This is a genomic window from Collinsella sp. CLA-ER-H7 (genome assembly GCF_040092345.1).
Taxonomy (GTDB): Bacteria; Actinomycetota; Coriobacteriia; order Coriobacteriales; family Coriobacteriaceae; genus Collinsella.
In genome coordinates, this window is record NZ_JBBNLT010000016.1 from 1 (window position 1) to 48,251 (window position 48,251).

Below are 48,251 nucleotides of genomic sequence, written 5' to 3' on the forward strand. Positions count from 1 at the left end.
GCCGCGAGTGGAAGACGTTCGAGGATTTCAAACGCGGCCTGGAGGAATACATAGTCCACTGGAACACGAGCCGGAGGCAGGTAAGATTGAAGGGCCTGACCCCGGAGGAGTACCGGAATCAGGCCCTCGCGGCCTAGTCGCTATTTAGGGCGTCCAAGATTTGGGACGCAGTTCACTTTCATGTGGCGAACGGTCGGGCTTCTTATTCCACTTGCCAATGCTCGGCTCATATTGGAAGAAAGCTACGCTAATGTTTGCGTGACACTCCTATTTTCTCCGAAGAAAGAGTCGGATAATGAAGAATAGAATTAAAAAAGGTGCCAGATATAACGCAAGTATAAAGGCTAATCCGACGAGACCTTGCAATAATGGCATAACTCCTCCCAGACACGAGATTTTGGTATTTGTTCCCATCTTATTCTGATTTGGACCAAATAGTTCCTAGCCACAAAACTACTCGTCAACTGGATCGCACCAATCTGCTGGCAAAACACAGCTTGATTCTTTATCGACATAGCACCAATCCGCAACAGGGCACTCGGCGATGTCGTAAAAATTGCATATATCAACTCCAAGACAACAAGGCTCAACGGGAGGATGTTCATTTGAACCAACAGGATGGATATGCTTCATAACAGCTCCTCACCTTAATCCAATTAGAGACTACGTTTGATCAATGCCACAGTGATCTACAACGCAGATGCTGCCGCCATCCATGTCATAGTCGCAGTAATCGTATGCACCACAGCCATCTGCTTTATCATAAACAGTACAGATGTCAGTAATGCCCAAGAGGCAGTCAAAAGACATCGGCTTCACGCCTGCCTCGTCGCCACTTCCTGGATTAATCGGATGAATATGCTTCACGACTACCTCCCTTTGAGTGCAGAAAACCTCAATATTGTGTATAACAAACCAAGATGTCTAGTTCACCATATTTCTAGAATGGTTTCGGCGAACGTAGCAATAAGCTTCGCAGACGGTAATCAGAAGAACGAACACCTCCACAATGGTGAAAGCAATGCGCTGAACCGCTTATTCCGATACAGTAGCTTCTCGTTGATTTTTCTCCTGCGAAGATGAGTGGCGGGAAATAAGGTCAAAAGCCATCTCGTAGCACATTTTTCTATATTCACATGATGCAGGGTGTAGACTCTTGGGCAAGTAGCCGTGCTCGTCTGCAGCCTCCCAGCTACAGCCCCCACCACAGAAAGACCGAGCCCAACAGTCCGTACAGTCAATTCTTTTTTCGACACCCTGACTCCAGTTTTCAATATACCTAGTTTCGTCAATTCCGGTGACGATGTTGCCCATTTTGAATCGCATCATCCCGACAAACCTGTGACAGGGGTATACGTCCCCTTCGGGAGTCACGGAAATAAAACGCCTGCCAGCCCCGCATCCGACAAAGGCGATCCTGTTGCTCATAATCAAATCAACTGCAGTTTTCAATGTTCTAAACAAGGGCTTTTCCCCTTGATCAATCTGTTTGAGATATTGATCCGCCAAATCTATTAGGCCCGCCCTGATTTTGTTTAATGAGTGTTCGTCGAGTTTGATATTCTCATCGAATGAGCTCACGGGCGAGAAGTAAATCCTTCTGAAGCCCATCTCTTTAAACTGAAGATAGTCTTCAACAAGGTTACAGTTATTATTTGTTAAGGTCGCTCTTGCGCCGAAGGGGAACGACTCGGAAAAACGACGAACGTTTTTGTCGATATCGGAGAAAGAGCCGCCTCCCGTCTTGTACGGGCGCGATGCATCGTGCTTGCATCCTGTACCATCGAGACTAATCAGAACAGAAAACCCGTGCTCCTTGAAAGAATTCACAGCAGTGTCATTCAAAAGCGTTCCGTTGGTCGTAATAGAATAGGTAAAGTTTCTATTGGGGTATATTCTTTTTGAATAGTCGACCGTTTTCCATATCAGCGGCTCGTTAATCATGGGTTCCCCACCAAAAAAGACGATCGCAAGCGTTTCGTTTTCCGATGAACTTGCGACGAGGTAGTCGACCGCCTTGAAGGCTATCTCGTCTGTCATCAGCAGAGGAGACGTTCCATAATCTCCTTTACCGGCAAAACAGTAACTACAACCAAGGTTGCATGCATGTGAAACGTGGAGTTCGATGGATCTAAGTTTTCGAGGCGTGTCTTTTGTTAAGAAAGTCCGCTCAGACAATCGTTGATACTCATCAATGTCGTCTTCAAGTTCTGCTATGGTCGTTTGGTCGTAGCCTTTCGCAGCAAGTGACTTTGTTAGCAACTTCGAGTTGACCGTTCTTCCTGATGCTTCAAATATGCGAAGCGCATCTTCTGATGCTTGGTCAACCTGAAAGCAATTGCGAGTGACCTCATCGAAGCAGTAACGACGATCACTTACTGAGAAAAAATGCATACGTTCCTCAATTTCATGCTGGACTGGCACTAACCTTGTTTATTGTTGCGCAGCTATAAAAAACTACCAGCGGGGATTCGGTGTGCGGCCCAATCGGACTCCCAAAAGGTTCTATTTGAGACTGGCAAGCTTTGTGTTGTTGGCACTTCGACAGCGCTCTTTATTCCAACATGGAGCCTCGCAGTTTGAGTCGACTTGCCTCTGGAAGGTCCGATCTTAACTTGATTTAGGATGAAAACAGATTACAGGCGCGCTCCTCTAGAAAGAAAGGAAACCAATCGCCGCCTTTCACCAGGAAAGTTTTTATAGCCCACCTCGAGCAAAATGAAAGATGCGAGAGCGATTGGGGAACAACGCGAATCTCCCCTTTTGGGTGGGAGCGAGCCTTCAGCCACCGGCGAACGACTCGCCCTGGTCAGAATCTGGAAGTGGTGCCGGGCCGCTTGGGCCTCCCCGGTGACTTCGTGGGGCTTACCTGCCTGACGTCGAGGAGTACATCCGCAAGATTCGTTCCCTATGCCGTTTGCTCTCACGCCCGCCTTAGTTCCAAGTCGGGCGAGCCGCCGCGCTCATGCGACCCGTGGCGGCGACACGTCGACGCCGCGCTCGCTGAGCACATCTTCGGTCGCGGGCGAGCACGAGGTCGCGCCGGCGCATCCGCTGGGACTGCTGTGCGTGCAAAACGGCTACGTGGTGAGCGTCCCGCGCTGGATTCAGCCGAGTGAGGAAGGCGTTGAGATCGGCGCGCTGGCAACGGGGGAGGGCGGCATCACCGACGACGTCTCGGCCCGCCATGCCCATATCTGGTGCGATGCTCAAAATATCTGGCACGTCGAGGACTTGTCGTCCACCAACGGAACCGTGGTGGTAAACGGGGCCACGCGCGTCTGCATTCAGGTCGAGCCCGGCCGTTCCGCCCAACTCAATCCCGGCGACGAGCTCAAGCTCGGCGAATCCACTACCTACGCCATCCTCTTCGGTGCCCTCTAGCCGGCAGATAGGGACGTTCCTTTTCTGCCGGCTGGGGACATTCCTTGGCGCTCCAGAACCGGTCGTCCGGGGATGGAGGGGCCATTTTGGCCCTTGGCGGTCACCCGAGGTAAACCTTTACCGCCCGCCTATATTTGCCGAAATTACACTTGACGGCGGGGTACAATAAACCCGCATGCGGATTTCCGTTGCGGGCGCTTCCCATCGCCGGGGCGTGCCCGGGAGCATCCGGCATGCGGCCTTTGCGGCGCTCGGTCATGTGCAAGACGGGCGGTCGGGTCTGTGGGGCGCATCAGCTGTCCCTCGCCTCGGCATGTCTTCTCTCCACGCCACGTACCTGCTGCTGAGCCTGCCTGCCAGATGATTGGAAGCAACAGCGTAAATCCCATCACGCCAACATCCCGGCGATCGCCGGGGCCTGTATACCTATATGAGAGGAGAGGGGTATATGGCGCGTAAGTTTAAGTCTATGGACGGCAACGAGGCGGCCGCATATGTTTCGTATGCGTACACCGAGGTAGCGGGAATCTATCCCATTACGCCGTCCAGCCCGATGGCCGACCATGTCGACCAGTGGGCGGCCCAGGGTCGCAAGAACATCTTCGGCACCCCGGTCAAGGTCGTCGAGATGGAGTCCGAGGCAGGTGCAGCCGGTACCGTTCACGGTTCGCTGGGCGCCGGTGCTCTGACCACCACCTACACGGCTTCTCAGGGTCTGCTCCTGATGATCCCGAACATGTACAAGATCGCGGGCGAGCAGCTCCCGGGCGTCTTCCACGTCTCCGCGCGTTGCGTCGCTTCGCACGCCCTGAACATCTTTGGTGATCACTCCGACGTCATGGCCTGCCGCCAGACCGGTTTCGCCATGCTCGCCGAGGGCAACGTCCAGGAGGTCATGGACCTCTCGCCGGTGGCTCACCTTGCCGCCATCGAGGGCAAGACCCCGTTCCTTAACTTCTTCGACGGCTTCCGCACCAGCCACGAGATCCAGAAGGTCGCCATGTGGGACTACAAGGATCTGGCCGAGATGTGCGACATGGACGCCGTCCAGGCTTTCCGCGATCACGCGCTCAACCCTGAGCACCCGCATACCCGCGGTAGCCACGAGAACGGCGACATCTTCTTCCAGAACCGCGAGGCCTGCAACAAGGTCTACGACGAGCTTCCCGCCGTCGTCGAGGGCTACATGAAGAAGATCAACGAGAAGCTCGGCACCGATTACGGCCTGTTCAACTACTACGGCGCTCCCGATGCCGACCGCGTCGTCGTGTGCATGGGCTCCTTCTGCGACGTGCTCGAGGAAGTCATCGACTACCTCAACGCTCACGGCGAGAAGGTCGGCCTGGTCAAGGTCCGTCTGTTCCGTCCGTTCTCCATCAAGCACTTCGTCGACGTTCTCCCCGAGACCGTCCAGAAGATCGCCGTCATGGACCGCACCAAGGAGCCGGGTTCCATCGGCGAGCCGCTCTACCAGGACGTCGTCTCCGCTCTCTACGAGGCCGGCAAGACGGGCATCAAGGTCGTCGGCGGCCGTTATGGCCTGGGCAGCAAGGACACGCCTCCCGCGTCCGCGTTCGCTGTCTTCGAGGAGCTCAAGAAGGACGAGCCCAAGCGCGAGTTCACCATCGGCATTGTCGATGACGTGACCAACCTGAGCCTGCCCGAGGTCGAGGATGCGCCCAACACCGCAGCCCCCGGCACCATCGAGTGCAAGTTCTGGGGTCTGGGTGGCGACGGTACCGTCGGCGCCAACAAGAACTCGATCAAGATCATCGGCGACCACACCGACAAGTACGTCCAGGCCTACTTCCAGTACGATTCCAAGAAGACCGGCGGCGTCACCGTCTCGCACCTGCGCTTTGGTGATTCCCCGATCCGTTCGCCGTACTACGTGACCAAGGCCGATTTTGTCGCTTGCCATAACCCCAGCTACATCGTTAAGGGCTTCAAGATGGTCCGCGACGTCAAGCCGGGCGGCACCTTCCTGGTCAACTGCCAGTGGAGCGACGAGGAGTTCGCCGAGCACATGCCCGCCGTGGCCAAGCGCTACATCGCGAACAACAACGTCAACGTCTACCTGATCGACGCTATCGACCTGGCGGCCAAGGTCGGCATGGGCAAGCGCACCAACACGGTGCTCCAGTCCGCCTTCTTCGCGCTGGCCAAGGTCCTGCCCGCCGAGGACGCCCTGCAGTACATGAAGGACGCGGCTACCAAGTCCTACATGAAGAAGGGCCAGGCCATCGTCGACGCCAACCACAAGGCCATCGATGCCGGCGCTACCGCCTTCCGTAAGTTCGAGGTTCCGGCCGACTGGGCAACTGCCGAGGATGCCGCTCCCGTCGAGCTCTCCGAGGAGACCAAGTCCGCTATCGCCCAGCAGGTCAAGAACCTGCTCGAGCCCATCGATCGCATGGATGGCGACAGCCTGCCCGTTTCCGCCTTCGTCGGTTGCGCCGACGGCCAGTTTGAGCTGGGCGCCTCCGCATACGAGAAGCGCGGCGTCGCCGTGGTCGTTCCCCATTGGGACGAGACCAAGTGCATCCAGTGCAACCAGTGCGCCTACGTGTGCCCGCATGCCACCATCCGTCCGTTCGCGATGACCGAGGACGAGGCTGCCGCCGCGCCCGAGGCTACCCGCACGCTCGACGCCATGGGCCCCAAGGCCAAGGGCATGAAGTTCACCATGGCCGTGTCCCCGCTCGACTGCATGGGCTGCACCAACTGCGTCAAGGTTTGCCCCAAGGGCGCCCTCGAGATGGTTCCCACCGAGCAGGAGATGGACCAGCAGCCCGTTTGGGACTACATGGTCGAGAACGTCTCCGAGAAGAAGGAGCTCATCGCGGCCAACGTCAAGGGCAGCCAGTTTAAGCAGCCCTACCTGGAGTTCTCCGGCTCCTGCGCCGGCTGCGCCGAGACCGCCTATGCACGTCTGGTGACCCAGGTTGCCGGCGACCGCATGTTCATCTCCAACGCCACCGGCTGCTCCTCCATTTGGGGCAACCCCGCTGCCACCGCTCCTTACTGCAAGGACAAGGACGGTCACGGCCCGGCGTGGAACAACTCCCTGTTCGAGGACAATGCTGAGCATGGTCTGGGCATGGCTGTTGGCTATGAGGCCGTTCAGCACAAGCTGATCGCCGCTACCCAGGACATCATCGCTGCCGATGGTCCGTCCGATGAGCTCAAGGCTGCCGGCCAGGCTTGGATCGACTCCGTCAACGACGCCGAGGCTTCCAAGGCCGCTGCCGCTGCCTACGTTGCCGAGCTCGAGAAGTGCGGCTGCGACGCTTCCAAGGCAATCCTCGCCGACAAGGCTTATCTCACCAAGAAGTCCTTCTGGATCTTCGGCGGCGACGGCTGGGCCTACGACATCGGCTTCGGTGGCCTGGACCACGTCCTGGCTTCCGGCCACAACGTCAACGTCTTCGTCTTCGACACCGAGGTCTACTCCAACACCGGCGGTCAGGCCTCCAAGGCCTCGAACCTGGGCCAGGTCGCTCAGTTCGCCGCTGCCGGTAAGGTGACCAAGAAGAAGTCCCTGGCCGAGATTGCCATGAGCTACGGCTACGTCTACGTGGCGCAGGTCGCTATGGGCGCCAACCCGGCTCAGACCCTCAAGGCCATTCACGAGGCCGAGGCCTACGACGGCCCGTCCCTCATCATCGGCTACAGCCCCTGCGAGATGCACTCCATCAAGAAGGGCGGCATGCAGAACTGCCAGGCCGAGATGAAGAAGGCTGTCGAGTGCGGTTACTGGAACCTCTTCCGCTTCAACCCCGAGGCTGCTGCCGGCAAGAAGTTCTCGCTCGATTCCAAGGAGCCCGCGGGCGGTTATCAGGAGTTCCTGATGAACGAGGCCCGTTACGCTTCGCTGACGCGTTCCTTCCCCGAGCGCGCCGAGGAGCTCTTCAAGGAGAATGAGCAGGCCGCTATGGACCGCTATCAGCACCTGCTGAAGCTCAAGACGGTGTACAACGAGGCCTAGGTCTCCCACCACAGGATCTGAGGGCTAACCTTCGCGGACGTCCTCGGACATGAAAGAACCCCCGCTGCGCACTACGTGCGGCGGGGGTTCTTTCGTCCTGCGGAGTGTCCGCGAAGGTTAGCCCTCAGATCCTGCTACGACTACGTCCTCGGATTGTGTGGGCGGATGAAGGACGTAGTTGGTCGGGTATTCCGTCCCTTCGCTGTTTCGCGGCTTTGCCGCGAAACCTCGCGCCACTTTGGGGATGGATGGGGGGCTTGGCCGTTGCCGCTTTTTCGGAGCTCTTCTTTATTCCTTTTGTTGGATGAAAAGCCCCTTGTTTTTGCAGGGGTGCATACTCGACTTATATGTGCATAGAATCTCGTATAGTGCGAGTAAGATATTGCGCTGTCTGTTTTGTGTTTAGCAAAGATATAGTTTGCATAATCTGGTCTAATCCCTGCTCTATTAAAATAAAGTTGCACGTAAATGGCGTAGATATGCTTGAGCTGGGGTTCTGTACGCTGAGCGGATAAAAACGACCGTTCACCGTTCCGCTATTTTCAAAATGAATAAAATGAGCGATAAAGAGAATATAAACCTTAATAAACTCGCGTATCGCACGGACGCGGGTTATTAATGGGTTGTAGGCCTTTTACAGAAAGGATTCCAGCAATGTCTAAGCCTCTTGGCAAGCCCGATCGTATTGTCGTCGCCCTTGGCGGCAACGCCCTCGGCAACAACCCCGTCGAGCAGATCGAGGCCGTGAGCAACACCGCCCATGCCCTCCTCGGCCTCATCGAGCAGGGCAACGAGATCATCATCACCCACGGCAACGGCCCGCAGGTCGGCATGATCCAGAACGCCTTCGCCGCTGCCCACGATGCCATCGGTACCCCTGAGATGCCGCTGCCCGAGTGCGGCGCCATGTCCCAGGGCTACATTGGTTATCACCTGCAGCAGGGCATCGGTCGCGAGATGCACAAGCGCTATAAGCGTTGGCACGCCGCCACCGTCGTCACCCAGATCGAGTGCGACCCGGATGATCCCGCGTTCAAGAACCCGACCAAGCCGATCGGCCCCTTCTACACCGAGGAGCAGGCCAAGGAGTTCATGGCCGAGGATCCCTCCAAGGTCTTCGTCGAGGATTCCGGCCGCGGCTGGCGTCGCGTCGTCGCTTCCCCCGATCCCAAGAAGATCGTCGAGGCTGACTCCATCCTCAACCTGCTCGACAACGAGTTCATCGTCATCGCCTGCGGTGGCGGCGGCATTCCCGTCGTCCGCGACTACGAGAACAAGGGCTGCTACAAGGGCGTTCCCGCCGTCATCGACAAGGACCTGGGCGGCGAGCTGCTGGCCGAGGACTGCGACGCCGACGTTCTGTTCCTGCTGACCGCCGTTGAGCATGTTGCCATCAACTTTGGCAAGCCCAACCAGGAGGAGCTCGAGGACCTCACCGCCGACGAGGCCGAGCGCCTGGCCGACGAGGGCCAGTTCGGCAAGGGTTCCATGGAGCCCAAGGTCCGCGCTGCCATCAAGTTCGCCCGTTCCCGCAAGGGCCGCACCTGCATCATCGGCGCCCTGGACAAGGCCGCCGAGACCATGGCTGGCCTCTCCGGTACCCGCATCCACGAGTAGTCTCTACTCTGTTGCCTCTCTCGTGGGCGCTAGGCAAAGCGCCCACAAACTAGCCTCTCTTCATGAGCCCCGCAGTCCGCTCCGACTGCGGGGCTTTTGCTATTCACCTAGTCATTGGGGACGTTCTTAAATGACTAGTCAAACAAGAGCGTCCCCAATGACCACTCATTTAAGTCTGTCCCCAATGACTAGTAGTAGGCCCACATGGCTTCGACTTCGTTGAGGACCTCTACGACGCCCCAGCGGCGGGCGCTGCGGCTGGCCGAGTTGGGGTCGTAGACGCCAATCTGGTTGGCATCGTCGATGCCGTAGAGCACGATGTAGTGGCCTACGTTGGTAAACGTACCGGGGCGCACTGCGGCGATGACGGGCACACCCGAGCGAAGTGCTTGGGTAATCGATTCGCGATCGTTATAGAGCTGTGTTCCGTTGAGCCCCAGCTGCCACGCACCGCCTGTCATAAACGACCACTCGGTGGCACCGGTGGGGGCGTAGTTGCCGGCTTCGGCCAGTGCGCATATATCGACCGGCGTCTTATCGGTATGGCCGGTCTTAAAGATATAGACCATGGTGAGGCAGGTAGGACCGCAAGCGTTTTCGCGAATAGTGCCACCGGCATAGGGCAGCTCCGACCATGCGGGGTCAATTTGGTAGATGTGGGGCATGGTGCCGGCCTGCCATTGCGAGCGTGGGGTCGAGAACGCAAAGGAGTAACCGGGTGCGACGGGAGCTTTAAGCAGCTTGTCTTCGGCAGTGGGCTCAAGACCGGCTGATCCGTGGGAGATACAGGATCCCAAAAACACAAAGACGAGGCAGGCGGCGATGGAGCAAAGCGTAAGGCGTAGGCGGCGGGCCGGAAGCGCGTGGCTTGTGGCGTGTGACGCAGGGTGAGGGGCGGAATTGCCGCGATCGCGTTGAGGTCGCGAAAAGGAGCGCTTGACGTAGTAGTCGGTTTTACGGCGATCGTAGCGGCGTGGCTGCGATGTGTCGGTCTGGCGTTGGCGTGTGCTCGTACTCACGCGGTCTGACTGCTGCACGGTACGGCTTTGTTGCCGCGAAGAAGCCCCGAGCTGCTCTTGGGGGCGCTGCGGGTTGTCGTTGTCGGAGGTGATTCTGGGCGTTGGCGTGGCGCGACCGGCAAGGCGCACGCTTTGTGGCCGTTGGTCGCCGTCATTGTATCCGTATGCCATTCGAATCACCTTGCCTCATGTGTAACTTGTTTATCCTACATAAAAAGATGCACGACACATGGGTATGTGCGCCAAAAGCCTGACAAATGGTATGAACGTTGCCGCGCCGCGCGCCTAGCGTCACGGCAACAGGTATTCAAAAGCAGACAAGATGAAAGCGTCCAAGACGAATGACGTCTCCCGCCGTTCGTCCCAAAAACGGTGCCGCTCGTTTTGCAGTTCTGCCTTCGGTCGAGCTGCGAGCGGCGCTGCTGCGCCAAGGCCGTATCTTAAAGCCATGGAATAAAAGCGCGCGGCAAAACGGACCGCGCAAGGGGTGACGCCAAGGGCGTCAAATAGGAAAGGAGGGGAACAATGGCGGACAAGAACGCAGAAGTTGCAGTCGAGGATAACGGCGGCATGAAGAAAACGCTCTCGCTCTGGAACTTCTTTACCATCGGCTTCGGTGCCATCATCGGTACCGGTTGGGTTCTGCAGGTCGGCGACTGGATGGTCGTGGGCGGCGGTCCCGTTCCCGCTATGATCGCATTCCTCTTGGGTGCAATCTTCCTCGTGCCCGTCGGAGCTGTTTTCGGTGAGCTCACGGCTGCTATCCCCATCTCGGGCGGCATCGTCGAGTATGTCGATCGTAGCTTTGGCCGTACGCTGAGCTACATCACCGGATGGCTTTTGGCCCTGGGCAACGGCATCCTGTGCCCGTGGGAGGCCATCGCCATTTCGACCCTCGTGTCCGAGATGTTCGGCAGCCTGCCCGGCCTTGAGTGGCTGCGCGCCGTCAAGCTCTACACCATACTGGGGGCCGACGTCTACCTGTTCCCGACGCTGATCGCGCTCGGCTTTGCAGTCTACGTCATCTTCCTCAACTTCCGCGGTGCCAGCTCGGCTGCCAAGCTCCAGGCCTTCCTGACCAAGGCCCTGCTCTGCGGCATGCTGCTCGCCATGGGCGTCTCGCTGTTCACCGGCTCGCCGGACAATGCCATGCCCGTGTTCTCCCAGGTCACCGGCGCTGGCGGCGGCAAGGCCGCTACCGAGAGCTCCAGCCTGTTTGCCGGCATCGTGTCGGTCCTGGTTCTGACCCCGTTCTTCTACGCTGGCTTCGACACCATTCCTCAGCAGGCTGAGGAAGCAGCCGAGGGCCTCAACTGGAACAAGTTCGGCAAGATCATCTCCCTGGCCCTGCTGGCCGCCGGCGGCTTCTACATGGTCTGCATCTACTCGTTCGGCACCATCCTCGACTGGCATGAGTTTGTTAAGAGCCCGGTTCCCGCGCTTGCCTGCCTCAAGGGCATCAACATGCTTCTGTACCTGGCTATGCTCGTCATCGCCACGCTTGGACCCATGGGCCCGATGAACTCCTTCTACGGCGCCACGAGCCGCATCATGCTCGCCATGGGCCGCAAGGGCCAGCTGCCCGAGCAGTTCGCCGAGGTCGACCCCAAGTCCGGCGCTCCCAAGCTTGCCTGCGTCGTTCTGGGCGTCATCACCGTCGTCGGTCCGTTCCTGGGCAAGAACATGCTCATCCCTCTGACCAACGTGTCGGCTCTCGCCTTCATCTTCTCCTGCGGCATGGTCGCCCTCGCTTGCCTGCGCATGCGCTTCACCGAGCCCGACCTGCCTCGTCCCTACGAGGTGCCCGGCGGCAAGTTTGGCATCGGCCTCGCTATCGCTGCCTGCGCCATCATCATCGGCCTGCTCGTGATTCCGTTCTCTCCCGCCTCCCTCAACATGGTGGAGTGGAGCATCGTGATCGGCTGGTTGGCTATTGGCCTGGCCCTCATGGCTTTCACCAATTCCCGCAAAAAGTAACGCCGAGCCGGGGCGGATCGGGTGCGCGGGACCCTCTCTTCCGTGCACCGAACCCGGCGCCACTTGGGTAGCTTTGTGAGGCCTTAACCCAACACGGCCTCGCCCACTATATGGATCCATAAGGAGGAACCATGTCCACTAAGTATGCAATCGTTGGCGGTAAGCTCATCGACGGTACCGGTGCCGAGCCGGTCGAGAACTCCCTCGTTCTCGTCGACGACAACGGCAAGATCGAGTACGCCGGTGCTATGCAGGACCTTCCCGAGGGCGTTGAGGTTATCGACGCCGCCGGCAAGACCGTCCTTCCCGGCCTGATCGACACCCATCTGCACTTCTCGGGCAACCTGACCGACGATGACACCGATTGGGTCATGCAGCCGCTCCTCGAGAAGCAGGCCGTCGCCGTCAAGCAGGCCTACGACTGCCTCACCCACGGCCTCACCACCGTCTGCGAGATCGGCCGCTTTGGTATCCAGATCCGTGACTGCATCGACAAGGGCGTCTTTAAGGGCCCGCGCGTTCTGGCCACCGGTCTGGGCTTCTGCCGTGTTGCCGGTCACGGTGACTCCCACCACTGCACCCAGGAGCTCAACAAGGAATCCCACCCCTGGGGCGATCAGGTCGACGGTCCTTGGGATCTGCGCAAGGCCGTCCGTCGTCGCCTGCGCGAGAACCCCGATGCCATCAAGATCTGGGCTACCGGTGGCGGCATCTGGCGCTGGGACTCCGGCCGCGACCAGCACTACTGCTCCGAGGAGATTCAGGCCGTGGTCGAAGAGGCCAAGATGGTCGGCATCCCCGTGTGGAGCCACTGCTACAACAACCACGCCGCTGCCTACGATTCCGTTCGCTTTGGCTGCGAGCAGTTGATTCACGGCTTCGATATCGATGAGCGCACCATGGACCTCATGGCCGAGCAGGGCACCTTCTTCACTCCGACGATCGCCTTCCTGCCCACCTGGTACGCCACCTATCCGCCCGTCTACGTTCCCGAGCTGCACGACAAGTACGAGGGCACCCTGGTCGAGAAGGAGCTGCAGCGCAACTACGACTGCCTGCGCGAGGCCAAGAAGCGTGGCGTCGTCATGACGATCGGCTCCGACTCCTTCTCCTTCGTCACCCCGTATGGCACCTGCTCCATCGAGGAGATGTACGAGTTCGTCGACAAGATCGGCTTCACCCCGGTCGAGACCATCACCTGTGCCACCCTCAACGGTGCCAAGATGTGCCACATCGAGGACGAGACCGGTTCCATCGAGGCCGGCAAGTGCGCCGACCTGCTGGTCGTCAACGGTGACGTCGCCGCCGACATCCACGTGCTCAACACCGACAACATGGACGTCATCATGAAGGACGGCTGGATTGTCGAGGCCGGCACCTTCGGCGAGGCAAACAAGTACAGCGCCTAAGCTACCGTTCATCGATGGCTTGATGTAAAACACAGTATTTGATTGCATAATGCAATGGAGAGGGTCGCTTGCGGCCCTCTTTATTGCTATGGGGTGCGTCGGTAAGAAGGAGATGACGGTGGATCTCAATAGGCTGATTCTGGGCAAGAGCTACAACTCTACCAAGGTCTTTCGTACCGCTCAGCATGTGGTTCAAGCCATCTTGCTCGGTATTGTCGTTCCGCTGCTTATCCTGCTGCTCATCTGGGATCTAACCGATAATCCCAATCCCGTTCCGGCCGTTGTCGTCATTGCCGGCTTGGTCATGCTGTGCTTCTTCTTCTCGTACGTCTTTGTCGTTCCTGACGACCTCACATCGAGCGCAACCGACCGCACGCTCGCCATCGCTTCAAAAATATTCGCCTACACGTCGCGCGGCCTTACGCCCGAAGCTGCCCTGGGCGCCTCTAAGATCATCCTGTCCGAAACTATCGCCTCTGCCATCTGCTTTACCGACGGCAAACAGGTGCTGGCGAGCTGGGGCGAGGACTCGGCAAAATGCCCCGCGGGCACCCCGGTGGTGCTGCGGACTACGCTCAACGTGATCAACAGCGGTGAGCAAAGCGTGTTCTCGCGCGATGCCTCGACCGAGACAGGTGGCTACTTTCCGCGTCTGCGCGCCGGTATTGTCGCACCGCTTACCGTGCGCGGGCATTGCGTGGGCACGCTCGAGCTGTATTATCCCCGTCTGAGCAGCATCGATATGCGCCAGACGGCGCTTGCCTCGGGCTTTGCCGACCTCATTTCCACGCAGCTTGCGAGCTTTGAGCTCGAGCGCCAGGACGAGCTTACGGCCCGCGTGGAGCTGCGCGCCTTGCAATCGCAGGTCGATCCTCATTTTCTGTTTAACACCATCAGCACCATCGTGTCGCTCGTACGTACCGAGCCGGACAAGGCAAGGTCGCTGCTGATCGACTTTTCCAATTACTACCGTCAGACGCTTTCTGATTCCGATACCCTCACAACGCTCGAGCACGAGGTGGAACAGGGCACTCGCTATATCAATCTTATGCAGGCTCGTTATGGCGACGGCCGTCTGCGCGTCTCGGTCGATATCGACTTTGAGGTGCGCGATTGCATGGTGCCGCCGTTTATCTTGCAGCCGTTGCTCGAAAACTGCATCAAGCACGCGCAGCGCGAGACCGAGCCGCTTTCTATTCATGTTAGGGCTTTCGAGACCGATGACGGTTTGGAGATCATCGTCGAGGACGATGGCATCGGTATGAGCGAAGAAGTCTGCGCGCATCTGTTTGAGCAACATCGCCTGGAGGAGCCCGAGAGCATTACCGCCGACGGTTCCATCAAACGAGGCTGCGGCCTGGCGCTCTTTAACGTACTTCAGCGCATCCATTTCTTTTACGGAGAAGATTCCGGCATGCGCGTGAAGTCCCAGGAGGGCGTGGGAACGCAGGTCATCGTCGAGCTGAACGGCGAGCCGCATGAGCCGGCGCCGTTGACGGCGTAGCACGCGGTTGGATTGAGAGAAAAAGAGGGGAAGCACATATGTCCGAAGGCTGGAACATCTTGGTGGTTGATGACGAGCCTCCCATTAGGGCTGAGCTACGCTATCTGTTGGAAAAGGATGCGCGTGTGGGCCAGATTGCCGAGGCGGGCAATGTCACCGAAGCCGTGGAGTCGATTCTGTCGAACAAGCCCGACGTGTTGTTTTTAGACATTACCATGCCCGGTCGCTCGGGAATTGAGCTTGCCGAGACGCTGCAGAACCTAAAGACGCCGCCGGTGGTTGTGTTTGTGACGGCGTTTGCCGAGTATGCGGCTGATGCCTATAACCTCGATGCGGTCGACTATGTCGTCAAGCCGGTCGAGGACGCACGCCTGTCAAAGGCACTCGACAAGATCGAGGCAGCCTTGGGTGTCCGTCGTGTTATCCACGCTCCGCGCCAGCCTTTGCGTCTGACGGTGGACCGCGGGGACAAAAAGGTGTTCATTCCCGCCGCAGACGTCTGCTACTTTGAGGCGCGCGCCGATTTTTGCAACGCCATCTGCGCCGAGGGAACGTACCTGATCAATGAGTCGATTTCCTCGCTCGAGCGGCGCCTGGCCCCCGAGGGCTTTATCCGTGTCCACCGCAGCTATCTGGTCAATTTGGAGGACGTGCACAATGTCGAGATCGGTTCCACGGGTCTTATGGAGCTCAGACTCGATCGCGTAACCTCGACGGTGCCCGTGTCCCGCCGTCGCGCTGCCGAGGTTAAAGCACACTTGGGGCTTGCGTAGACGGTCTGCGTGCCGTCGTTTACCATCGCAGGTTTGGCATGGGCGCGCGGTGGGCATAATGGGTGGCATCGAATGAAATCGAAAGGATCATTATGCCCGCGCTTATCACCCATCATCTGTTTGGCGAGGAAAGCATCGACCGTCTTCCGCAGGGCGTCATCACGTCCGATGAAGAGCGCATTGCCTTTATCTTGGGCAACCAAGGCCCCGACCCGTTTTTCTTTCACATTCTGACACCGCGTGTTTCCGACTGCACGCTGCTAGCGCAGGTCATGCATCGGTCGCGCATGTCTCGCCAGTTCGCGTGCCTGCGCGACGGCGTGTCGCATCTGCTGCCGCGCGACGCCAGCTTGGGTCGCGCTTTTGCGCTGGGCCTGCTGTCTCATTACGTGCTCGACCGCAACGCCCACCCCTTTGTCTATGAGCAGCAGTTTGGCATCGTGGAATCCGACTCAGAGCTTGAGGATTCGAGCAGTCAGGTCCATGCCGTGATCGAGAGCGACCTGGATGTACTGATGCTGCAGCTTAAACGCGCCGGCGCTACGGTCGACGATTACCCGCCGGCGGGCGAGATCGTCACCACCGATCGCATCAATCGCGTGGCCGGCGTGCTGATGAGCTATGTTGCCGGACGCGTGTACGGCATTGACATTCCGGCGGGGGAGTACGGTGCTGCCGTTGCCAATATGCAGCGACTTTACCGCGCGATTGAGCCGGCCGGCTCCGTAAAGACGCGCGCGATCTCGTTGGTTGAGGGCTTGGTGCACGACTACTCGCTGCTCGACGGCCTTGCCCATCGCGTGACGACGGAGCTGCCCGAGCGCACCGGTAACCTGGGCCATCTGACATGGAAGAATCCCTTTACCGACGAGGTCTCGAACGAGAGTTTCCCCGAGGTCTTTGATCGCGCGCTGGTCGATTACGAGTGCACGGTCGCACGTTTTATCGAGACCGGTGACATGGATGCCGTGACCAGTCACGTCAACTACAGCGGTCGCGTGCTCGAAGCCGATGAGGAGTTCGACCGCGAGGAATAGGGCCCGTGCGTGCCCCTTTGCCGAATCCTTACCGGCGGTTCTGGACAATTGGGGTACGATGAACTAACTGCATATCGGGCGAATACGAAGGGTCCCTGTCCATGAAATACACCAAGCTCGAGCGTAACTGGGTTATGTATGATGTGGGCAATTCGGCCCTCGTGCTGCTCAATACCTCGGTGGTGCCCATTTACTTTAACGCCATCAATACCGGCGCTTCTTCGGCCGACCTGGTGGTCGCCTGGGGCAATGCACAGACGATCGCCTCGCTGGTCATCGCCATGCTCATGCCCATTCTGGGCGCGCTTGCCGACTACGCCGGCAACAAGATCAAGTTCTTCTTGGGCTTCTTCCTCACGGGCCTGGTGCTTTGCTTGGCGCAGGCTATCCCAATGTCCGCCATGGCATTTTTGACCGTGTACGTGCTGTGCACCATCGGCCTTAACTCTTCTATGACGTTCTACGACGCCATGCTGCCCGACATTACCACCGACGAGCGCATGGACGCCGTGTCCAGCTCGGGCTATGCCTGGGGCTACATCGGTTCCACCGTGCCGTTCGTCATCTGCCTGGCGCTCATCATGGGTGGCCCCGCTCTTGGCGTCCCTACCATGCTGGCAACGCGTCTGTCGTTTATCATCACTGGTGCCTGGTGGCTCATCTTTACCCTGCCACTCATTCGCACCTATAAGCAAAAGTACGGTCGCGAGCGCGGTCCCGAGGACACTATCGGCCATATCGTGGGCGGTGTGTTCTCCGAGGTCGGACACACCATGCGCGAGATCGCCCACAACAAGACCGTGCTGGTCTACATGATTGCGTTCTTCTTCTATATCGACGGTGTGCACACGGTCATTTCCATGGCTACCAGCTACGGCTCGGCTTTGGGCATCGATTCGACGCAGCTGGTGCTGGCGCTGCTCGTTACGCAGTTCGTGGCCTTTCCGTCCGCCATCATCTACGGCAAGCTCGCCGGACGCGTGGGCACGCTCAACATGATCCTGGTGGCAGTCGCCGCCTACATGGGCATTGTGCTGTTCGCCGCGTTCTTCCTAAAGACCGCCTTTGAATTCTGGGTGCTTGCCATTATGGTCGGCCTGTTCCAGGGCGGCGTGCAGGCGCTTAGCCGTAGCTACTTTGGCCGCATTATCCCCAAGGAAAAGTCCAACGAGTACTATGGCTTCTTTGACATCTTCGGTCGCTATGCAAGCGTCATGGGCACTTTCCTAGTGTCGGTCGTCACCTCGCTGACCGGCAACCCGTCGCTGGGCGTCCTTTCCATTGGCGTGCTGCTGATCGTTGGCTTTATGCTGCTGGTCCGCCTGTCCCGCATGACTCGGGCGGCAGAGCATGCCGCATAGGAGCGAGCGGCTATTGTGCCTGTCCACGGTACTCTTTTGGGGTTATCCGCAATAAACATTGCGACTTGCGAGCAATGATTTGCCCAAGTGGGTATGATGGAATCAGCTAGGTCGCGGGGCGTCGCCTGTGTTTGGCGGCGTCCCGTTTTTGTGTTGCAGGGAGGGTAAGGCATGAACGCCACAGTCGTGATTCCAACGTATTGGGCGGGCGATGACGCTTGCGCAAACGCCCCTGGCACCTATGACCATTCGACGCGACTCAACGCCGACAATCCCGAACTCGACCGCTGCCTGGCCTCGCTTGAGCAGGTACGTGGCATCCCGCGCATCATCCTTTTGGTGGTCTGTCCCGTTTCTGCCACAGCCGATGTGTCGCTGCGCGTGCGCGAGATTGTCGACGCGCATCCCACGCTCAAGGTCACCGTTGTCACCAACACCCAGGCCTCGCGCATTGCAGACCGGGTTGCTCAGATCGCGCCCAAGGGTTCGGGCGAGTGCGTGAGCCTGCGAGGCTACGGTGCCATCCGCAACATGGGGCTAGCCTGTGCCGCTGTGCTGGGGCATGACGCGGTTATCTTTTTGGATGACGATGAGACTGTCATCGACGCCGACTTTATGAAGCGCGCGACCTATGCGTTGGGGCAGCAGACGCGTCAGGGCTTGCCGATCTTGGTCAAGAGCGGCTATTTCTACGATCGCGACGGCTCGCCGCTGGCTCCCACGGACAAGGCGGGCATCTGCCATCGTTGGTGGACCAAGCGCATCGAGTTCAACCGTTGGATGAAAAAGGCGCTCTCGGGCACCCGCATCTCGCGCTCCAACTACGTGTGCGGCGGCCTGATGGCCCTGCACGCCCGCGCCTTTACGCGTGTGGCCTTTGACCCGTTTATCACCCGCGGCGAGGACTTGGATTACCTCTTTAACATGCGCATGTTTGGCTACGACGTGTGGTTCGATAACGAGTGGACCGTGCGCCATCTGCCTCCGGAGTCCGAAAAGCGCTCACCGCGCTTTATGCAGGATGTATACCGTTGGTACTACGAACGGGCCAAGTTGACATTCGCCGCGCATCAAAAGGAGCTCATTCCCGTTACGGCGGCATCACTCATGCCCTACCCGGGCCCGTGGATTTCGCGCGAGCTCGACGACCGCGTGCGCAAGACCGCTATGGTCCGCAGCGTGTTTACCCGCGAGCATGAGGGCTACCTGCGCATCTGGCGCCACGGTATTGACGAGGCCAAGACCTACGCGCGCCAAAACGCCGCAAGCTACCTGCGTTTCCAGAGCTTTTGGCCCAAGATCATGGACGGGCTTTGGCGTGACGCACAACTGATCAGTATCCTGGAGGGGGCCGAATGATCGACCGCCGCGCCCAGCGCGATAGTTCAATATCAATCTTTCGCATCATTGCCGTTGCCTGCGCCATTTGCGTGCTGGTGTACTTTATTTTTGCCTTGGTGACCGGTATCGAGCCGATCGCCACGGTGATTGCCTGCGCGCTGCTGTGCATCTTTCTGTGCATCTTTATCTTTTTGACGCTCAATCCCGATTCGGTGCGCTCCCAGTACACCGAGGAGACGCTCTCGGTGGCCTCGGCCATGCTCGAGGACATTAAGGGCGGTCTGACGCAGGAGTCGGCGCGTTTGGTGTGCCGGCGCATTTTGCCCGAGACGCGCGCCATGACGGTGGCCATCACCGACGAGGGCAACGTGTTGGCCTGCGCGGGCGAGTTTGAGGAAAAACTACTGCCAGATTCTCCCATCCACACGCTTGCCACACGCTACGTTATCGAACATGGCATCGTGCAGTCGTTCAACCGTATGGTGGATGTCGTGGGCTCGGATGGCTCGCACAACCAAGTCCCCGCCGGCATTATCGCCCCCATCAAGGTGGGCGATCGTACCGTCGGCACGCTCAAGTTCTACTACAAGACCCCGCGCGCCGTCGACCGTACCCAGTACGCGCTTGCCTCGGGCTTTGCCGAGATCTTGTCCACGCAGCTCGCCATCCACGAGCTCGAGGTGCAAAAGGAACTCACAGCGCGCGCCGAGGTGCGTGCGCTGCAGGCGCAGATTAACCCACACTTCCTGTTCAACACGCTGAACACCATTGCATCGTTTACGCGCACCGACCCGCTGCGGGCCCGCGAACTGCTTCGTGAGTTCTCATCGTTCTATCGTGCCACGCTCGACAACTCGGGATCGCTTATTCCGGTCTCGCGCGAGGTTGCACAGACCAAGCGCTACCTTACCTTTGAGAAGGCCCGCTTTGGCGAGGACCGCGTGCTTGCGACGTTCGATGTGTCCGAGGACGTGGAAGATACGCTGGTGCCGGCGTTCGTGATCCAGCCGATTGTCGAGAACGCCGTACGTCATGGTATGGGCGATGACGACGCCCTGAGGATCGACGTGACCGTTCACCAAGACGGCGAGGATGCAATCTTGATTGCCGTGGCCGATAATGGCGTGGGCATGGATGAGGGTACCGCCGCCAGACTGTTTGACGAGCGCTCTGCCCGTCCCGACGCCAGCTCTCCCCAGGGTGGCGGCGCCGGTGTGGCCATGCACAATATTTCGGAGCGCATCCATCGCTTTTATGGGCCGCACTCCTATACGCGTGTCGAATCGGCGCCGGGCAAGGGCACCAAAGTGCTCCTTCATCTTGATTTGTCAGAGAGCATCTTTGACATTCAAGAGTAAAATAAAGGGCTACGGGCTCAACGTCATGCGACGGATGCCCGGCGTAGTTAGTTGACGAAAGGTTTTATCCCTATGCTGCGTGCGATGATTGTGGATGATGAGGCGCCGGCTCGCTCGGAGCTTCGCTTCCTGCTCGAGCAAACGGGCAAGATCGGCACGATCACGGAGGCGTCGAGCGTCCGCTCCGCCATCGAGATGCTTATGGAAAGTCGCGTGGATGTCGTGTTTCTCGATATCTCGATGCCCGGTGCCTCGGGCCTGCAACTTGCCGAGGCGCTGCATAAGCTCAAAAATCCGCCGGCGATCGTGTTTGTGACTGCGTATAGTGACCATGCGGTCGAGGCATTCGACGTGGATGCCGTCGATTATCTGATGAAGCCGGTCGAGGAAGCTCGCTTGGATCGCGCGATCGAGAAGGTCATGCAACGCACCAAGCCGGTTACGGACAGCAAGGTGACCATCGAGCGTATCCCGGTGGAAAAGGGCGGCCGCAAGGTGCTCATTCCCGTGGACGACATTCGCTTTATCATGGCCAAGGACGATTACTCCTGCATCTATACCGTCGATGATCGCTTTTTGTCGACGACCTCGCTGGCGCAGTTTGAGGCCAAGCTCTGCGACTTTGGCTTCTTCCGTGTTCACCGCCGCTATATCGTCAACTTGGCGTGCGTCACGGATGTGGAGACGGTGCCCTCGGGCGCCATCCAGCTGGGCATTACGGGCGTCGACGAACGTGTGCCGGTTTCGCGCCGCCGCGTCGTGCCGCTCAAGAAGGCTCTGAGTCTCTAGCACACTGGCCCCGCAGCCCTGTAGACCCATCGTCTGCGGAGCCGTGGGGCCTTTTTGTATGTATCTGCCGAATCGTTTTTTGCGGAAGGGATCCCATGAACAGTGCAAGCGCCAAGCGTATCGACATCATCTCGGACACCCACGGCTATTTATCGCCTGCGCTCTTGGATGAGCTTGAGGGCGCAGACCTGATCATCCACGCCGGCGACCTCACGTCAGAGATGGACTACGAGCACCTATGCACCATCGCCCCCGTTCGGGCCGTACTGGGCAACAACGATTACTACCGCGACTACGGCCCCGATGTAGACCGTCTTGCGCTCTTTACCTACGAAGGCCTCAAATTCGCCGTAGCCCACTACCGCGAAGACCTTCCGGTGGGATCCGTAGACGTAGCCATCAACGGCCATACCCACGTAACCAAAGAAGCCCAAGTGGGCCGTTGCTTAGTCCTCAACCCGGGCAGCGCCAGCTACCCCAGAGGCACCCGAGGCCCCACCATGGCCAGAATGCTAGTAAAAGACGGCAAGATCCTAAGCACTAAATTTATTGACCTAGAGTAACCACAACAAAAGCGGGGGATGCAGATGCGTCTCCCGTTTCCATTTGAGCCAAAGGCAGAGCTTCAACAAAAACAATCAGACCAACCCCGCCGAGGAGCACGCGGGCTAGCCGCGCAGCGGCGCACGCCCGCAAAACTGGTTGAATAATGTGACGGCAGGGAGGGCTTCCGGGGCTGAGGGCGGGGGTTAAGTTTGTCGCGAGTTCCGCACGCAAAGGAAAGCACTTAATGTGCTTTCCGTCTTGCGCAGGACTGTAGAGCAGCAAACTTAACCCCCGCCCTCAGCCCCGGAGACCCTCCCGGAGGGACCCAAAAAATTTTTTCAAAAAAGTTGTTGCGCGCCGGACAGACTTCTGTGTATACTAATCCCCGCAGCGCACGCGAGCGGAAACAAACGCGAACGACTGCCTGGGGAGTTAGCTCAGTTTGGTTAGAGCGCCGGCCTGTCACGTCGGAGGTCGCGGGTTCGAGCCCCGTACTTCCCGCCAACGCAATTAAAGCCACGTCTTCGGACGTGGCTTTTTGCGTTTAATGGGATATTGATCCACGCCCTAATATCTAAAACCACATCTCTCCAAATCTCATCTCCCATTCGCGAATAAAGCCCAACTGATATATATGTTCAAACAAGGCGTTTGTTGCACAACACCTGTTTAATGGGGTAGGGGGTTAGGTTATACTAAGTTTCACTGTAGGCCGGTATTGATGTAATCAGCTTCAGGCTCGGCATCCAGTGGACACCCGATTTGCTATTTGGCCGTCCTGACGTTCGTTTGGCGTCTCGACGTAAGCTCGGCCCCGGAGCCCGTTCGAGCTGTTCCTATTCCTTGAAAGGGGAAAAATGGACATATCGAGAAAGACTGACTATGCCCTTCGCATGCTTGCGATGCTTGCCGAGGAGCCGGAGCGGTTGCTTTCTGTTCGCACTGCCGCCGAAGAGGTCAACGTGCCCTATTCGTTCGCGCGTTCGATCCAGCATGGCTTGGTTCAGGCTGGCATCGTGGAGAGCCTGCGTGGCGTCCATGGCGGCATGCGTCTTAAAGTCAGTCCGGACGACGTCACCATTCGTCAGGTCGTCGAGGCCGTTCAGGGCCCTATGGTTATGAATGATTGCACCGCACCCGATGGTGACTGTGCACGCATGGGCACGTGCTGCTATCATCCCCTGTGGGCCGGAGCTCAGGCGTTGATGCGCGACTACCTCGATTCCGTTTCGCTCGGCGACATCGTCGCTCACCGCCAGTTCCCGGCCGTCGATCCCAAGTTCGCCGACCGCGAAGCGTTTCCCGAGTACGCCACCTGCGCGTGCGCTTACCGGGAGGAATAGCGCCGCATAAGGAGCATAGCCATGATTCAGGACCCCTTTCGTTCGATGATTCGTTCGGAAGGGGTCCTGCGTTATCGCGACCTTCCGTGGCGCCGCACACGCGATCCGTACATCATTTGGCTTTCTGAGGTCATGCTGCAGCAAACGCAGGTGCCGCGTGTGGAGGCGCGCATGCCGGTGTGGCTCGATCGTTTTCCGACCGTGCAGGCGCTTGCCCAGGCCGCGCCTTCCGATGTTTTGGACGCTTGGCAGGGGATGGGCTACAACCGACGCGCTCTGGCGCTCCACAAGGCCGCTCAGCGCGTTGTGGAAGACTGGGACGGGGAGTTTCCACACGAGACGCGTGACTTGGTCGCTCTGCCTGGTATTGGCCCGGCAACGGCGCAGGGTATCCGGTCGTTTGCGTTTGATCTTCCGGGCGTGTATCTGGAGACCAATGTGCGCACGGTCTTTCTGCATCACTTCTTTCCCGATGTACCGGCTGTTCCCGATCGCGAGCTGGTGCCGCTGATTCAGGCGGCCTGTCCGGCGGCCCCCGGTGCGTCGGCGGACGAGATCGCTCCCTTTGCCGTGCCGCTCGATGATGCCGACACGCCGCGCGCGTGGTATTACGCGTTGCTAGATTACGGCGCATATCTAAAAAAGACGTTGCCCAATCCGTCCAGGCGGTCGGCGGGCTATAGCCGTCAGTCCAAGTTTGAGGGCTCGCGTCGCCAAAAACGCGCGCATATCGTGCGCATGTTGCTGGCAGCGCGCGATGGCCAGCCGGCGGGGATTACGCTTGCTGATGCCGTGGTGGGCGTTAACGAAATGGAGACGGCGGCCGGTCGCGGGCCGGTCGAGTGCGAGCTTGTCGCGGGCATTCTAGCCGACCTGGAGCGCGAGGGCTTTTGCCGAGCCGAGGACGATCGTTGGTTGAGTGTGTAGCCCGCTCAAATCTGAAGAACGGGATTGTAAGGTTTAAATTCGCGGCTTGAGGGCATCCTAAAGACAAGGTCGCTCAAAGCCTATGGGCGGCACGTGTTGAAGGGAAGTACACCTATGGATTTTGAGAATTCCCAAACCAAGAAGAACCTCGAGACCGCTTTTGCCGGTGAGTCCCAGGCACACACCAAGTATCGCTACTACGCATCTAAGGCCAAGAAGGATGGCTACGTTCAGATTTCGAATATCTTTGCCGAGACGGCGGGCAACGAGTCCGAGCACGCCAAGCTGTGGTTTAAGTATCTGCACGACGGCGCCGTTCCGGGCACTCTGGACAACCTGCGCGACGCCGCCGCGGGCGAGAACTACGAGTGGACCACGATGTACGACGAGTTCGCCAAGACCGCCGAGGAGGAGGGCTTTGCCGAGATCGCCGAGAAGTTCCGTGGTGTCGCCGCCGTCGAGAAGGCCCACGAGGAGCGCTACAACAAACTCGTCGAGCGCATCGAGTCGGGCGAGGTGTTTGAGCGTGAGGGCGTGAAGGTATGGAAGTGCCTGAACTGCGGGCACCTGCACGTTGGTGCCGAGGCGCCTGAGGTGTGCCCGGTGTGTAACCACCCGAAGGCGTACTTTGAGGAGCAGGTGGTGAACTACTAGCGCTTGGCGCTGGCTGCTGCGGAGCGCAGGGCGGGAGGCCGGATCGCCTTCCCTCCCCGCTCACGGCTCCGCAGGGTCGCGTTGAGGGAAGGCGATCCGGCCTCCCGCCCTGCGCTCCGGCGTTGGGTCGTCGCGTGCTCGTTACAGAAAAGCTGATAAGAAGTTTGTGTGCCGCCCCTTATGGGGCGGCACGTTTTTGTGGGGGCCGGTTGGGGCGGTGACGTTGCTTAGAGGGTACACTGGGTAGCGTTGGCTATTCGTTTCCTCTTGTGAGGTGTTGGTTATGGGTAAGAAGTCTCGGGCTCGGGTTGCTGCGGCGGGAACTCGCAAGGATCCTGGTCGTCGGGTTGCCGAGGGTGAAAAGGCCGATCGTGCCGAGAAGGACAAGAAAGTCGGCGCGCATGCTCATCCTGAGTGGGCGCCCCATTTGAATTCGGCTAGTGAGGACTTGACCGCCAAGCTGTTTACGATGGTCGAGGTCATCTTGGGCGTGGTACCTGTGGTGGTCATTGGCCTGTTCCTGGCCTCTAAGGATGCCACGAGCGTGGATAAGCTCACCGAGGTCTTTTCGCAGGAGCCCTCGATGGTGGTCACGTTTATTTCTGCGTGCCTGCAGCCGTTTGTGGCGTACATGCTGTACATGATTTATCGCAAATACTGCGAGGGCGATGCGGGCTTTGCCGCCGGCAACCTGATTGGTCTTTTGTGCTCCGAGATCCTACTGCTCAATATCCCGGGCGTCATCGGTATGGGCATCTTGCTGTGGCGTGTTTGGCGCAACGTTGCCCCGCACTTTGAGAGTTGGCTGTTTGAGCGCCGCGTAATGGGCGTGCTGGCAGACATCGCCGGGTCGCTCGTGATTCTCGTCTTGGCATTTATGTGCGCCACCGCCGCCCGCGGTCTCGCGGGCATGTAGTCTGTTCTCACCGACCACGGGGCGCAGGGCGGGGAAACCTTCCCCTCTCGCTCACGGCTTCGCAGGGTCGCGCGAGGCAAAGGTTTCCCCGCCCTGCGCCCCGGCGTTGAGTCGTCGCATGCTCGTTACAGAAAAGCTGATAATAAGTTTGTGTGCCGCCCCTTTGGGGCGGCACTTTTTGTGTGGGGTCCCGGTCTCCACAATTTTCGTCAAGCTATTGGTTAGATTTTGGTCAGTTGGCGTAAGGGTGGAAGGCCAAAAGATTGTTGGCGAAAAAAGCTCAGAGAAAGTGCTGGTAGGGGAGTTGTTGAGCTTTTCGACAGCTTTTGAGCAGAAGAAACTTTGTGGCTATTGCCGGCGATTGCGTTGTCGCGGTCATGGCGGTGCGGGATGCTGGTCGTAAGCGTCGAATGCTCCGATTTTGGAGGCCAGCATGGATCTGTTTCTTGAGACTCCGCAGCAGCAAGCTGAGCGCATGCTGCGTCAGCAGCAACGACTCATGGAGATGCAAATGCAAGGGGTAGCCGCCCAGCTCCCTGCGCAAAACGTTACACCCGCGGTTTCGCCTGCGGGTGGATCGGCGCCAGAGAACTATTCCGTACAACAAGATTCATATGCGCAGGAGCTTGCGTTCGACAAACGCCGCACGCGTCGCCGCCGCGTGGGCCAGCGCCTGCGTACATTGGCGATGATCGTGCTCATTCCGTTAGGACTCGCGGCGATTTTCTTGGTCTCGTATGCGCTCACCTGCATCCTCAACGGTGCTTCGCCCGGCGAAGTGCTCCAACATCTGTCAGCCCTCGGCCAGCGCCTAGGCGACGTCATAACAACCATCCGCACCGGCTGGGAGAGTTAGCGTTTTAGCGTCCGCGGCTCTAGGAGAAATTTGTCTGCAAGGCAGTGAGTGATCCGTGCGTGTGGCGGGGTAAGATTGATCGCGGTTTTGATTGATGACCGATTGAGTCTGTTGGGCGGAGTCTATGTCTGCTATTGATATCGTGCTTGTTGTGATCGCCTTGGTGGCGGTGGGGGTTGCTGTGGCTTGCGCCCTCCAGCTCAAGAGCCTGCGTGCCGAGTTGCGGGAGCGTGGCGACAGTAGCGCGGAAACGCTGGCAGCACTCGAGCAGGCCAACAACGCGCTCGATGCCCTGAACGTCGCGCTGGCCGAAACTCGCCGCACGGCCAATGCCATCGCGCAGCAGCAGACGACAGATGCGGCCGTGGAGCAGCAACGTTACCTGACCATCGCACGTGAGTTTTCGCAAGCTGGTGACCGGATGGATGACCTGCGCCGCGAGACGGCCCAACAGCTCGGTGCCAACCGCGAGGGCATCGAGCACCGCCTGGACAAGGTGCGCGAGACGGTCGATGCCCAGCTGGGTGCTATCCGCAAAGACAACAACGTGCAACTCGATCAGATGCGCGCAACGGTGGACGAGAAGCTCTCCCGCACGCTCAACGATCGCCTGTCGGCATCGTTTAAGCAGGTGAGCGACCAGCTCGAGGCCGTGTACAAGGGCCTGGGCGACATGCAATCCATCGCCACCGGCGTGGGCGATCTTAAGCGCGTGCTGGGCAATGTGAAGGCGCGCGGTATTTTGGGCGAGGTGCAGCTGGGTGCGATCCTGACGGACATCCTTACGCCCGACCAGTATCTGGAAAACGTCGCCACCAAGCCCGGCGCCTCGGAGCGCGTTGAGTTTGCCGTCAAGCTGCCGGTGGACGAGGGCGATCCCGTGCTGCTGCCGATCGACTCCAAATTTCCGGGCGACGCGTACGAGCATCTGCTCGACGCCCAGGAGTCGGGCGATGCGGAGGCCGTTGCCGCGGCACGCAAGACGCTCGATATGATGGTGAAGCGCGAGGCCAAGGACATCTGCGAAAAGTACCTGAGCGTGCCCGCGACGACCAACTTTGGCATTCTGTTCGTGCCGTTTGAGGGACTGTACGCCGAGGTCGTCAGCCGCCCCGGGCTTATCGAGACCCTGGGCCGCGACTATCACGTCAACGTAGCCGGTCCCAGCACCATGGCTGCCATTCTCAACAGCCTGCAGATGAGCTACCAGACGTTTAGGCTGCAAAAACGTACCGACGACGTACTGCGCGTGCTCTCTGCTGTCAAGGCCGAGTTGCCACGCTATCAGGCGGCGCTGCGCCGCGCCCAGCAGCAGATCGAGACCGCGGGCAAAACGGTTGAGGGCATCATCACCACGCGTACCAATGTCATGGAGCGCAAGCTCAAGGACATCGACGCGCTGGAAGACGCCAACCAAGCCGATGAGATCTTGGGACTCACATCCGCGGAGCTGCTCGCAGGCCAAAAAGACGAGGACTAGCTGCATCTGACGGCTGTGCGCCTGTACGAGCACGGCGCGGGCGCTTTTCGCATCGCGCTTGTCTGAAGTGCGCTTTAGTGTGCAACAATGGCGTTTCGCCCTATCAGACGCGAAAGGAAGCCCATGTCTCAGAGAAACACCAGTCCGCTCAAACGCTCCACCGTGCGTCGCACGCTGCAGCGTTTTTGGGACGTCACGCGCACGCAGCCGCTGATCGTCTTTCTCTCGGTATTCTCGTCGGCAGGCTACATCTTTTTGCTGACGTTTGCCAATACCTATGTGATGGCCCTCATTGTCGACCGCGTTCAAGCCGGTCCCGTGGCGGGTGACCAGGTGTTTGAGGTCTTCGGCTCCTATATCCTGGCGCTCGTACTCGTTAACCTGGTGGGTCAGATCCTCTCCAAGCTACAGGACTACACCGTCTACAAGCTCGAGATTGCAGGCAACTATCACCTGGCGCGCCTATGCTTCGACACGCTCTCCAACCAATCCATGACATTTCACACCAGCCGCTTTGGCGGATCGCTCGTGAGCCAGACGAGCCGTTTTATGAGCGGCTATACGGGGCTGGTCGACGTGACGGTGTATTCGCTCATCCCCACCATCACCTCGGTCATCTGCACGGTGGCGGCGCTCGCCCCGGTGGTGCCGACGTTTACCGTGATTCTGGTGTGCATCATGGCCGTCTACATCGCGTTTGTCTGGCTTATGTACAAGCGCATCATGCCGCTTTCGGCCGCGACGTCCGCCGCGCAGAACAAGCTCTCGGGCGTGCTCTCCGACGCGGTCACGAATATCCTGGCCGTCAAGACCTGTGGGCGCGAGGACTTTGAGCGCGATCTGTTCGACGCCGCCGATCGTGCCGCGCGCGACGCCGAAACGGTCTCGATGCACGCCATGATGCAGCGCAACTTTACGACCTCGGGCCTCATCGTCATCACCATGACCGTGGTGAGTGTGTTCGTGGCGGGCGGCAACGCGTGGTTTGGCATCTCGGCCGGCTCGCTCGTCATGATCTTTACCTACACCTATAACCTCACCATGCGCCTGAACTACGTAAGCTCCATGATGCAGCGCATCAACCGCGCTTTGGGCGATGCGGCCGAGATGACGCGCGTGCTGGACGAGCCACGTTTGGTGGCAGACGACCCGGACGCCCCTGAGCTCAAAGTGACCGAGGGCGCGATTGATTTTGAGCACCTGAGTTTTGCGTACCGTGACGCTGCGGCGGGCGAGAGCGTGTTCGATAACCTGACACTTCATGTGGCGGCGGGCCAGCGCGTGGGCCTGGTGGGCAAATCGGGTTCGGGTAAGACGACGCTCACCAAGCTGCTGCTGCGCCTGGACGATGTTCAGGGCGGCCGCGTGCTCGTGGACGGCCAGGATGTCTCGCGCTGTACGCAGCAGAGCCTGCGCCGCCAGGTTGCCTACGTGCCGCAGGAGGCGCTGCTGTTCCACCGCTCCATTCGCGAAAACATTGCCTACGGTCGTCCCGACGCCACTGATGAGCAGATTCGCGAGGCCGCGCGCCTGGCCAACGCCCTGGAGTTTATCGACCGCTTGCCTCGTGGCTTTGACACCATGGTGGGCGAGCGCGGCGTCAAGCTCTCGGGCGGCCAGCGTCAGCGCGTGGCCATCGCCCGTGCCATCCTAACCGACGCGCCGATTCTGGTGCTCGACGAGGCGACCTCTGCCCTCGACAGCGAGTCCGAGGCGCTGGTGCAGGAGGCGCTCGAGAATCTGATGCGCGGCCGCACCTCCATTGTGGTGGCGCACCGCCTGTCCACCGTGGCGGCGCTCGACCGCATTGTGGTGCTGGCCGATGGCGAGATCGTCGAGGACGGCACGCATGCGCAGCTCGTCGAGGCGGGTGGCGAGTACGCGAGCCTGTGGAGCCGTCAGACCGGCGCATTCTTGGAGGCGTAAGCGTCTCGGACGTGGGACAATTGTGCCCATAAGTTTATTGTGCCGTTGAGCCGAGGAGTCGTTATGCCACGCGAGACCAATGCCGCCAAGCGCGAGCGCGCCGTTGAGGTGTGTGAGCGCCTCAACCGTCGCTATGGCCCGGTCGAGTGCTTTTTGGACCACGAGAATCCCTTCCGCCTGCTGATCGCGGTGCTGCTCTCGGCGCAAACGACCGATGCGCAGGTCAACAAGGTGACGCCGCGGCTGTTTGCCCAGTGGCCCACGCCCGAGGCCATGGCTGGGGCGAGCGTGGCTGACGTGGCAGACACCATCAAGTCACTCGGCTTCTACAAGAGCAAAGCCAAGCATGCCGTCGAGGCCGCGCAGATGATCGTCGCCGACTATGGCGGCGAGGTGCCGGCCGACATGAAGGAGCTCGTGAAGCTGCCGGGCGTGGGACGCAAGACGGCGAACATCGTGCTCAACGTGGGGTATGGCATCGTGGAGGGCATTGCGGTGGACACGCACGTCAACCGCATTGCGCACCGCCTGATGCTGAGCCCCAAGACGCATGCCAAGGAGCCGCTCAAGACCGAGCAGGATCTGCTCAAGATTTTGCCGCACGAGTATTGGAAGTCGGTCAACCATCAGTGGATCACCTTTGGTCGCGAGATCTGCGATGCCCGCAAACCCAAGTGTGACGAGTGTCCGCTGGCAGATTTGTGCCCCAGCGTGCGCGTAGCGGGGTAGGGCGGAACGCATTTTCGTCTGGCGTTTTTTGCGGGGCTGGGTTTACCCTTGAGCCGGAGTCCTCTCCATGCGCTACCATGACAGACAATGTATTTGACGTACGACCCGCCGAGCTTGCCCCGGCGGGCTTTTGGCGTTGCGATGCCGGAGGAACAGCATGCTCATTCACCGTATAGCCGCGCAGCTCTACACTGCCGAGGCGCTGCAGACCGTCGAGGCCGGACTCGATGCCGGCGAGGACGTGACGCTGGCCGTGTCGCAGTCGGGCCGCACGCTTATGGCGGCCGCCCAGTTTGCGCGCCGTCCGCGCCCGACGGTCTACATTGTGAGTGGCGAGGATGCGGCCGATCGCGCCGCGCGCAGCCTTGCCGCCTACGTGGGCCTGGCGCACGTGTGCCGTTTTCCCGAGCGCAAGGACTATCCGTGGCGCGAGCAGGCGCCCGACGATGCCGTGGTGGCGCAGCGCTGCGAGGCTCTGGGGCGCATCGTGCGCGGGGACAACTGCATCATGGTTGCCTCGGCCCGCGCGCTGCTGCGCTGCGTGCCGCCGGTCGAGAGCCGCTATTGGGAGTCCACGACCTTTGCGGTGGGCGAGGAGATTCCTTTTGACGAGGTGCCGCAGCGCCTGGTGGGCATGGGCTACACCAATGCCGGTGCCGCCGACGCGCCCGGCCTGTTCCGCGTGCACGGCGACACCGTAGAGGTGTTCCCCGCACAGGAAAAGGCGCCCGTGCGCATCGAGTTCTTCGGCGACGAGATTGACCGCATCCGCCGCATGGTGAGCTCCACGGGGCAGACCATCGGCAACGAGGACAGTATCGAGATCTTCCCCTGCCGCGAGCTGGCGCTTACCGACGATGCCGTCCACAACATGCACGTGGCGCTCTACCGTGCCAGCCAGGACGACAGCAAGCTGGCGGCGCTGCTCGAGATGGTGGATGCGCGCATCGTCACGCCCGAGCTCGACCGCTTTTTGCCGGTGATGTACGGCCAGACCGTAAGCCCGTTGGCGCACGTGAGCGGCAAGGCACTCGTGGTTCTGTCCGAGCCGCGCTCGCTGTTCGACGACTGCCTGCGCGCCTACGAGGATATTGAGGCCCGTGCCGGCGAGGCAGGGATTGACCGCCTGGATGGTCTGTACGTGCGCGCCCAACAGCTCGATTTTGGTGCCCAGCAGCGCCTGAACTACGTGAGCCTCATTCGTGCCGGCGGCGCGGTGACGGCAGAGCTCAAGATTGAGCAGCCGGCCATTGCGGGCTCGGACAATCGCTTTATGACGCGCATCCAGGAGGTCGTGGGCAAGCGCTATGCCTGCGTGTTTGCCATCCCCGACCGCGGTGCGCGCGAGTCGATGGAGCTCACCTTTGGCGACGAGGGCATTACCTTTGAGGAATCGCTGACCGCGGCGCCCGAAAATGTCGGCGCTATCGGCGACCGCGTTCGCGTGGCAGCGGCGGATTCCGCCGACCGTGCCGCACGCCAGGAGGCCCATGCTTCCATTCGCGAGCGTAAGGCCGACGCGCTCAACGCCCGCTCGCTCGAGGCGGGCGCCGCGCAGGCTGCCGCCGGCGCCGCCGTGCCCACTATTTCGCGCGGACGTGTGACCTTTGTCGATGCCGCCTTGCCGCAGGGCGTGGTGGTGCCCGATGCCAACCTGGCCGTGTTCTCGATCGCCGACCTCAACGCCCGCATGGACGCCAACCGCGCGCGCAGCCGCCGCAAGGTGGACATTACGCAGATCACGTTCCCGTTTAAGCCGGGCGATTACGTGGTGCACGCTACCCACGGCATCGCGCTCTTTAGCGAGATCGCGCGCCAGGAAGTGGGCGGCAAGGAACGCGACTACTTTTTGCTGGAATATGCCGATGGCGACAAGCTCTACGTGCCGCTCGAGCAGGTCGACCGCATCACGCGCTACGTTGGCCCCGACGGCGACAAGCCGCGCCTGACCAGGCTCAACACAGCCGACTGGACGCGCGCTACCAACAAGGCGCGCAAGAACGCCAAAAAGCTGGCGTTTGACCTGGTCGACCTGTATACGCGCCGCTCGTCGATTACCGGTATCGCCTGCCCGCCCGACACGCCCGAGCAGATTGAGATGGAGGAGAGCTTCCCTTACGACGAGACGCGCGACCAGCTGGAGGCCATCGCCGATATTAAGGCCGACATGGAGGCGCCCAAGCCCATGGACCGCCTGCTCTGCGGCGACGTGGGCTTTGGCAAGACCGAGGTCGCCCTGCGTGCGGCGTTTAAGTGTGTGGACTCCGGCCGTCAGGTCATGGTGCTCTGTCCCACGACCATTCTGGCCCAGCAGCACTACGAGACCTTCTTTGAGCGCTTTGCCCCGTTTGGTCTGGAGGTCGAGGTGCTCAGCCGCTTCCGCACGCCGGCGCAGCAGAAGCGCGCGCTCAAGGCGTTTGCCGAGGGCACGATCGATGTGCTCATCGGCACGCACCGCTTGCTTTCGGCCGATGTGAACCCAAAGAACTTGGGCCTGGTGATCATCGACGAGGAACAGCGCTTTGGCGTGCAGCACAAGGAGCAGCTCAAGAACCTGCGCGAGCAGATTGACGTGCTCACGCTTTCGGCCACGCCGATTCCGCGAACCATGCAGATGGCCACGAGTGGCGTGCGCGACATGAGCCTGATCACGACGCCGCCGACCGGGCGTCGTCCCGTGATCGTGCACGTGGGGGAGTACGACCCCGATGTGGTGAGCGCGGCGATTCGCCTGGAGGTGGGCCGCGGCGGTCAGGTGTATTACGTGTCCAACCGCGTCAAGACCATCGATGACGCCGTGGCGCGCGTGCACGAGGCCGCGCCCGAGGCGCGCGTGGGCGTGGCGCACGGCAAGATGAGCCCGCGCGAGGTCGAGGACGTGATGATCGAGTTCGCGACCAAGAAGATTGACGTGCTCATCGCCACGACCATCGTGGAGAGCGGCATCGACAACGCGACCGCCAACACGCTCATCATCGAGGACTCGCAGCGCCTGGGTCTGGCACAGCTCTACCAGCTCAAGGGCCGTGTGGGCCGTTCTGCCACGCAGGCCTACGCGTACTTTATGTTCCCGGGCGAGCTGCCGCTCACCGAGGAGGCGACGGCGCGCCTGACCGCACTTTCCGAGTTCCAGGACCTGGGCAGCGGCATGCGCATCGCCATGCGCGACCTGGAGATTCGCGGCGCCGGCTCGCTTATGGGAGCCGAGCAGCACGGCAACCTGTCGAGCGTGGGCTTTGACCTGTTTACGCAGATGCTGGGCCAGGCCGTGGCCGAGGCGCGCGGCGATGACGACGCCGGCGTGGAGGCGGCGAGCGTGGGTATTAACCTGCCGGCCGACTACTTCTTGTCCGAGGAGTACCTGCCGGCGGTGGATCAGCGCGTGCTCGTGTACCGCAAGCTCGCAGCGGCCGAGGACTTGGAGAGCATCGATGAGGTGCAGGAGGAGACCGAAGCCGCGCATGGCGAGCTGCCGTTGGCGGGACTCAACCTGTTCAATCGCGCGCGCATCCGCATTCGCGGCGAGCGTCTGGGGCTCGAGAGCGTCACGCTCAGTGGCGGCCGCATCACGTTTTTGGGCGTCGACGTGCCCAAGAAGGTGGCCTTTGAGCTTAAGAACCGGTACGGCGCGGTGAACTTCCCTAAGAGCCGCAAGCTGTCGGTGCCCTACAAGGCGGGCGCCGGCGCGGGCAGCGGCCTGGGTCGCGGCCTCGACGCCAACGACGGCACCGGCCCCGTGGCCGCGGCACTCATGCTGCTGCAACAGCTGGGTGCTAGCGACGACGACTAGCGGGTCGACGCTGCAAACGCTCCATTTGGGCAATCTGACCCTCACTCGTCGGTCGCGTACGCAAGTACGCTTCCCTCCTCCTTCGGGCCACCTTGCCACAAATGGAACGTTTTCGCTCACTTATGCTCAACCTGTAAGGGTATTTATGGGACAAAGCTATCTTTGCCCCACCATGTTGCGGGTCGACCCTTCGCCCGACCGAAAGGAAAGCATGTTCGGATACATCTATAAGAAAGACGCCGCTGCTATCGCGGTCATCCTTGCCCTTTGCCTGGGCGTGGGCAGTTTCTTTGATTATCAGATCTCGAGCGCGCTGTTCAATATCGGCAGTATGTACGGTCGCCTTATCGAGGCCGCCGGCGAGCTGCCGTTCGAGCTGACGGCGAGCATCGCGGGCGTTATGCTCGTGCGCGCGGTGCGTCCCGACTCTAGGGGGAGCAAATGGCTCGCCGTGCTCGGCATCCTTGTCAACGTTGGCCTGGCCGGCTACGAGATCGTTTCGTCCCTGCGGGTTGGCGGCAAACTCATCGCGGTTCAGTTGGTGCTGACGTTTGTGCTGGTCATCGCCGCTAATCTTGTCGTCTATCGCCTCACGCGCACGACCGAGCCCGACGATCTCACGCGCTGGGCGTTGATGGTGCTTGTCGTGTGGGTCGCTCAGGCCATCATCCTCAACGTGATTGTCAAGCCGCTGTGGTCGCGCCCACGCATGCGCGTGATCGAGGTGACGCAGGGACTCGAGTTTCAGCCGTGGTGGGTGATCGGCAACCCCGACAAGTGGGCCTATATTGCCGCCGGTGTAGTCAAGGACGGCTTTAAGTCGTTTGCGAGCGGACACACGGCGCACGCGGCAATCGGCCTCATGCTCGCTGGGCTTCCCGCGACGGCCTTTAAGGAAAAGCCGTCGCGCCGTCGTGTGGCCTTTTGGACGGCGGCTGTGGTCGCGGCGCTCGTCGCGCTTGGCCGCATCGTGATCGGAGCGCACTTTTTGAGTGACGTGAGCTGCGGTTTTGCTCTGGTACTGGCACTTGAGTGCCTTGCCGCGCGCATTGCCTATCCCAGCGGCGTACAATAGCTCCGTTTGAATCATCTGGCCGATACCCGGTAAGAGAGGATTGCCATGCTCGCGTTCAACAACGACTATTCCCACGGTGCACATCCGGCAGTGCTGCAGGCGCTCGTCGATACCAACATGGAACCGCAGCCTGGCTACGGTACCGATGCGCATACCGAGCGCGCCAAGCAACTTATTCGCGAGGCCTGCCAGGCCCCCGATGCCGACGTGTTTTTTCTGGTGGGCGGCACGCAGGCCAACGCGACGGTGATCGACATGCTGCTCGCGCCGTACGAGGGCGTCGTTGCTGCCGAGACTGGTCACGTCGCCTGTCACGAGGCGGGCGCCATCGAGTTTGGCGGCCACAAGGTGCTCACCATCCCCGGCTACGAGGGCAAGATGCACGCCGAGGACCTCGAGAACTATATCCAGGTGTTCTACGAAAACGAGAGCTACGAGCACACAGTGTTCCCGGGTGCCGTGTACGTGAGTCTATCGACCGAGTACGGCACGCTGTACTCCAAGGCCGAGCTCGCGGCGATTCACGCGGTGTGCCAGAAGCGCGAGATTCCGCTGTTTGTGGACGGTGCTCGTCTGGCCTATGCGCTGGCGGCCGATGAGTGCGACATTACCCTGCCCGAGCTGGCGCAGCTGTGCGACGTATTCTACATTGGCGGCACCAAGTGCGGCGCGCTTTGCGGCGAGGCTGTGGTGTTCTGCGGCGTGCACGCCCCGGCGCATCCCATTCCGCGTATTAAGCAGCACGGCGCGCTGTTGGCCAAGGGTCGCCTGACGGGCGTGCAGTTTGAGGCGCTCTTTACCGACGGCCTGTATTTTGAGATTGGCCGTCAGGCGATCGAAACCGCGCGGGCGCTTCGTCGCGTGCTGCACGAGCACGGCTACCGGTTCTTCTTGGAGACGCCGACTAACCAGCAGTTCGTGATTCTGCCCAACGAGGACATGGCCCGCATTCGCGAGCATGCGGCGATCGAGTACTGGGAAAAGTACGACGAGACCCACACGGTGGTGCGTTTTTGCACCAGCTGGGCCACGACGCGGGGGGATATCGACGCGTTGGCGGCTGTCCTGTAGCCTGATGTAATGACGAGGGGCCGCCCTGCGCCTGAGCTTGGCGCAGGGCGGCCTTTGCTTTTGGGGAGAAGGGTTGTATGACCGAGATGTCCGAGCCGACGATTCGCCTGGCGACACCCGATGATGCGCCGGCGTTGCTTGCCATCTATGAGCCGTATGTGCGCCAGACGGCGATTACCTGCGAATATGAGGTGCCGAGCGTTGAGGAGTTCACCGGGCGCATCGAGCGTACGCTCAAGCGCTATCCGTATTTGGTGATGGAGTTGGACGGGCGTCCGGTAGGCTATGCCTACGTGAGTCCGCTTAACAGCCGCGAGGCATACGACTGGTCGGTCGAGACGTCGATCTACCTGGCACGCGATGTGCGCCATGGCGGGCTGGGTCGCAAGCTGCACGATGCGCTCAAGCAGTGCCTGATCGCGATGGGCATCACCAACATGTGCGCGCTCATTGCCGTGCCGCACGATAAGGACGATGAGTACCTGACGCACAACAGTCAGGATTTCCATGCTCATATGGGATATCGCCTGGTGGGCACCTTCGATCGCTGCGCCCAAAAGTTCGGCCGCTGGTACGACATGTGCTGGATGGAGTTGGTCCTGGCCGAGCGCACGCCCAACCAGCCCAAACCAACCTGGTTCCCCGACCTCCTCGCCTAAAACCACCACAAAGGTGCCTGTCCCCTTTGCGGTGGTTTTGGCAGGTTAGCCGATTGGCTCGGTGTATTTGGCGCGGTCGGTGCGTTGGATGCGCTTGGAGACATGGAGCGGTCGGCCGTCGGTGTCGTAGACGTAGTCGGTGATCAGGATCAGCGCCTGCCCGCGCTCGACGTTGAGCAAAAACGCCTCGTTTTGCGAGGCATAGCATACCTCAAAGGTCTTATGTCCCTGTGCTGGCGCGCGATGGAATTCTTGGCGCAGCGTCGCGTAGAGCGAACCGTTGATATCGCGATCGATGAGCGTCTCGAAGCTTGGCGGCAGGTAGGTGGTCTCCAGGCACAGCGGCACGTCGTCCAGGTAGCGCAGGCGGACAAGTTTGACGAGCTTGCTGCCCACGGCGGCGTCAAAGAACTTGGCTATGCTGCCGGCCGCCTTGGCAAAGCCCGAGTCCACGGTGCGCGTGGTGGGCTTCATGCCCTGGCCTTCGACCTGCTTGGTATAGCTCGAAAACACTAGGTTGTTCTCGTGGAGCGCGGGCGTGTCGGCCACAAAGGCGCCGCGCCCGCGCTCGGTGCGCACCAGGCCCTCGTCAACTAACACCTTAAGGGCGTGGCGCACGGTGCTGCGCGACAACCCCGATTCGTCCATGAGTTCCATCTCGGACGGCAGCTTGTCTTCGCGCGCGTAGACGCCGGCGGCGATGCGGTCACGCAGCATGCCTGCCAAGCGCTCGTATTGGGCCAGTTTCTTTTTAGACGAAGCGTTCATGCAATCAACCTGTATCTAACCTGTATGCGAATCTAATTGAGCATGTATCCAATACAATAACAAAACCGCTGGTAGCTAGTTATCGAAAACCGCATCAGCAAAATTTCTAAGACAAATATAGCATACAACTAGTCGACATAGCCAAAACATGTATGTAACTTGTATGCCTGTGATGAGCATCAAACGAGAAGAAAGGCTGATGCACGATGACTACTCAGGAACAGGTTAAGGATGTCGTCTCCCAGGTTTTGGCTGACAAGGCAGACAAGGGCGGCATCAAGCGCGTCGTGTGGATTGGCGCCGGCGGATCCAACGGCGGCAACTATCCTGCCCAGTATTTTATGGAGCACGAGGCCACGCAGGTCGTGAGCTCCAGCTACACCAGCAACGAGTTCGTGCACGCAACCCCTGCCTACGTCAACGAGAACACCCTGGCCGTCGTCGTGTCCATGCGCGGCACCAAGGAGACCATCGTCGCCGCCCAGGTCGCCAAGGACCACGGCGCCAGCACTATCGCCATCTATGTTGACGAGTCCGGCCTCACCGAGGTCTGTGACTACAAGATCCAGTATGACAGCCTGGCCGTCGACGAGTCCTGCATGGGCCGTACCAACTCCGCCGTCGTGACTATGATCGCCATGGAGCTCACGCAGCAGACCGAGGGCTATGCCGAGTACGAGACCGCTATGGCCGCGTTCGACTTGGTCGACCCCATCTATCGCAAGGCCGTCGAGTACACCCGTCCGCTCGCTGCCAAGTGGGCCGAGCAGAACGCCGACAAGCCCTGCATCAACGTGATGGCTCAGGGTCCGCTCTTTGGTGCCGCCTACGTCTTTAGCATCTGCAACGTGCAGGAGATGCTGCAGATCGACTCCTGCACCATCAACACCTGCGACTTCTTCCACGGCCCCTTCGAGATCCTGGACAAGCGCACCTCGCTGTTCCAGCTCATCAGCGTCGGCCGCAGCCGCTGCAACGACGAGCGCGGCATCCGCTTCGTCAACCAGTACGGTGGCGAGCGCGTCTATCAGCTCGACGCCAAGGAGCTTGGCCTTAACGACATCAAGGACAGCGTGAGCGAGTACTTCAACCACCTGATCTTTGCCCCGATCCTCAACAATGTGTACATGCGCGCGCTCTCTGCCGTCACCCACAAGGACTACATGACGCGCCGCTACATGTGGAAGCTTGAGTATTAGTTACGCGGTTTTACCAAACCGCGTAACGGCTCGACGCTGCGCGGTCCGCATTTGGGCAATCTGACGTTCAACTTCAAGGGCGCGACCAGAAGGTCAGCGCCCTTTCGTTTCACGTCACCTTGCCTCAAATGCGGCCCGCTCGCTGACTTATGCTCAACCAGCGGCGCCTTAGACGTTGGGAACGTTCCTTTTCTGCCGGCAGTTGGGGACAGTCCTAGTCGTTGGGGGGCGTTCTTGAATGACCAGTCATTTAAGTGCGTCCCCAATGACTACCCAATGAGTATGTGGGAGCAGATTTTTCCGCTCGCCGATTTGTGTCTTGAAAAATGTATATAACGACTATAACGTAGTGTGAAACATATTGGAAACAATACCGAGGAGGCTGCGTTGAAGAAAAGCAATCTGGGCTATGTGCTGGTGCTGATCGCCGCGCTTATGTGGGGCAGCATCGGAATCTTTGTAAACGGCATTGCGGCCATGGGCGTTTCGTCCCAGAGCATGGCGGCCTTTCGCTTGTTGGTCGGAGCGCTTATCTTGGCGCCGGTCCTGATGTTTATGGGCTGCCGTCCGGGTGAGGGGTCTACCGTGGCTCAGGGTCCCCTGACGCTATTCAAGGCAAGCCCCAAAGAGCTCGTCCCCTGCGCGCTTGTCGGTATCGTCGGTTTAGCCGCCGCCAACACCTGCTATTACGAGTGCATGCGCGAGGTGGGTATGTCTACGGCCTCGGTGCTGCTCTACACCTCGCCGGTGTTTGGCGTCATGCTCGGCCGCGTGCTTTATCGCGAGGACGTGACCCCCAACAAGCTCGTTGCCATTGTCTTTAACATCGTTGGCTGCGTGCTTGCGGTGACCAATGGCGACCTTTCCGGTTTTCATTTTTCGGTTTGGGGCGTCACGTCGGGCGTGATTGCAGGCCTTTGTGGTGCGTCGCTCGCGGTGTTTAGCCGGATAGCAACCAAGACGGTCCACCCGCTGGCTGTCACGTTTTGGGGCTTTGTTTTTGGCGGTGCGGTTATGGCGGCTATCGCGGCTCCGTGGCCGGATGTCGCCGCGGCAATGTCGCCACAGCTGCTGCTGCTGTTCCTTGGCTTTGGACTCATCCCCACAGCCGTGGCTTACATCTTATATATGCAGGGTCTGTCCATGGGGCTCGAGACATCGAAAGTTCCCGTCGTAATGTCTTTCGAGACGGTCGTCACCGTACTGGTGGGCATTGGTGTCTATGCCGAGCCCGCCGGCGTGATCAAAGTCCTGGGCATCGTGCTGGTGCTCGCGTCCATCCTGATTATGAACACCGACTTCTCCAAGCTACGCAACAGTGTGTTTGTCGGTCATGTTGTTGAGAGCATGACCTTTAAGCCCAACGCGTGGTGGACCGAAAAATCTCAGGACATGGATCTGTTTAAGGAACGCACCGGCATCGCGCTGGAGCCCACCGTACAGGAAAGCCCCTGGTACTTCGTGCGATAGGGGATTGCGCGCGGTGTCCGACCTGGGGTTATCCAGTCAGCGCCGGCCAACCCAGCCCCAACGTTTCAAGTACGTTAAACCCGCCAACGGTCGATTTTCACCCGCGAGCGGTCTTTATACTAATTAGCAATATCCGCAACGTATAAGACGTTATAATGACCATAACGAAAAGGAGGAGGCAAGATGAATCAGATCATTCTCGCATCTCATGGCGGCCTGGCCGCAGGCGCCAAAGACACGCTCGAGATGGTTCTCGGCGACGTGTCGAACGTCCACGTCGTGTCGCTTGCTCGTGACGACAAGGAGCCCATCACCAATAAGGTGGACGCCATGATCGCCACGTTCAACACGGACGACACCGTCTATGTGCTGACCGATATGCTCGGCAGCTCGGTCAACAACAACATGGTCGAGCTTTCCAAGAACGGCACGAAGTTCACGGTTGTCAGCGGTTTCAACATCCCGCTGGCGCTCACGCTCGCTATGAGCCCCGTCCCCGTCAAGGGCGCCGAGCTCGCGGCCCTCATCAACGAGGCCCGCACCGGTCTGACCAACCCCAACGCACCGGTCGAGGCCGCTGCGGCTCCCGCCAAGAAGGCCAAGGCGTCCCGTCACAGCTCCGGTCCCGCCAAGATCGTCCTCGCACGTCTTGACTACCGTCTGCTGCACGGCCAGGTCGTCTTTACCTGGACCACCAAGGTTCAGGCCGAGCGCATCATCGTCGTCGACAACGCTGCCGCCAACGATGACATCAAGAAGGGCGCTCTTAAGCTGGCCAAGCCCCAGGGCGTGCGCCTGAACGTCTTCACCGTCGAGTGTGCCCTCGCCAAGATGGACAAGCTCAACACCCTCGGCGAGCGCGTCATGTTCGTCTTTGGCAACACCGCCGAGATGCTGCAGTTTTGCCAGGGCTACAAGCTCGACGCCATCAACCTGGGCGCCACCGCCAACCACGACGGTGCCGATCAGGTCGGCGGCAAGGACAGCTCCGTCTTCCTCGACGCCACCCAGAAGGCCGACGTCAACCAGCTGCTCGACATGGGCATCAAGCTCTATGTTCAGCAGACCCCTACGTATCAGAGCGTCGACATCGACGCCAAGCTGTAATCAACCAGGCTTTTGCCTGACTGAAAGGAGAAGGGTATGAATACGTTCATCAGTGCGGTGCTCGTCGGCCTCGTCGGCGTGTTCTGCATGTGGGACTCCCGCCTGCTCGGTCGTCTTAACTTCGAGCAGCCCCTCGTTGGCGCTACGCTCGTCGGTTTGCTGCTGGGCGATGTGCCCACCGGCCTTGCCGTCGGTGCCGCCGTCGAGCTCGTGTCCATGGGCCTGGTGCAGGTCGGCGCCGCCGTTCCGCCCGATATGGTCCTGGGCGGCATCGTGGCCGCTGCCTTTGCGTGCCTGACCGATGCTTCCGCCGAGACCGCCATGACGATCGCCATCCCGGTCGCCGTCCTGGGTCAGCTCCTCGGCATCGTGTTCCGCTCCATCATCGCCGCCCTCACCCATGTGGCAGATAGCGCGATCGATAACGGAAAGTTTAAGACCGCCTACCGTATGCACATCTGCGCCGGCTCCGGTCTGTACGCCATCATGTACTTCCTGCCGATCTTCCTCGCCGTCTTTGTTGGCACCGACCTGGTTCAGGCCATCGTCAACATGGTTCCCGAGTGGCTGTCCACTGGTCTGAACGTTTCGACCAAGATCATGACCGCCTACGGCTTGGCCCTGCTGCTCACCATGATGATCAAGAAGGGTATGACTCCGTTCCTGTTCATCGGTTTCCTGCTCGCCGCTTACCTCAACCTGTCCGTCATCGCGGTCGCTCTGATCGGTGTGTGCCTGGCTGTCGTCTTCATGGGCTTCAAGTTCAACGGTTCCCATGCAGCCGCCGGTGTCGATTCCGACTACGATCCGCTCGAAGACGACGAAGACTAAGGAGGAACACACTATGGCAACCGCAACCAAGGACGTGTCCCTGAACAAGAAGGTCAGCCAGTTCTTCTGGCGCTCCTGGGCCATCCAGGCCTCTTGGAACTACGAGCGTCAGATGAACATGGGCTTCCTCTACGGCATGGTCCCCACGCTCGATCGCCTCTATCCGGATGAGTCCGACCCCAAGCAGCTCGCTGCTAAGAAAGAGGCTTACCACCGTCACATGGCGTTCTACAACTGCACCCCGCAGACGAGCGCCTTTATCCTGGGCCTCTCCGCCTCCATGGAGGAGGAGTACGCCAAGGATCCCGAGAACTTCGATCCCGATTCGATCAACGCGGTCAAGACCTCCCTCATGGGTCCGCTTTCCGGCATCGGTGACTCCTTCTTCCAGGGCACCATCCGCGTTATCGCCTTTGGCCTGGGCGTTCAGCTGGCTCAGCAGGGCTCCATCATGGGCCCGATCCTGGCCATGCTCATCTCCATCGTCCCCTCTGTGCTGATCACCTGGTTCGCAGCCAAGATGGGCTATCAGGGCGGCCACGAGTACCTGAGCAAGCTTCAGGGCGGCGACCTCATGGAGAAGCTCATGTATGTCTGCGGCATCGTGGGTCTTATGTCCGTGGGCGGCATGATCGCTACGCTGATCGGCGCCACCACCCCGCTGCAGTTCGCTGAGGGCACCGTCGTGATTCAGGACATCCTGGACGGCATGATGCCCCAGATGATCTCCCTCGGCCTCACCGGCCTTATGTACTGGCTCATCAAGAAGAACGTCAACACCGGTTGGCTTCTTGTGATCGCCATTGTGGGCGGCATCGCCCTCTCCGCGGCCGGCATCCTGGCCTAGTCGCGACCAAGCGTCTAACCGCTTTCCCCGGGGGCCTGCCTGGCATCCCATACCCCAGGCAGGCTTCCATCCCTAAATGTGTCAAAGGGACAGTTCCCTTGTCACATCCTCAACGGGCCGGCGACTCGGTCCAAATCACGGTAACCCTGCGTGCGTCCGGCAATGTGGCGCCGCAAAAATCGAAAGGAATGTGTCAGATGTACGAGATCGACCTTAACCTCCCTAAGCAGATCGTCGCTGACGTCCTGTCCAACCACGAGATTCACAGCGTTGCCTTCGTCGGCTGCGGTGCTTCCATGTCCGACCTTTACCCCGCCAAGTACTTCCTGGCCAACAACACGGACAAGCTGAATGTTCAGATCTTCACCGCTAACGAGTTCAACTACGACACGCCTTCCTGGGTCAACGAGCACACCTTCGTGATCACCTGCTCCCTCGGTGGCTCCACGCCCGAGACCGTCGAGGCCAACAAGACCGCCAAGAAGCACAACTGCCCGGTCGTCTCCCTCACCAACAAGGCTGGCTCCGCTCTGACCGTCGACGCTGACTACGTCATCGTTCACGGCTTCCACGCCAACTTTGCTGCCAAGTGCGAGAAGCCCGGCTATGCCATCGCTCTTGCTGTTGAGATCCTTCAACAGACCGAGGGCTATGACCACTACGAGGACATGATCACCGGCCTCACCAACGTCTTCGATCTCTGCGAGAACGCCGCTCAGCACTGCAAGAAGCTCGCCAAGAAGTTCGCTGAGGACTTCAAGGACGACAAGATGATCTACTTCATGGCTTCCGGTGCCTCCGAGAAGATGGCTTACTCTCACGCCGCCTTCCTGTTCACCGAGATGCAGTGGATCGACGCCGCCGCCTACAACACCGGCGAGTACTTCCACGGCCCGTTCGAGGTTTCCACCGAGGGTAAGCCTTACGTCTTCTTCATGTCCGATGGCGCTACCCGTCCGATGGACGCCCGCGCCCTCACCTTCCTTGAGCGCATGGGCGCCAAGGTCGCTCTGATCGACTCCAAGGACTACGGCCTGGCTGACGCCGTGCCCGCGAGCGTCGTCACCTACTTCAACCCGCTGCTGCACCTCGCCGTTATGCGCGAGTACGGCAACCAGATCGCCGAGGCCCGTCAGCACCCGCTGACCATGCGTCGCTACATGTGGAAGCTTTCCTACTAATCACAAGTAAGTAGACCTTACGGGTTGATTGAGAGGGGATGGGGTTTGCGCCCCGTCCCCTTTTTGCTTTGGGGGCGTGTCTGTCGCGTCATAAAGCCCCAGATAAAACCTACCAAAATAAACCTGTCCCTTTTTGGCAGGTGGGAGGAGATGCATATGATCAAGGCAGTGCTGTTTGACATGGACGGCGTGCTGGTCGATACCGAGTGGTTCTACAACCGCCGCCGCGTGGCGTTTATGGAAGAGAAGGGGTTCCACTTTGACGAGATTCCCGATCTTTCGGGGTCTAACGAGCCGGCCATTTGGGAGGCGCTGGTGCCCGACGATGTTGAGCTGCGCGAGCGCCTACGCGTGGAGTACAAGCAGGTCTACAGCCCGGACCACCCCGTTCCGTATGCCGAGCTGCTCAACGAGCAGACGGAGCCGGTGATGCGTGAGCTGCATGAGCGTGGCGTGAAGTGTGCCATCGCGAGCTCGTCCTATCGCGAGTTGATCGACGAGCTGGTGGAGATTGCCGGTATCGCCGACGTGCTGGACTACACCATCAGCGGTCACGAGTGCAGTGCGTTTAAGCCCGACCCCGAGATCTACCTGCGTGCCATGGAGGCGCTGGGGGTGGAGCCTGCCGAGTGCCTGGTTATCGAGGATTCGCCTTTGGGCATCGAGGCTGGTAAGCGCTCCGGCGCCTGCGTCCTGGCGCTGCGTCCGCACGAGGGTGTCAACCTCGATCAATCGCGAGCCGATTCCGTTATCGATAATCTGACCGACATTTTGGCCGCTTTGTAGCGTCAATCCGCCGCGAGAAGCACTGATTCACGCGTCTTTTGCTGCGGATTGGCTTAATCTGTCATCTATTTGGATCCGTTTGGCTTCGATTCGGACTAAGTGAGTAGACTTTTTGATGCAAGACGAGCACAAAGCGCATCTGCTCTAGTAAAACCGCAGGTCACAGGGGTGGCGGTTTTGGGTGTGCTCTGCAGGTCGCGTAAAGTCTACTCACTTGTAATTTGGGCCTTTGGTCGTGGGGTTGCTGGTCCCGCTTTGGTTGTCGAGAGAGGGTGAATTGAAGCGCCCCCGCACGCTCCATGCTACAATCGCGGACATACCCCACAACTACATCTGCCTTCGAAAGGAGCCTGCGTGGCGAACGCCATCGATCAGCTCACGGACCGCGTGCTCGTGCTCGGCCGCCTCACCATCGTCCGCCGTGCCATTACCGCTGTGGCGGTCACCATTTCCGCCGTTCTCCAGACATTTCTGATCCAGGCGTTCATTCAGCCCGCCGACCTGCTTCCGAGCGGTCTTACCGGCGTCGCGGTCCTACTCGATCGCGTTACCTCGCTGGGTGGCGTTCATATCGACATCTCGCTCGGCATGCTCGCGCTCAACATCCCCGTGGCGCTCCTATGTTGGAGCGGCATTAGCAAGCGCTTCGTCATCTTCTCGATGATGCAGGTCGTGCTCTCATCGCTGTTCCTCAACGTCTTTCACTTCGCGCCGTTTTTGGGCGACAAGATCATGCTCATCATTTTTGGCGGCGTGGTCTCGGGTCTGGGCGCTGCCATCGCGCTTAAATCCGGCGCATCCACCGGCGGCACCGACTTTATCGCGCTGTGGGTTTCCAACCACACGGGCAAGACCATCTGGGGCGTCATCTTTGGTTTCAACTGCTTTATCCTGGCGATCTTTGGCTTTATGTTTGGCTGGGACAAGGCGGCGTATTCCATCGTGTTCCAGTTTATTTCGACCAAGACTATCGACAGTTTCTATCGTCGCTACGATCGCGTGACGCTGCAGATCACGACGCGTAAGGCAGACGAGGTCATGACTGCCTACGTAAACCATTTTCAGCACGGCATTAGCTGCGCCGAGGTCGTCGGCGGATATAGCCGCGAAAAGATGTACCTGCTGAACACTGTTGTCTCGACCTACGAGAGTCAGGACATTATCAAGCTGGTGTGCGACGTTGATCCCGGCGCCGTGATCAACGTGTTCCACACGCTCAACTTTGTGGGCGGCTGGTGGGGTGGTCATGTCGACGAGCCCATGCCCACGGCCGTTCCCGATCCCGACAAGCCCGCACGCATGGCCAGCAGGCAGGCGCGCCTCAGCGAACAGGACAGCCTGCAGCAGGACGACGGCAAGTAGGGTATTGGCATTTTGCCGGTCCTGCGCAACCCATCCGAACGAGCCCCCCGAAAGCCCCGTTGCTTTCGAGAGGCTCTCGTTTGCCCAGATAAAACCTACCAAAATGAAGCTGTCGCTTTTTGGTAGGGAGGGTGTATCGTTTTATCATTATGAGGTAATATGAAACTAGACGTTATATACGTATTAGTTATTTCGATATTTCGATAAGAGTGATTAGATATGCCTGCGCCCAAAAATGCACCGCTTTACCAGCAGATTTACGACGAAATCAAGGATGCGATCGAGAAAGGTGTTTATGCACCCAAGGAGCGTATTCCGTCCGAGCTTGAGCTAGCCGAGCAGTACGACGTGAGCCGCATTACGGTGCGCCGCGCCGTCGAGGAGCTGTGCTCCGACGGCTACCTGGTTAAGCAGCAGGGCCGTGGCACCTTTGTCTCCACGCCGCACATCAATCGCCAGTTTCACGCCTCGACGCTGCAGACGTTTACCGCGCTGTGTGCCGGCAACGGCATGAAGGCCGGTGCGCACGTGATCGATCGCCAGATCGTTCCGGCGCGCCAAAACGAGATGGAGTTCTTTGGCCTGCAGAAGGATGCGCTGCTGCTGCATATCAAGCGCGTGCGTACGGCCGACGGCGAGCCCATCTTTGAGGAGAACATCTTTGTGCCGTTTGATGCCTACCGTGAGCTGTTGACGGCCGATCTTGAGGACAAGTCGATTTTTGCCGAGGTCGAGCGTGTTGGCGGAACGCCGATTGTCTCGGTTGGCTACCGCACGGTCGAGGCCGTTCGTGCCAATACCGAGCAGGCGGCCGAGCTGGGCATTGCTCCGCACGATCCGCTGCTCAACCTGCGTGCCGGCTTTACGGGCCCCAATGGCGAACCGGTCCTGATGGGTAAGCAGTACTACGTGGGATCGCGCTACGTTATGGTTATGTAAGTTACGCGGTTTTACCAAACCGCGTAACGGCTCGACGCTGCAAGCCCGCCAGAGCGGCAATCTGCCTTTCAACTTCGGCGGCATGACCAGAAGGTCAATGCTGCCTCGTTTCACGTCACCTTGCTCGCTCTGGCGGGCTTTCGCTCATATGACCCAATCCGCTGTCAAGAGCCACAATGGCCCCGCCGACCGCTTGCAATCGGTCGGCGGGGCCTGCCGTTAACCCGTCCCG

At 59.8% G+C, this 48,251-nt stretch carries 39 protein-coding genes and 1 tRNA gene; 35 read left to right on the forward strand and 5 right to left on the reverse strand.

Going from position 1 to position 48,251, the window contains the following annotated elements; translation table 11 throughout:
- Positions 1–453: 453 nt before the first annotated feature.
- The 3 genes from AAAX75_RS08975 to AAAX75_RS08985 all read right to left on the reverse strand — a co-directional run bounded on the left by AAAX75_RS08975 (position 454) and on the right by AAAX75_RS08985 (position 2,394).
- Positions 454–633: a hypothetical protein gene (locus AAAX75_RS08975; RefSeq protein ID WP_147324165.1), complete on the reverse strand. Its 180-nt coding sequence runs from the start codon at positions 631–633 to the stop codon at positions 454–456.
- Positions 634–663: 30 nt separating this feature from the next.
- Entirely contained in the window at positions 664–867 is a 204-nt protein-coding gene (locus tag AAAX75_RS08980; RefSeq protein WP_124785779.1) for a hypothetical protein, read from the reverse strand.
- 168 nt (positions 868–1,035) lie between these two features.
- Positions 1,036–2,394, reverse strand: coding sequence for an SPASM domain-containing protein (locus tag AAAX75_RS08985; protein ID WP_082421808.1), 1,359 nt, complete (start codon positions 2,392–2,394; stop codon positions 1,036–1,038).
- A 516-nt stretch (positions 2,395–2,910) separates the two neighbouring features.
- Between AAAX75_RS08985 and AAAX75_RS08990 the strand changes: the two genes are divergently transcribed.
- The 3 genes from AAAX75_RS08990 (at position 2,911) to arcC (ending at position 8,989) form a co-directional block, all read left to right on the forward strand.
- The gene (locus AAAX75_RS08990) at positions 2,911–3,384 is read left to right on the forward strand and encodes an FHA domain-containing protein (protein WP_349091927.1); all 474 of its coding nucleotides are present in this window, start codon (positions 2,911–2,913) and stop codon (positions 3,382–3,384) included.
- A 448-nt stretch (positions 3,385–3,832) separates the two neighbouring features.
- Positions 3,833–7,372 (forward strand): pyruvate:ferredoxin (flavodoxin) oxidoreductase, encoded by a 3,540-nt coding sequence (gene nifJ / locus AAAX75_RS08995; RefSeq protein ID WP_349091928.1) that lies wholly within the window; start codon positions 3,833–3,835, stop codon positions 7,370–7,372.
- Positions 7,373–8,026: 654 nt separating this feature from the next.
- The gene (gene arcC / locus AAAX75_RS09000; RefSeq protein WP_006235166.1) at positions 8,027–8,989 is read left to right on the forward strand and encodes a carbamate kinase; all 963 of its coding nucleotides are present in this window, start codon (positions 8,027–8,029) and stop codon (positions 8,987–8,989) included.
- 188 nt (positions 8,990–9,177) lie between these two features.
- On the opposite strand, the gene AAAX75_RS09005 is transcribed toward arcC, so the two are convergent.
- Positions 9,178–10,179, reverse strand: coding sequence for a C39 family peptidase (locus AAAX75_RS09005; RefSeq protein ID WP_316365774.1), 1,002 nt, complete (start codon positions 10,177–10,179; stop codon positions 9,178–9,180).
- 354 nt (positions 10,180–10,533) lie between these two features.
- Between AAAX75_RS09005 and AAAX75_RS09010 the strand changes: the two genes are divergently transcribed.
- From AAAX75_RS09010 to AAAX75_RS09120, 23 genes are all read left to right on the forward strand, one after another.
- The gene (locus tag AAAX75_RS09010) at positions 10,534–11,985 is read left to right on the forward strand and encodes an APC family permease (RefSeq protein WP_316365773.1); all 1,452 of its coding nucleotides are present in this window, start codon (positions 10,534–10,536) and stop codon (positions 11,983–11,985) included.
- Between the two features lie 131 nt (positions 11,986–12,116).
- Positions 12,117–13,394, forward strand: coding sequence for an amidohydrolase family protein (locus tag AAAX75_RS09015; protein WP_117655955.1), 1,278 nt, complete (start codon positions 12,117–12,119; stop codon positions 13,392–13,394).
- Positions 13,395–13,506: 112 nt separating this feature from the next.
- Positions 13,507–14,898, forward strand: a complete 1,392-nt coding sequence (locus tag AAAX75_RS09020) for a histidine kinase (protein WP_349087486.1) — start codon at positions 13,507–13,509, stop codon at positions 14,896–14,898.
- 38 nt (positions 14,899–14,936) lie between these two features.
- Positions 14,937–15,671, forward strand: coding sequence for a LytTR family DNA-binding domain-containing protein (locus tag AAAX75_RS09025; protein WP_349091929.1), 735 nt, complete (start codon positions 14,937–14,939; stop codon positions 15,669–15,671).
- Between the two features lie 92 nt (positions 15,672–15,763).
- Complete coding sequence (locus tag AAAX75_RS09030) at positions 15,764–16,708, forward strand: zinc dependent phospholipase C family protein (protein ID WP_271746838.1); 945 nt, start codon at positions 15,764–15,766, stop codon at positions 16,706–16,708.
- Positions 16,709–16,809: 101 nt separating this feature from the next.
- Positions 16,810–18,069, forward strand: a complete 1,260-nt coding sequence (locus tag AAAX75_RS09035) for an MFS transporter (RefSeq protein ID WP_006235159.1) — start codon at positions 16,810–16,812, stop codon at positions 18,067–18,069.
- 171 nt (positions 18,070–18,240) lie between these two features.
- Positions 18,241–19,428, forward strand: a complete 1,188-nt coding sequence (locus tag AAAX75_RS09040) for a glycosyltransferase (protein WP_349091930.1) — start codon at positions 18,241–18,243, stop codon at positions 19,426–19,428.
- Positions 19,425–20,768 (forward strand): histidine kinase, encoded by a 1,344-nt coding sequence (locus AAAX75_RS09045; protein ID WP_055310084.1) that lies wholly within the window; start codon positions 19,425–19,427, stop codon positions 20,766–20,768. Before AAAX75_RS09040 ends, AAAX75_RS09045 begins: the two co-directional genes overlap by 4 nt.
- A gap of 72 nt (positions 20,769–20,840) precedes the next feature.
- Positions 20,841–21,557, forward strand: coding sequence for a response regulator (locus AAAX75_RS09050; protein WP_022094115.1), 717 nt, complete (start codon positions 20,841–20,843; stop codon positions 21,555–21,557).
- A 95-nt stretch (positions 21,558–21,652) separates the two neighbouring features.
- On the forward strand, positions 21,653–22,120 hold the full coding sequence (locus AAAX75_RS09055; RefSeq protein WP_006235155.1) for a YfcE family phosphodiesterase: 468 nt from the start codon (positions 21,653–21,655) through the stop codon (positions 22,118–22,120).
- Positions 22,121–22,529: 409 nt separating this feature from the next.
- Positions 22,530–22,607: transfer RNA gene (locus tag AAAX75_RS09060), tRNA-Asp, on the forward strand.
- Positions 22,608–22,960: 353 nt separating this feature from the next.
- Positions 22,961–23,446 (forward strand): Rrf2 family transcriptional regulator, encoded by a 486-nt coding sequence (locus AAAX75_RS09065; RefSeq protein ID WP_217750329.1) that lies wholly within the window; start codon positions 22,961–22,963, stop codon positions 23,444–23,446.
- Between the two features lie 21 nt (positions 23,447–23,467).
- Entirely contained in the window at positions 23,468–24,373 is a 906-nt protein-coding gene (locus AAAX75_RS09070; protein WP_349091932.1) for an adenine glycosylase, read from the forward strand.
- 114 nt (positions 24,374–24,487) lie between these two features.
- Positions 24,488–25,027: a rubrerythrin gene (gene rbr / locus AAAX75_RS09075; protein ID WP_006235152.1), complete on the forward strand. Its 540-nt coding sequence runs from the start codon at positions 24,488–24,490 to the stop codon at positions 25,025–25,027.
- Positions 25,028–25,310: 283 nt separating this feature from the next.
- Positions 25,311–25,943 carry a hypothetical protein gene (locus AAAX75_RS09080; protein ID WP_349091933.1) on the forward strand — a complete coding sequence of 211 codons (633 nt, stop codon included), beginning with the start codon at positions 25,311–25,313 and terminating at the stop codon, positions 25,941–25,943.
- A 433-nt stretch (positions 25,944–26,376) separates the two neighbouring features.
- Entirely contained in the window at positions 26,377–26,799 is a 423-nt protein-coding gene (locus AAAX75_RS09085; RefSeq protein WP_349091934.1) for a hypothetical protein, read from the forward strand.
- A 124-nt stretch (positions 26,800–26,923) separates the two neighbouring features.
- A complete protein-coding gene (rmuC, locus tag AAAX75_RS09090; protein WP_349091935.1) occupies positions 26,924–28,279 on the forward strand; it encodes a DNA recombination protein RmuC in 1,356 nt (451 codons plus the stop codon).
- Between the two features lie 123 nt (positions 28,280–28,402).
- The gene (locus AAAX75_RS09095; protein ID WP_349091936.1) at positions 28,403–30,205 is read left to right on the forward strand and encodes an ABC transporter ATP-binding protein; all 1,803 of its coding nucleotides are present in this window, start codon (positions 28,403–28,405) and stop codon (positions 30,203–30,205) included.
- Between the two features lie 63 nt (positions 30,206–30,268).
- The gene (gene nth / locus AAAX75_RS09100) at positions 30,269–30,934 is read left to right on the forward strand and encodes an endonuclease III (protein WP_349091937.1); all 666 of its coding nucleotides are present in this window, start codon (positions 30,269–30,271) and stop codon (positions 30,932–30,934) included.
- A 157-nt stretch (positions 30,935–31,091) separates the two neighbouring features.
- Positions 31,092–34,724: a transcription-repair coupling factor gene (gene mfd, locus AAAX75_RS09105; RefSeq protein ID WP_349091938.1), complete on the forward strand. Its 3,633-nt coding sequence runs from the start codon at positions 31,092–31,094 to the stop codon at positions 34,722–34,724.
- A 211-nt stretch (positions 34,725–34,935) separates the two neighbouring features.
- Positions 34,936–35,799 carry a phosphatase PAP2 family protein gene (locus AAAX75_RS09110; RefSeq protein ID WP_271747333.1) on the forward strand — a complete coding sequence of 288 codons (864 nt, stop codon included), beginning with the start codon at positions 34,936–34,938 and terminating at the stop codon, positions 35,797–35,799.
- A gap of 45 nt (positions 35,800–35,844) precedes the next feature.
- Positions 35,845–36,870 carry an aminotransferase class I/II-fold pyridoxal phosphate-dependent enzyme gene (locus tag AAAX75_RS09115; RefSeq protein WP_349091939.1) on the forward strand — a complete coding sequence of 342 codons (1,026 nt, stop codon included), beginning with the start codon at positions 35,845–35,847 and terminating at the stop codon, positions 36,868–36,870.
- Between the two features lie 77 nt (positions 36,871–36,947).
- A complete protein-coding gene (locus AAAX75_RS09120; protein ID WP_349091941.1) occupies positions 36,948–37,529 on the forward strand; it encodes an N-acetyltransferase family protein in 582 nt (193 codons plus the stop codon).
- Positions 37,530–37,574: 45 nt separating this feature from the next.
- Here the strand turns inward: AAAX75_RS09120 and AAAX75_RS09125 are convergent, their stop codons facing one another.
- Complete coding sequence (locus tag AAAX75_RS09125) at positions 37,575–38,297, reverse strand: GntR family transcriptional regulator (RefSeq protein ID WP_349091943.1); 723 nt, start codon at positions 38,295–38,297, stop codon at positions 37,575–37,577.
- A 206-nt stretch (positions 38,298–38,503) separates the two neighbouring features.
- Here AAAX75_RS09125 and AAAX75_RS09130 point away from each other — a divergent pair, with 206 nt between their 5' ends.
- From AAAX75_RS09130 to AAAX75_RS09170, 9 genes are all read left to right on the forward strand, one after another.
- Positions 38,504–39,496, forward strand: a complete 993-nt coding sequence (locus AAAX75_RS09130; protein WP_118226093.1) for an SIS domain-containing protein — start codon at positions 38,504–38,506, stop codon at positions 39,494–39,496.
- Between the two features lie 387 nt (positions 39,497–39,883).
- The gene (locus AAAX75_RS09135) at positions 39,884–40,966 is read left to right on the forward strand and encodes a DMT family transporter (RefSeq protein WP_260699125.1); all 1,083 of its coding nucleotides are present in this window, start codon (positions 39,884–39,886) and stop codon (positions 40,964–40,966) included.
- A gap of 183 nt (positions 40,967–41,149) precedes the next feature.
- Positions 41,150–42,073, forward strand: a complete 924-nt coding sequence (locus tag AAAX75_RS09140; RefSeq protein WP_349091945.1) for a PTS mannose/fructose/sorbose transporter subunit IIAB — start codon at positions 41,150–41,152, stop codon at positions 42,071–42,073.
- Positions 42,074–42,109: 36 nt separating this feature from the next.
- The gene (locus tag AAAX75_RS09145) at positions 42,110–42,904 is read left to right on the forward strand and encodes a PTS sugar transporter subunit IIC (RefSeq protein ID WP_022095161.1); all 795 of its coding nucleotides are present in this window, start codon (positions 42,110–42,112) and stop codon (positions 42,902–42,904) included.
- Between the two features lie 13 nt (positions 42,905–42,917).
- Positions 42,918–43,751, forward strand: a complete 834-nt coding sequence (locus AAAX75_RS09150) for a PTS system mannose/fructose/sorbose family transporter subunit IID (RefSeq protein ID WP_035136780.1) — start codon at positions 42,918–42,920, stop codon at positions 43,749–43,751.
- 197 nt (positions 43,752–43,948) lie between these two features.
- Positions 43,949–44,932, forward strand: a complete 984-nt coding sequence (locus AAAX75_RS09155) for an SIS domain-containing protein (protein ID WP_260699123.1) — start codon at positions 43,949–43,951, stop codon at positions 44,930–44,932.
- Positions 44,933–45,088: 156 nt separating this feature from the next.
- Complete coding sequence (locus tag AAAX75_RS09160; RefSeq protein WP_349091948.1) at positions 45,089–45,718, forward strand: HAD family phosphatase; 630 nt, start codon at positions 45,089–45,091, stop codon at positions 45,716–45,718.
- Positions 45,719–46,072: 354 nt separating this feature from the next.
- Positions 46,073–47,080 (forward strand): YitT family protein, encoded by a 1,008-nt coding sequence (locus tag AAAX75_RS09165; protein ID WP_040359122.1) that lies wholly within the window; start codon positions 46,073–46,075, stop codon positions 47,078–47,080.
- Between the two features lie 219 nt (positions 47,081–47,299).
- Positions 47,300–48,019, forward strand: coding sequence for a GntR family transcriptional regulator (locus AAAX75_RS09170; RefSeq protein WP_055310102.1), 720 nt, complete (start codon positions 47,300–47,302; stop codon positions 48,017–48,019).
- Positions 48,020–48,251 lie beyond the last annotated feature (232 nt).

Bases quoted from the DNA above. Each gene is read 5' to 3' on its own strand.
- AAAX75_RS08975 (WP_147324165.1), bottom strand. From the start codon at position 633: ATGAAGCATATCCATCCTGTTGGTTCAAATGAACATCCTCCCGTTGAG.
- AAAX75_RS08985 (WP_082421808.1), bottom strand. From the start codon at position 2,394: ATGCATTTTTTCTCAGTAAGTGATCGTCGTTACTGCTTCGATGAGGTC.
- AAAX75_RS08990 (WP_349091927.1), top strand. From the start codon at position 2,911: ATGCCGTTTGCTCTCACGCCCGCCTTAGTTCCAAGTCGGGCGAGCCGC.
- nifJ (WP_349091928.1), top strand. From the start codon at position 3,833: ATGGCGCGTAAGTTTAAGTCTATGGACGGCAACGAGGCGGCCGCATAT.
- arcC (WP_006235166.1), top strand. From the start codon at position 8,027: ATGTCTAAGCCTCTTGGCAAGCCCGATCGTATTGTCGTCGCCCTTGGC.
- AAAX75_RS09005 (WP_316365774.1), bottom strand. From the start codon at position 10,179: ATGGCATACGGATACAATGACGGCGACCAACGGCCACAAAGCGTGCGC.
- AAAX75_RS09010 (WP_316365773.1), top strand. From the start codon at position 10,534: ATGGCGGACAAGAACGCAGAAGTTGCAGTCGAGGATAACGGCGGCATG.
- AAAX75_RS09015 (WP_117655955.1), top strand. From the start codon at position 12,117: ATGTCCACTAAGTATGCAATCGTTGGCGGTAAGCTCATCGACGGTACC.
- AAAX75_RS09020 (WP_349087486.1), top strand. From the start codon at position 13,507: ATGACGGTGGATCTCAATAGGCTGATTCTGGGCAAGAGCTACAACTCT.
- AAAX75_RS09025 (WP_349091929.1), top strand. From the start codon at position 14,937: ATGTCCGAAGGCTGGAACATCTTGGTGGTTGATGACGAGCCTCCCATT.
- AAAX75_RS09030 (WP_271746838.1), top strand. From the start codon at position 15,764: ATGCCCGCGCTTATCACCCATCATCTGTTTGGCGAGGAAAGCATCGAC.
- AAAX75_RS09035 (WP_006235159.1), top strand. From the start codon at position 16,810: ATGAAATACACCAAGCTCGAGCGTAACTGGGTTATGTATGATGTGGGC.
- AAAX75_RS09040 (WP_349091930.1), top strand. From the start codon at position 18,241: ATGAACGCCACAGTCGTGATTCCAACGTATTGGGCGGGCGATGACGCT.
- AAAX75_RS09045 (WP_055310084.1), top strand. From the start codon at position 19,425: ATGATCGACCGCCGCGCCCAGCGCGATAGTTCAATATCAATCTTTCGC.
- AAAX75_RS09050 (WP_022094115.1), top strand. From the start codon at position 20,841: ATGCTGCGTGCGATGATTGTGGATGATGAGGCGCCGGCTCGCTCGGAG.
- AAAX75_RS09055 (WP_006235155.1), top strand. From the start codon at position 21,653: ATGAACAGTGCAAGCGCCAAGCGTATCGACATCATCTCGGACACCCAC.
- AAAX75_RS09065 (WP_217750329.1), top strand. From the start codon at position 22,961: ATGGACATATCGAGAAAGACTGACTATGCCCTTCGCATGCTTGCGATG.
- AAAX75_RS09070 (WP_349091932.1), top strand. From the start codon at position 23,468: ATGATTCAGGACCCCTTTCGTTCGATGATTCGTTCGGAAGGGGTCCTG.
- rbr (WP_006235152.1), top strand. From the start codon at position 24,488: ATGGATTTTGAGAATTCCCAAACCAAGAAGAACCTCGAGACCGCTTTT.
- AAAX75_RS09080 (WP_349091933.1), top strand. From the start codon at position 25,311: ATGGGTAAGAAGTCTCGGGCTCGGGTTGCTGCGGCGGGAACTCGCAAG.
- AAAX75_RS09085 (WP_349091934.1), top strand. From the start codon at position 26,377: ATGGATCTGTTTCTTGAGACTCCGCAGCAGCAAGCTGAGCGCATGCTG.
- rmuC (WP_349091935.1), top strand. From the start codon at position 26,924: ATGTCTGCTATTGATATCGTGCTTGTTGTGATCGCCTTGGTGGCGGTG.
- AAAX75_RS09095 (WP_349091936.1), top strand. From the start codon at position 28,403: ATGTCTCAGAGAAACACCAGTCCGCTCAAACGCTCCACCGTGCGTCGC.
- nth (WP_349091937.1), top strand. From the start codon at position 30,269: ATGCCACGCGAGACCAATGCCGCCAAGCGCGAGCGCGCCGTTGAGGTG.
- mfd (WP_349091938.1), top strand. From the start codon at position 31,092: ATGCTCATTCACCGTATAGCCGCGCAGCTCTACACTGCCGAGGCGCTG.
- AAAX75_RS09110 (WP_271747333.1), top strand. From the start codon at position 34,936: ATGTTCGGATACATCTATAAGAAAGACGCCGCTGCTATCGCGGTCATC.
- AAAX75_RS09115 (WP_349091939.1), top strand. From the start codon at position 35,845: ATGCTCGCGTTCAACAACGACTATTCCCACGGTGCACATCCGGCAGTG.
- AAAX75_RS09120 (WP_349091941.1), top strand. From the start codon at position 36,948: ATGACCGAGATGTCCGAGCCGACGATTCGCCTGGCGACACCCGATGAT.
- AAAX75_RS09125 (WP_349091943.1), bottom strand. From the start codon at position 38,297: ATGAACGCTTCGTCTAAAAAGAAACTGGCCCAATACGAGCGCTTGGCA.
- AAAX75_RS09130 (WP_118226093.1), top strand. From the start codon at position 38,504: ATGACTACTCAGGAACAGGTTAAGGATGTCGTCTCCCAGGTTTTGGCT.
- AAAX75_RS09140 (WP_349091945.1), top strand. From the start codon at position 41,150: ATGAATCAGATCATTCTCGCATCTCATGGCGGCCTGGCCGCAGGCGCC.
- AAAX75_RS09145 (WP_022095161.1), top strand. From the start codon at position 42,110: ATGAATACGTTCATCAGTGCGGTGCTCGTCGGCCTCGTCGGCGTGTTC.
- AAAX75_RS09150 (WP_035136780.1), top strand. From the start codon at position 42,918: ATGGCAACCGCAACCAAGGACGTGTCCCTGAACAAGAAGGTCAGCCAG.
- AAAX75_RS09155 (WP_260699123.1), top strand. From the start codon at position 43,949: ATGTACGAGATCGACCTTAACCTCCCTAAGCAGATCGTCGCTGACGTC.
- AAAX75_RS09160 (WP_349091948.1), top strand. From the start codon at position 45,089: ATGATCAAGGCAGTGCTGTTTGACATGGACGGCGTGCTGGTCGATACC.
- AAAX75_RS09170 (WP_055310102.1), top strand. From the start codon at position 47,300: ATGCCTGCGCCCAAAAATGCACCGCTTTACCAGCAGATTTACGACGAA.